Source organism: Nocardiopsis endophytica, from assembly GCF_027706725.1.
In the GTDB taxonomy this organism is placed as follows: Bacteria; Actinomycetota; Actinomycetes; order Streptosporangiales; family Streptosporangiaceae; genus Nocardiopsis_A; species Nocardiopsis_A endophytica.
Window position 1 is genome coordinate 1 of sequence record NZ_JAQFWQ010000051.1, and the last position, 46,880, is coordinate 46,880.

Annotated in this window: 34 protein-coding genes; 22 read left to right on the forward strand and 12 right to left on the reverse strand. The window is 74.7% G+C overall.

All coding sequences use genetic code 11. The features are described 5' to 3' along the window. Positions 1-1,158 precede the first annotated feature (1,158 nt). A complete protein-coding gene (locus O4J56_RS17605) occupies positions 1,159-1,704 on the reverse strand; it encodes an NUDIX domain-containing protein (protein ID WP_270687044.1) in 546 nt (181 codons plus the stop codon). Positions 1,705-1,811: 107 nt separating this feature from the next. Between O4J56_RS17605 and O4J56_RS17610 the strand changes: the two genes are divergently transcribed. The 6 genes from O4J56_RS17610 (at position 1,812) to tsaD (ending at position 8,368) form a co-directional block, all read left to right on the forward strand. Continuing rightward, on the forward strand, positions 1,812-3,977 hold the full coding sequence (locus O4J56_RS17610) for a PrsW family intramembrane metalloprotease (protein WP_270687045.1): 2,166 nt from the start codon (positions 1,812-1,814) through the stop codon (positions 3,975-3,977). A 532-nt stretch (positions 3,978-4,509) separates the two neighbouring features. Then, on the forward strand, positions 4,510-5,640 hold the full coding sequence (alr, locus tag O4J56_RS17615; protein WP_270687047.1) for an alanine racemase: 1,131 nt from the start codon (positions 4,510-4,512) through the stop codon (positions 5,638-5,640). Positions 5,641-5,686: 46 nt separating this feature from the next. Beyond that, positions 5,687-6,139 carry a tRNA (adenosine(37)-N6)-threonylcarbamoyltransferase complex ATPase subunit type 1 TsaE gene (gene tsaE, locus O4J56_RS17620; protein WP_270687048.1) on the forward strand — a complete coding sequence of 151 codons (453 nt, stop codon included), beginning with the start codon at positions 5,687-5,689 and terminating at the stop codon, positions 6,137-6,139. A gap of 11 nt (positions 6,140-6,150) precedes the next feature. Then, positions 6,151-6,858, forward strand: a complete 708-nt coding sequence (tsaB, locus tag O4J56_RS17625) for a tRNA (adenosine(37)-N6)-threonylcarbamoyltransferase complex dimerization subunit type 1 TsaB (protein WP_270687050.1) — start codon at positions 6,151-6,153, stop codon at positions 6,856-6,858. Between the two features lie 20 nt (positions 6,859-6,878). Further along, positions 6,879-7,331, forward strand: a complete 453-nt coding sequence (gene rimI, locus O4J56_RS17630) for a ribosomal protein S18-alanine N-acetyltransferase (protein ID WP_270687051.1) — start codon at positions 6,879-6,881, stop codon at positions 7,329-7,331. Beyond that, entirely contained in the window at positions 7,328-8,368 is a 1,041-nt protein-coding gene (tsaD, locus tag O4J56_RS17635) for a tRNA (adenosine(37)-N6)-threonylcarbamoyltransferase complex transferase subunit TsaD (protein ID WP_270687052.1), read from the forward strand. Before rimI ends, tsaD begins: the two co-directional genes overlap by 4 nt. Before the next feature lie 108 nt (positions 8,369-8,476). Here the strand turns inward: tsaD and O4J56_RS17640 are convergent, their stop codons facing one another. Both O4J56_RS17640 and O4J56_RS17645 read right to left on the reverse strand, forming a co-directional pair. Further along, positions 8,477-10,537 carry a coiled-coil domain-containing protein gene (locus O4J56_RS17640; protein WP_270687053.1) on the reverse strand — a complete coding sequence of 687 codons (2,061 nt, stop codon included), beginning with the start codon at positions 10,535-10,537 and terminating at the stop codon, positions 8,477-8,479. A 375-nt stretch (positions 10,538-10,912) separates the two neighbouring features. Beyond that, positions 10,913-12,196, reverse strand: a complete 1,284-nt coding sequence (locus O4J56_RS17645; protein ID WP_270687054.1) for a THUMP-like domain-containing protein — start codon at positions 12,194-12,196, stop codon at positions 10,913-10,915. 192 nt (positions 12,197-12,388) lie between these two features. Here O4J56_RS17645 and groES point away from each other — a divergent pair, with 192 nt between their 5' ends. The 8 genes from groES (at position 12,389) to O4J56_RS17685 (ending at position 22,673) form a co-directional block, all read left to right on the forward strand. Then, on the forward strand, positions 12,389-12,700 hold the full coding sequence (gene groES, locus O4J56_RS17650; protein ID WP_184392486.1) for a co-chaperone GroES: 312 nt from the start codon (positions 12,389-12,391) through the stop codon (positions 12,698-12,700). Positions 12,701-12,807: 107 nt separating this feature from the next. Continuing rightward, the gene (gene groL, locus O4J56_RS17655; RefSeq protein ID WP_270687056.1) at positions 12,808-14,424 is read left to right on the forward strand and encodes a chaperonin GroEL; all 1,617 of its coding nucleotides are present in this window, start codon (positions 12,808-12,810) and stop codon (positions 14,422-14,424) included. A gap of 140 nt (positions 14,425-14,564) precedes the next feature. Beyond that, positions 14,565-15,191 carry a sigma-70 family RNA polymerase sigma factor gene (locus O4J56_RS17660; protein WP_270687058.1) on the forward strand — a complete coding sequence of 209 codons (627 nt, stop codon included), beginning with the start codon at positions 14,565-14,567 and terminating at the stop codon, positions 15,189-15,191. A gap of 175 nt (positions 15,192-15,366) precedes the next feature. Beyond that, positions 15,367-16,860 carry an IMP dehydrogenase gene (guaB, locus tag O4J56_RS17665; protein WP_270687059.1) on the forward strand — a complete coding sequence of 498 codons (1,494 nt, stop codon included), beginning with the start codon at positions 15,367-15,369 and terminating at the stop codon, positions 16,858-16,860. Between the two features lie 38 nt (positions 16,861-16,898). Continuing rightward, entirely contained in the window at positions 16,899-18,005 is a 1,107-nt protein-coding gene (locus tag O4J56_RS17670) for a GuaB3 family IMP dehydrogenase-related protein (protein ID WP_270687083.1), read from the forward strand. Positions 18,006-18,139: 134 nt separating this feature from the next. Then, complete coding sequence (locus O4J56_RS17675) at positions 18,140-19,858, forward strand: glycerol-3-phosphate dehydrogenase/oxidase (RefSeq protein WP_270687061.1); 1,719 nt, start codon at positions 18,140-18,142, stop codon at positions 19,856-19,858. Between the two features lie 84 nt (positions 19,859-19,942). After that, a complete protein-coding gene (locus O4J56_RS17680; RefSeq protein WP_270687062.1) occupies positions 19,943-22,171 on the forward strand; it encodes a glycosyltransferase in 2,229 nt (742 codons plus the stop codon). 202 nt (positions 22,172-22,373) lie between these two features. Beyond that, complete coding sequence (locus O4J56_RS17685; RefSeq protein WP_270687063.1) at positions 22,374-22,673, forward strand: hypothetical protein; 300 nt, start codon at positions 22,374-22,376, stop codon at positions 22,671-22,673. A gap of 149 nt (positions 22,674-22,822) precedes the next feature. On the opposite strand, the gene O4J56_RS17690 is transcribed toward O4J56_RS17685, so the two are convergent. Continuing rightward, on the reverse strand, positions 22,823-23,773 hold the full coding sequence (locus O4J56_RS17690; protein ID WP_270687064.1) for an NADP-dependent oxidoreductase: 951 nt from the start codon (positions 23,771-23,773) through the stop codon (positions 22,823-22,825). A gap of 189 nt (positions 23,774-23,962) precedes the next feature. Between O4J56_RS17690 and O4J56_RS17695 the strand changes: the two genes are divergently transcribed. The 5 genes from O4J56_RS17695 (at position 23,963) to guaA (ending at position 32,390) form a co-directional block, all read left to right on the forward strand. Beyond that, positions 23,963-25,369: a 3' terminal RNA ribose 2'-O-methyltransferase Hen1 gene (locus O4J56_RS17695; protein ID WP_270687065.1), complete on the forward strand. Its 1,407-nt coding sequence runs from the start codon at positions 23,963-23,965 to the stop codon at positions 25,367-25,369. Beyond that, a complete protein-coding gene (locus O4J56_RS17700) occupies positions 25,366-27,984 on the forward strand; it encodes a polynucleotide kinase-phosphatase (protein WP_270687067.1) in 2,619 nt (872 codons plus the stop codon). The genes O4J56_RS17695 and O4J56_RS17700 overlap by 4 nt, the downstream gene beginning before the upstream one ends. A gap of 88 nt (positions 27,985-28,072) precedes the next feature. Next, positions 28,073-29,092, forward strand: a complete 1,020-nt coding sequence (gene galE / locus O4J56_RS17705; RefSeq protein ID WP_270687068.1) for a UDP-glucose 4-epimerase GalE — start codon at positions 28,073-28,075, stop codon at positions 29,090-29,092. Between the two features lie 88 nt (positions 29,093-29,180). After that, complete coding sequence (locus tag O4J56_RS17710) at positions 29,181-30,755, forward strand: succinic semialdehyde dehydrogenase (protein ID WP_270687069.1); 1,575 nt, start codon at positions 29,181-29,183, stop codon at positions 30,753-30,755. A 48-nt stretch (positions 30,756-30,803) separates the two neighbouring features. Further along, complete coding sequence (gene guaA, locus O4J56_RS17715) at positions 30,804-32,390, forward strand: glutamine-hydrolyzing GMP synthase (RefSeq protein WP_270687084.1); 1,587 nt, start codon at positions 30,804-30,806, stop codon at positions 32,388-32,390. 51 nt (positions 32,391-32,441) lie between these two features. On the opposite strand, the gene O4J56_RS17720 is transcribed toward guaA, so the two are convergent. The 7 genes from O4J56_RS17720 to O4J56_RS17750 all read right to left on the reverse strand — a co-directional run bounded on the left by O4J56_RS17720 (position 32,442) and on the right by O4J56_RS17750 (position 40,767). Continuing rightward, the gene (locus O4J56_RS17720; protein WP_270687070.1) at positions 32,442-34,322 is read right to left on the reverse strand and encodes a protein kinase family protein; all 1,881 of its coding nucleotides are present in this window, start codon (positions 34,320-34,322) and stop codon (positions 32,442-32,444) included. 200 nt (positions 34,323-34,522) lie between these two features. After that, positions 34,523-35,272 carry an SRPBCC family protein gene (locus O4J56_RS17725; protein ID WP_270687072.1) on the reverse strand — a complete coding sequence of 250 codons (750 nt, stop codon included), beginning with the start codon at positions 35,270-35,272 and terminating at the stop codon, positions 34,523-34,525. Beyond that, entirely contained in the window at positions 35,269-36,132 is an 864-nt protein-coding gene (locus O4J56_RS17730) for an FAD binding domain-containing protein (protein WP_270687073.1), read from the reverse strand. Before O4J56_RS17730 ends, O4J56_RS17725 begins: the two co-directional genes overlap by 4 nt. Next, on the reverse strand, positions 36,129-38,522 hold the full coding sequence (locus tag O4J56_RS17735) for a xanthine dehydrogenase family protein molybdopterin-binding subunit (RefSeq protein ID WP_270687074.1): 2,394 nt from the start codon (positions 38,520-38,522) through the stop codon (positions 36,129-36,131). Before O4J56_RS17735 ends, O4J56_RS17730 begins: the two co-directional genes overlap by 4 nt. Beyond that, a complete protein-coding gene (locus O4J56_RS17740; protein ID WP_270687075.1) occupies positions 38,519-39,073 on the reverse strand; it encodes a (2Fe-2S)-binding protein in 555 nt (184 codons plus the stop codon). Before O4J56_RS17740 ends, O4J56_RS17735 begins: the two co-directional genes overlap by 4 nt. A 115-nt stretch (positions 39,074-39,188) precedes the next feature. Next, positions 39,189-39,413 carry a hypothetical protein gene (locus O4J56_RS17745; protein ID WP_270687077.1) on the reverse strand — a complete coding sequence of 75 codons (225 nt, stop codon included), beginning with the start codon at positions 39,411-39,413 and terminating at the stop codon, positions 39,189-39,191. Beyond that, positions 39,400-40,767 carry a PspC domain-containing protein gene (locus tag O4J56_RS17750; protein ID WP_270687078.1) on the reverse strand — a complete coding sequence of 456 codons (1,368 nt, stop codon included), beginning with the start codon at positions 40,765-40,767 and terminating at the stop codon, positions 39,400-39,402. The genes O4J56_RS17745 and O4J56_RS17750 overlap by 14 nt, the downstream gene beginning before the upstream one ends. A gap of 171 nt (positions 40,768-40,938) precedes the next feature. On the opposite strand from O4J56_RS17750, the gene O4J56_RS17755 reads away from it, so the two are divergent. Both O4J56_RS17755 and O4J56_RS17760 read left to right on the forward strand, forming a co-directional pair. Beyond that, positions 40,939-42,147, forward strand: a complete 1,209-nt coding sequence (locus O4J56_RS17755; protein WP_270687079.1) for an ATP-binding protein — start codon at positions 40,939-40,941, stop codon at positions 42,145-42,147. A 121-nt stretch (positions 42,148-42,268) separates the two neighbouring features. Further along, positions 42,269-42,940 carry a response regulator gene (locus O4J56_RS17760; protein WP_270687080.1) on the forward strand — a complete coding sequence of 224 codons (672 nt, stop codon included), beginning with the start codon at positions 42,269-42,271 and terminating at the stop codon, positions 42,938-42,940. A gap of 105 nt (positions 42,941-43,045) precedes the next feature. On the opposite strand, the gene O4J56_RS17765 is transcribed toward O4J56_RS17760, so the two are convergent. After that, positions 43,046-43,981: a nucleoside hydrolase gene (locus O4J56_RS17765; RefSeq protein WP_270687081.1), complete on the reverse strand. Its 936-nt coding sequence runs from the start codon at positions 43,979-43,981 to the stop codon at positions 43,046-43,048. Between the two features lie 182 nt (positions 43,982-44,163). On the opposite strand from O4J56_RS17765, the gene O4J56_RS17770 reads away from it, so the two are divergent. Continuing rightward, positions 44,164-46,530 (forward strand): UvrD-helicase domain-containing protein, encoded by a 2,367-nt coding sequence (locus tag O4J56_RS17770; protein WP_270687082.1) that lies wholly within the window; start codon positions 44,164-44,166, stop codon positions 46,528-46,530. The last annotated feature ends 350 nt before the right edge of the window (positions 46,531-46,880 follow it).

The window sequence follows — 46,880 nt, forward strand, 5'->3', positions numbered from 1 at the left end:
CCGGTTTTAGCGTCGTTTCTCCCGAGATCATCGCGGGGGCAGCGGTGCGGGGCGCATTGGTGTTGATCTCGGGGAAGTCGGGGTTATCGTGTCCGTTTTAACCCCGGGTTCCCCGAGATCATCGCGGGGAGGGCCGCCTGGGCGGTGCATACCGGGCATATCGGGCGGCGGGAGAGGGGTCCGGGCATCCTGTGTCGTGGAATCGACGCTTTTTGACTGATCAGGCGTCGGTTTTACGACCCAGGATGGCCCCGGGGTGTCCGAGGCGCCCGTAAGGCGGGTTCCGGGCGAGCCCATACCGGCCCGGCGCCTGGTTTGTCCGGTTCCAAGGGTGCCGGACCCCCTCCCGCACCCTGTTCGACACTCGGACCGGCCTCGCGGGCGGCGCGGGTGCGCGGCCATCGCGGTACCAGAACGGGATTCGGTTCCAGAGGGCCCCTAAACGGCGCACCGGGGCCGTTTGCTGGGCCCGGTGTCACCGGGTGTAGCCGATATCGGCCCATCGTGGCCCGTGGGTGCGTGGCCGGAGCAGGTGGGCTGCCGTGCCGACGCCCCGGGCGGCGATCCGGGCCGCCCGAACAGGCACGAACCGGGCATCCTGTTCCCGAATCCCGTTCTGGTACCGCTGTGTTCGTCGCCGCGGGGTCCTGGCGGGTGTCGCGGAGGGCGTTTCCAGCCCCTCCGCGCCCTTAACGCGGAGTGTTCGTGCAGGTCATGGACTTGCCGGGGTTTGCCGGGCGGGACCGGCGGCCGCCACGGGCGACGGAGAGCGCGAACCCTGCCCGCCGCACCGCCTACCTCAACCGCGAGAGGCCTGCTGGACGGCAGGCGGGGCCGGGGAACCGCCGAGTTCTGGCCGTTGCCGCCCATCACGGTGACCGCGCACACGCCGGACGGCCGACAGTGCTGCTGGAAGGGGCGCCGGCCTCTCCTCGTTGCCGCCGACCGCCTCGCACCCCGGCGGGCCGCCGCTCGGGTGGGGTCCGTGAGTGGGGTACCAGCTCAGCCGCCCGGCCTCCCGGACCACCAGCGACCAGACGGACGGCAGGTGGGGCCGGGGAACCGCCCAGTTCTGGCCGTCGCCGCCCTTCACCTCACACCCCGCTGACCCGCCGCTCGGCTGGGGCCCGGAGCGGGGTACCTGCGGAGTCGGCCGTGTCAGGGCGAGCCATTCGCCCCGTTCGCTAGGCCCAGGGCGTGGGCGGCGGTGATGCCCTTGCGGACGATGTCCGCGATGAAGTAGTCGCCCGGGTCGCGGTCGTCGTGGAGGAGGTCCTCCCGCCCCTGCTCCACCCACATGAACTCGGTGTGCTTGCCCTCCTCCAGGCGGGGTGCGGACAGGTCGCCGTCGACGCGGACGAGGTAGTCGACCTCGTGCCGCTCCACGCCGTCGTCCGGGGTCCACACCAGGCGGTACAGCTCCGCCTCGACCGAGCGCAGGCGCCACCCCGTCTCCTCGGCGATCTCGCGGGCCAGCGCCCGCGGCGCCGTCTCGCCCGGCTCCACGTGCCCGCCCACCACGTCCCAGCAGTTCGGGAACGCCTTCCGGTCGGGGGAGCGGCGCTGGGCGAAGGCCCTCCCGCGCCCGTCCACCACCACGGCGCCGACCACCCACCGGCGGCCGTCCCCGGTGTCCGGGAAGACGATCCCCTCCCGCACCGCGACGCCGCCCGACCCTGTACCGTCCGTGTCCGTGCCGTCCATGGACGCGACCGTACCCGCCGCCCGAGCCTTCCGGCGGCGGAGGGGGCCGCGATAGCGTGGGCGCCCCTGACGCGTAGGCCACCCCCCGAGCCGGCACGAGGGAGACGATGGACGTCCAGCCCATGCTCACCCGCGACCTGGTCCTGCGCGTGTGCGCCAACTCCACCGAGTTCGACACCGCGTGGACCGACGACGAGCGCAAGGTCGTCGCCCCCTTCCTGGCGCCCCGCGACACCGCCCTCATCGACGCGGTCGTGCGCGGCGCGGCCGCCATGGGGGTGGAGCGGCTCCTGGTCTGCCGCACCCGCGCCGAGCACGCCTACGAGCCGGTCACCGACGCCCCCGCCACCACCGCCGGCATCGTGGAGGTCGTCCGCGGGTGGGGCGAGGAGCCCACCGACCTGCTCCTGGCCGTGGAGGACCTGTCGGCGGCCGTGCTGGTCACCGCCGACGAGCTGACCGTCGCGGCCGGGCCCGACGCCTTCGTCCGCGCGGTGGTGGGCACCGACGTCCCCGGGGTGCGCGCCGGGTTCGCCGAGGAGGCCCAGGACCGGCGCGACCCCGAGCTGATGCGGTCGGCCACGCGGTACGGGTGCCTGGAGCCCGGCGGCAGGCACGCCCGCACCTCCCGCGCCCCCGGCCCCGACCTCGCCGAGTCGCTGGCCGAGCGCGGGCGGTCGCTGCGCGAGAACGCCCCCGGCGCCGCCCGCGCGCTCCGCGCGGTGCGCGGCGCCCTGTGCTGGGCGCTGCTCATCGTGCTCGGGATCGCCGCCGCGTTCGCCCCCGGCGTGTCCGCCGCCGTCCCGGCCGCCTTCGGCATGCTGTGGCTGCTGGTGCAGCTCACGGTGCCCGCCCGGTCCCGCACGGTCGGCTTCGGCACCCTGGTGCGGATGGTGCCGCTGGGCGCGCTGATGCTGTGGCCGATCGCGTTCGTCCAGCAGACGATCGGCGGCGCACTCGGCCCGGAGGCGATGGACGCCGGGGCCGGCGTCTACGTGGCCGTCTACACCGAGGAGATCGGCAAGCTGGTGCCGCTGCTGGTGCTGTGGCCGGTCGCGCGCCGCCGACTCCGCCGCCTGGCCGCCGTCGACTACCTCCTGCTCGGCGCCGCCTCCGGCGCCGGGTTCCACCTGGCCGAGCAGGGCCTTGCGGCGCTGGCCAGCCGCGGCTCGGTCGTCGCGGGCGCCGAGCACGGGCTGTTCACGCTGCTGCCCGGGTGGACCCAGATCGTCCCGGACGGCCCCGTCTTCCCCGGGCACGCGGTGCTGACCGCGCTGATCGCCGGGGCGTTCGGGCTGGCCGCGGTCGGCCGCCACTACCACGGGGCGTGGATGTGGGCGCTGCCGGTGCTGGCGGCGGGTACCGCCGTCGTCGTCCACACCCGCTACAACGCCGCCGCGGAGGGGCTGGCCGTCGACCCCGTCGGGCTCTTCCTGGCCGCGCTGACCGGCGACGGCGCGCTCGTGAGGTGGATGCTCCTCGCGGTGCTGGCCGCCGCCGTCCTCCTCGACCACCGGCTGATGCGGCCCACCGCCGACACGACGCCCCCGCTTCCTGGCGACGAACCGCTCGCCGGGCTGACCCGTGCCGCCCGCGGGCGGCAGGTGCGGGCACGGGTCCGCGTTCCGGGCGACATCGCGCCGGTGTTCCGCCGGGCGGCGCTGGCCGCCATCCGCGTGCCGGTGACGCTGGCGACCGGTGTGGCGGCGATGGCCCACGAACTGGAGGTGCAGGGGCGTGCGGCCCGGATGGGCCCGTCCGCGCTCTTCGACTCCTGGCGCTTCCTGCGCCACCGCCGCGCCCACGCGATGGGCGCCGCCAGGGCGGCGGGGCGCCCGTGGCGCCGGTACCCCTCGCACGCCCGGCTGGACGCGGCCCGGCGCCGCCTGGAGACGGGCGCGCCTGCGGCCGGCGCCGCGGCGGTCGTCGGGGCCGCGGCCGCGGCGGCCGCCGCCGTGCCCGCGCCGTCCCCGCTCGCCGTGGAATCGCAGGGGGCGGCGTACGCGCTGCCGGTGCTCCAGGCGGCGCTCGACACCCTGGCCGACGGGCCGGGCGCGGAGACGGTCTGGGCCCTCATCGGGGCCGCGGCGATCCTGGCTCTTGCCGTGGGCGGGTGGTCGGTCCCGTGGTCGCCCCCCGCGGCGCGGACACTGCTGCGCAGCCCGGGCAGGGCGGCCATGGAGATCCTGGGCATGGCGGCGCCGGGGCAGCTTCCCTACGCGGCGGCCGGGCTGGCGTGCCTGCTGGTCGCGCGCCGTCCCGAGCGGCAGTGAGGAGCGGCACGAGCCGTCCGAACCGGTCGTGTCCTGCCGAGTGGTGTGACTGATTTCGAATCTGCATCGCCATGAGCACCAAACGGCTGGTCAGCACGTGCGCTCATGTCCGATCAGCATCAGAAGGCCACACCACTCCAGCGGACGTGACCTCCGCACCCGGCGGGGGCGGGCGGCCGGAGGCGCCGCCTCGACGACGGGTCGTGCCTGTGCCAGGGGCGTCACCGGTAGGCCGACCGGGAGGGATGCCACCATCCCGCGGACACTGTCGGCGAATCCGTGCGGGTGCGTGTTCCAGGTCGTGACCCGGACGGGCGACGGCGGGCCGCGCAAGGGGCCGATGCCGGGCGCACGGCCTGTCCGAGCGCGCCCGGTCAGACGAGAATCGCCAACAGTGTCCTCCGAGGGACACGACCCACCATCGCGGGGAGGACGGGCGAACCGTTCCGTGTCCCGCCGTGGGCACGGACTCCCGCCACCGTCCCCCGCCGATGTGACGCGGGCGGTTTCCCCAGCGTGCAAAACTGAATCCATGCCACCGAACTCCGCCGAAGCCCGCGTCGACCTGGGCGCCATCGCCGAGAACACCGCGCTGCTGGCCCGCCGGGCGGGCGGCGCCGAGGTGATGGGCGTCGTCAAGGCCGACGGGTACGGGCACGGCATGCTCCCCGCCGCCCGCGCCGTGCTCGCGGGCGGCGCCACCTGGCTGGGCACCGCGTTCGTCGAGGAGGCCCTGGAGCTGCGCGCCGCCGGGATCACCGCGCCCACCGTGGCCTGGATCCTCCCGCCCGGCGCCCCGCTCGGCGCGGCCGTCGCCGCCGGCATCGAGCTCGGCGTGTCCGCCGGGCACGTGCTCGACGACGTGGTCCGCGCCGCCCGCGCCGAGGGCCGCCCCGCGCGGGTGCACCTCAAGGCCGACACCGGGCTCAACCGGGGCGGCGTCACCGCCGACGACTGGCCCGCCCTCACCGCCGCGGCCGCCGCCGCCGAGGCCTCCGGCGAGATCGAGGTCACCGGTGTCTTCTCGCACTTCGCGTGCGCCGACGAGCCGGGCCACCCGTCCATCGCCGGGCAGATCTCCGCCTTCGCCCAGGCGCTGGAGATCGCCGAGAAGGCCGGGCTGCGCCCCCGCGTGCGCCACTTCGCGAACTCGGCCGCCACCCTCACCCTCCCCGAGACCCACTACGACCTGGTGCGCCCCGGCATCGCCTCCTACGGCCTGTGCCCGATCCCCGGCATGGACGTGCCCGGCCTGCGCCCGGCGATGACGATGCGCGCCCGCCTCGCCCTGGTCAAGCGGGTCCCCGCGGGCAGCGGGGTCTCCTACGGCCACCGCTACACCACCGCCGCCCCCGCCAACCTCGCGCTGGTGCCGGTCGGCTACGGCGACGGGGTGCCCCGGGCCGCCACCAACACCGCCGAGGTGCTGGTCGCCGGGCGCCGCCGCACCATCTCCGGGACGGTCTGCATGGACCAGTTCGTCGTGGACCTGGGCGACGACACCGCCGAGCCCGGCGAGTGGGCGGTGCTCTTCGGCGACCCCGCGCGGGGCGAGCCGAGCGCCCAGGACTGGGCGCGCCTCCTCGGCACCATCCCCTACGAGATCGTCACCCGGGTGGGGCCGCGGGTCGCCCGCGCCTACACCGGCCCCGGGGCGCCCTGAACCGTTCCGGTCCCAGAGCGCGTGCGGGCCGCCTACCCTGGTACCCGTGAAGCAGACCGACGTGATCCCGACCGACGCCGCCATGCGCGACCTGGGCGTGCGCCTGGCCGCCGTGCTCGCCGCGGGCGACCTGGTCATCATGTCCGGGCCGCTGGGGGCGGGCAAGACCACCCTCACCCAGGGCCTCGCCGAGGGCATGAAGGTCCGCGGCCCCATCACCTCGCCGACCTTCGTGATCTCGCGCATCCACCCCCCGCTCGCGGGCGGCCCGTCCCTGGTGCACGTGGACGCCTACCGCCTGTCCGGCGCCGACGAGCTCGACGACATCGACCTGGACATGACCCTGCCCGACGCGGTCACGGTCGTGGAGTGGGGCGAGGGCGTGGCCGAGGGCCTGAGCGACGAGCGCCTGGAGGTGGCCATCGACCGCCGCCCCGACGACACCCGCGAGGTGCGCCTGACCGGCATCGGCGCCCGCTGGGACGGCGTGCGGCTGTAGGCTGGTCGACCGTGCTGCTCCTGGCTTTCGACACCGCGACCCCGGCCGTCACGGCCGCGGTCTGCCATGCCCCCGGGGACGGGGGGCCGGACACCGTCCGCACCGTGGCCGCCTCCTCGTCGGTGGACGCACGCCGGCACGGCGAGCTGCTCGCCCCGGCGATCCGGGACGTCGTGGCCGAGGCCGGCGCCCGGCTGGGCGACATCGCCCGCATCGCCGTGGGCGTGGGCCCCGGCCCCTACACCGGGCTGCGGGTCGGCCTGGCCACCGCGCTCTCCCTGGCCGACGCCCTGGGGGTGCCCTGCCACGGGATACCCACCCTGGACGCGATCGCCTACGCCTCCGGGCGCACCGGGCCGTTCATCGCCGCCAGCGACGCCCGCCGCAAGGAGGTGTTCTGGGCCCGGTACGCCGACGCCTCCACCCGCACCGGGGAGATCGCCGTGGACCGCCCCGCCGAGGTGGACACCGGCGGCCTGCCGGTGATCGGCCACGGCGCGGCCATGTACCCCGACGCCCTGGGCGGCGGGGGCGCGGACGCCGCCGGCGACCCCTCGGCCTTCGAGCCGCTCCACCCCTCGGCCTCGGCCCTGGGCGAACTGGCCCTGCGCCGCCTGCTCGCCGGGGAGGAGCTCGATGCGCCCCGGCCGCTGTACCTGCGCCGCCCCGACGCCGTCGAGCCGTCCGGGCCGAAGAGGGTGGGCCAGTGGAAGGCGTGAGCGGCGTCCGCATCCGCCGCATGGCGAACGAGGACGTCGCCCCGGTCATGGTGCTGGAGCGGGCCCTGTTCCCCAAGGACGCCTGGACCGAGGACATGCTCCGGGGTGAGCTGGCCGAGCCCACCCGGCACTACTACGTCGCCGACCTCGGCGGCGAGCTGCTCGGCTACGCGGGCCTGCGCGCGGTGCCGCCCGAGGGCGACGTGCAGACCATCGCGGTGCGCGCCGACGCCCAGGGCCACGGCCTGGGGGCGCGCCTGCTGACGACCCTGCTCGCCGAGGCGCAGGAGCGGGGCGTCACCGAGATGTTCCTGGAAGTGCGCTCGGACAACCCGCGCGCGCGTGAGCTCTACCGCCGCTTCGGCTTCGGCGAGATCGGGGTGCGCCGCAAGTACTACCGGGACGCCGACGCGATCGTGATGCGCCGCTCGGCGACGCCGGCGGAGCGGTCGGGCGAGGAGAGGATCCGATGAGCCGAGACGACCTCCCCCTGGTGCTGGGCATCGAGACGTCGTGCGACGAGACCGGGGTGGGCCTGGTGCGCGGCTGCACGCTGCTGGGCGAGGACGTCGCCTCCAGCGTGGAGCAGCACGTCCGCTTCGGCGGCGTCGTGCCGGAGGTGGCCAGCCGCGCGCACCTGGAGGCGATGGTGCCCACGGTGCGCCGCGCCCTGGACAAGGCCGGGGCGGCGCCCTCCGACGTGGACGCGGTGGCGGTCACCGCGGGCCCGGGCCTGGCCGGGGCCCTGCTGGTGGGGGTGTCGGCGGCCAAGGCCTACGCGATGGCGCTGGACGTGCCGCTGTACGGGGTGAACCACCTGGTCGGCCACGTGGCGGTGGACCAGCTGGAGCACGGGCCGCTGCCCAAGCCCGCGGTGGCGCTGCTGGTGTCCGGCGGCCACACGTCGCTGCTGCTGGTGGAGGACCTGGCGACGCGGGTGCGGTCGCTGGGCGACACGGTGGACGACGCCGCCGGCGAGGCCTACGACAAGGTGGCCCGCCTGATCGGGCTGCCCTACCCGGGCGGCCCGCCGATCGACCGCGCCGCCCGCGAGGGCGACCCGGGCGCGATCCGCTTCCCGCGCGGCAAGTGGGGCGACGGCACCTACGACTTCTCCTTCTCGGGGCTGAAGACGGCGGTGGCCCGCTGGGTCGAGGACGCCGGGCGCACCGGGGAGGACCTTCCGGTGCCCGACATCGCCGCGGGCTTCCAGGAGTCGGTCGTGGACGTGCTGACCCGCAAGGCCGTCGACGCCTGCGTGGACAACGGCGTGGAGCACCTGGTGATCAGCGGCGGCGTGGCGGCGAACTCGCGGCTGCGCGCGCTGGCCGAGGAGCGCTGCGCCAAGGCCGGGGTGGAACTGCGCGTGCCGCGCCCGAAGCTGTGCACCGACAACGGCGCGATGATCGGGGCCCTGGGGGCCGAGGTGGTGGCCGCCGGGCTGCCCCCGTCCCGCCTGGACCTGGCCACCGACACCTCGCTTCCGGTGACCATGCCCCTGGCCCCCTGACCCGCGCGCCCCTCCGCGTCGCCGACCGCAACGACAAGGGGGCGGGCCGATGGCCCGCCCCCTTCGTGCATCCCGCGCGGTGCCGCCCGGCTGCCCGGTCACCCGGCGTTACTCGTCGTCGTCATCGTCCTCGTCGCGGCGGCGCCTCTTGCGGCCGTCCTTGCCGCCCGGGCGCAGCAGCGCCTCGGCCAGGGCCAGCATCGTCTCCTCCAGCGCCGCCAGCCGCTTGGTGACGTCGTCGTGCGAGGTCTCCACGGCCTCGCTGAGCGCCTCCTCGAACTCGTGGCGGTCCGGGCGGGCCTGGACGTCCTTGGCGATCGGGGCCAGCGCGCCGGTCAGCGCCTTCTCCAGCGCGTCCAGGCGGTCGCCGTGGTCGACCACCGGCCGCTCCACCAGCTCGGTCAGCCGCCGGTGCAGCTCGGAGACCTCCATCACCGACGGCAGCTGCGACAGCCGCTGGTTGAGCGCCTCCAGCCGGTCGTCCACCGCCTCCAGGCGCCCGTCCACACCGTCGATCTGCCCGTCGACGCCGTCCAGGTGGCCGTTGACCCCCTCGAACTTGCCCTCGACCCCGCCGAGGCGCCCCTCGATGCCCTCCAGGCGCCCGTTGACCCCGTCGAAGCTGCCCTCGAAGTGCCCCTCGAAGGTGTCGAACCGGTCGCTGAGCCGCCCGAGACCGGTGTCGAACCGGCCGCCGACCGCCTCCAGGTGCCCGTCGATGCGCTCGCCCACCGCCGCCCGGTGCTCCTCGGTCCGGGCGGTGAGCGTGCCGATGCCCTCCTCCAGCGCGGCCTTGAGGGACTCCAGCTCGGCCGCGGCGGCCGCCCGGTCCTCCTCGGCCTGCGAGCGCAGGGTGCGCGCGGTCTCCTCCAGCCGCTCGGCCAGGTGCTCGCGGTACTGGTCGTCGCGCTCGCGCAGCTCCGAGCGGTGCAGTTCGAGCTGCTCGTGCAGCTCGCCGAGGCGCTCGCGCACGTGGGTGCGCAGCTCGCCCAGCCGCTCCTCGGTGGAGGCGGCCAGCTTGCCCAGCGCGCCGGACACGTCGGCCACCGCCGCCGTCGCCTCGGCGTGGTTCTCCTCGTTCTGGGTGGTGAGCTTGGCCGCGGCCGTGGTGAGCTCAGTGGTGAGCGCCTCGCGCTGGTCGTTCAGCGCGGAGGTGAGGGCCTCGCGGTCCTCGGCGGCGCGGGCCTCGGAGGCCTCGCGCTGCTCGCGGAGCGCGGTGGTCAGCGCCTCGTGGTTCTCGGTGGCGCGCGTCTCCAGCGATTCCCGCTGCTCGCGGAGAGCCGTGGTCAGTGCCTCGTGGTTCTCCCCGACGCGCGTCTCCAGGGATTCGCGCTGCTCCTGGAGCGCGGTGGTGACGGCCTCGTGGTTCTCCGAGACCCGGGTCTGGAGCGCCTCGTGCTGCTCGCGGAGGGTGGAGGTGAGCGCCTCGTGGTTCTCGGTGGCGCGGGTCTCCAGGGATTCACGCTGTTCCTGGAGGGTCGAGGTGAGCGCCTCGTGGTTCTCGGCGGCGCGGGTCTCCAGGGATTCGCGCTGCTCCTGGAGTGCGGTGGTGACGGCCTCGTGGTTCTCCGAGACCCGGGACTCCAGCGCGTCGTGCCGCTCGGCCAGGGCCGTGGTCAGCTCCTCGGCGCGCGTCCGCTCGGCCTCCGCCAGCGACCCCAGCGCCGACTCCAGCGACGCGACCCGCTCGGCCAGCTCGGCGACGCGCTCGTCGACCCCGGCGCCGACCTCGTCCAGGCGGGTGCGGGTGCGGGCCTGGTCGTCGGAGAGCTCCTTGATCCGGTCCAGCGCGGTGGTGACGTGGTCGGCCACCCCGCGCACGTCGGCCCGCAGCGCCGGGATCTCGGCGAGCGGCTTGACCCGCTGGCCGACCATCTCGATGTGCTCGGCCAGGGTCTCGGCCCACTCCGGCGGGCGCGCGCCCAGCTCGTCGACCTTGCCCTGGACGGCGGCGACCGCCTCGGCCAGCGTGGTGAACTCGCGCTCACGGAACTCGCGCAGGAGCCATTCCATGCCCTCCAGGCGCTGGCGCATCTCCTCGGTGACGGCCCCCTGGGACTTCTGCTCGGAGACCTGCTCCTGGGCGGCCCGGGACAGCAGGTCCCGCATCCGGTCGGAGATGCCGGTCTGACCTCCCCCGTTGAGGAAGTTGTGGCTGCTCTGTTCCACCGAGGCGCTCCTTATGTGCTCTGAAGAGGGCCCCCGGCCCGGACGGAAGGGACGGGGGTGGGAGAAGTCGGGACGTCGGCGCGGGGGCGGCGGGGCGCATCACCCAGCGCCAGTGGTCGAACGCGTGCGGTGACCGTCGCGGGCGCGGCGGCCTGCCGGGGCGCACCGGGCCCGCGGGCCGCCGCCGGACGCATCCACCGAAAGGGAGACGCCGACCGCGCGGGCCAGTTTAACGACATGGGCCTCGCTCGCCGCGGTCGAGTACCGAAGATCGCTTCCCTCCTGGAAGATCCACACTGCAACGCTAGTACCGGAATCACCGGGAGTCATCGCCGTTCCACGGAATTCCCGGAAAGCGAATTTCGTCCCTTTTGTTCATGAGGCGGCGCTGACCTCGGAACACAGCAGGCAGAACGGCTTCTCGCCGATCCGGGTGAGCACGACCACCACGGATCCGGGCCCCGAGGGGCGGAGGTCGCGGCGGAGCCGCTCCACGTCCACGGCCGATCCGCGTTTCTTAATCGTTACGGTCCCCGCCCCCCGGGCGCGCACCGCGGCGCGCAGCCGCTTCAGCGAGAACGGCATCGCCTCGTGCACTTCATAGGCGCGGCAGAACGGCGTCTCCACGTGTTCATCGGAGGCGATGTAGGCGATCCTGGGGTCCAGCAGCGATCCGCCGACCCGTTCGGCCGCCTCGGCCACCAGGTGCGCCCGCACCACCGCCCCGTCCGGCTCGTACAGGTACCGGCCCACCCCGCCGACCGGGGCCTGGGCCTCCTCCGCCCCGCCGGCCAGGGTGTCGGCGCGGCCGCCGCGCAGCAGGGTCGCCCGCCGCGCCGCCCCGTCGGCCGCCCCGCCGAACCACAGGGCGGCCTCCTTCACGTCGCCGCCGACCGACACCCACTCGGCCGACACCCCCTCCGGGATCCGCTCATAGGGCAGCCCGGGCGCGGCCTTGACGCAGGCCGCCGGGGCCGCCGACGCGATCCTCTCCACCGTGTCCCACGCGGGGGAGTAGGCGTCGGGGTCGAACACCCGCCCCCGCCTGCCGCGCCGTGCGGGATCGCAGAAGACCGCGTCCGTCCCCGGGGCGGGCTCCCAGTCCGGGCCCACCGTGCCCACGCGGGCGCGCGCCCGGCCGTCCACGCCCAGCGCCGCGAAGTTGGCGGCGGCCACCGCGGCCGTCTCCGGGTCGGCGTCCACCGCGTCCACCCGCAGCCCGGCTTCGGCCAGCGCCGCCGCGTCCGCCCCGATGCCGCAGCACAGGTCGGCCACCTGCGCTCCGGGGCCGAGCACCGAGGCGAACCGGGCGGCCCGGTGCCGCGCCACCTCGGCCCGGGTGGCCTGCTCCAGGCCGTTGGGGGTGAAGAACATGCGGTCGGCGCGCGCGCCGAACTTCTCGCGCGCGCGTGCGCGGAGGCGCGCCTGGGTCAGCGCCGCGGCGGCGGCGTCGGCGGGGGAGTGCCCGGCCGGCCCGCCCGCGTGCTCTGCGGCGAGCTCCTCGGCGAACGCGCGCAGCCGGGTGGCGGCCCGCAGCGCGTCGGCGCCCGCCTCCTCCCGGGCGGCCCGCTCCAGCAGCCGCTCACCCACCGGTGTGAGCAGGGCGGCCAGCGCCCCCGGCGCCGCTCCGCCCTGCTCACCAGGCCCTGTCCCGGACAATGCTTTCCCCCTGTGACCAGTTGTTTGACGCGCCCGAGAGGCCGGGCTAATGTTCGGTACTGGCACTCTCGACGGTAGAGTGCTAACCGCGACGAGGCCGGTCTGGCACCCGCGACGGCAGGCCGCCGTGGTCGCCCCTTTTGACAAGAATGCCGTCCCGCATCATCGAACCTGAAGGGGGAGGTCACACCCGTGTCGACCGCCACCAAGACCGTCCTGAAGCCGCTTGAGGACCGCGTCGTCGTCAAGACCCTCGAGGCCGAGCAGACCACCGCCTCCGGCCTGGTCATCCCGGACACCGCCAAGGAGAAGCCCCAGGAGGGCGAGGTCCTGGCCGTGGGCCCGGGCCGCTGGGACGAGGACGGCGACAAGCGCATCCCGCTGGATGTCAAGGTCGGCGACGTCGTTCTGTACAGCAAGTACGGCGGCACCGAGGTCAAGTACGACAACGAGGAGTACCTCGTCCTCTCCGCCCGCGACCTGCTCGCGGTCGTCGAGAAGTAGGACCTCCTCGCCCGCGCCCCGTGCGCGGTGCACCAGCCCCGGCCGGCCCACGCGCCGGGCGGGGCTTTCGCGCATCACCGTACTTGCACGAAAGAGGCAGCAGCACCATGCCGAAGATCCTGGAATTCGAGGAGGAGGCCCGCCGCTCCCTGGAGCGCGGCGTGGACCGCCTCGCCGACGCCGTCAAGGTGACGCTCGGCCCCAAGGGCCGCAACGTCGTCATCGACAAGAAGTTCGGCGCCCCGACCATCACCAACGACGGCGTCACCGTGGCCCGCGAGGTCGAGCTGGAGGACCCCTACGAGGACCTGGGGGCCCAGCTCGTCAAGGAGGTCGCGACCAAGACCAACGACGCCGCCGGCGACGGGACCACCACCGCCACCGTGCTGGCCCAGGCCCTGGTCAAGGAGGGGCTGCGCAGCGTCGCCGCCGGCGCCTCCCCGGTCGCGCTGAAGAAGGGCATCTCCGCCGCCGCCGAGGCCGTCTCCGCGGCCCTGGTGGAGCGGGCCCGCGAGGTCGGCGAGCGCGCCGACATCGCCTACGTGGCCACCAACTCCGCCCAGGACGCCCAGATCGGCGACCTGATCGCCGAGGCGTTCGACAAGGTGGGCAAGGACGGGGTCATCACCGTCGAGGAGTCCCCGGCCATGGGGATGGACCTGCAGTTCACCGAGGGGCTGCAGTTCGACAAGGGCTACGTCTCGCCCTACTTCGTCACCGACGGGGACCGCCAGGAGGCGGTCCTGGAGAACGCCCTGATCCTGATCCACCAGGGCAAGATCTCCAACCTCAACGACCTGCTGCCGCTGCTGGAGAAGATCGTCCAGCAGAAGAAGCCGCTGCTGATCATCGCCGAGGACATCGAGGGCGACGCGCTGGGCGCGCTGGTCCTGAACAAGATCCGCGGCGCCCTCAACGTCGCCGCGGTCAAGGCGCCCGGCTTCGGCGAGCGCCGCAAGGCGATGCTGCAGGACATCGCGGTGCTCACCGGCGGCCAGGTCATCGCCGAGGAGGTCGGCCTGACCCTGGAGAACGCCGAGATCGACGTGCTGGGCACCGCCCGCCGCATCACCGTCACCAAGGACGACACCACCGTCGTCGACGGCGGCGGCGAGCAGTCCGAGGTCGACGACCGGGTCCGCCAGATCCGCAAGGAGATCGAGGCCAGCGACTCCGACTGGGACCGCGAGAAGCTCCAGGAGCGGCTGGCCAAGCTGGCCGGCGGCGTCTCGGTGCTGCGCGTGGGCGCGGCCACCGAGGTCGAGCTCAAGGAGAAGAAGCACCGCCTGGAGGACGCGATCTCGGCCACCCGCGCCGCGATCGAGGAGGGCATCGTCCCCGGCGGCGGCGCCTCCCTGGTGCACGCCGCCGCGGCCCTGGACGGCCTGGAGCTGTCCGGCGACGAGGCCACCGGCGCCGACATCGTGCGCCGCGCCCTGCCCGAGCCGGCCCGCTGGATCGCGGTCAACGCCGGGGCCGAGGGGTACGTGGTCACCTACAAGATCGCCGAGATGGAGCCGGGGCAGGGCTTCAACGCCGCCACCGGCACCTACGGCGAGCTGATGTCGCAGGGCATCATCGACCCGGTCAAGGTCACCCGCTCGGCGGTGGAGAACGCCGCCTCCATCGCCGGCATGCTGCTCACCACCGAGGCCCTGGTGGTGGACAAGCCGGAGGAGGACGAGGGCGAGGCCGCCGGACACGGCCACGGCCACGGGCACTAGAGCCCGCTCTGCACTACCATGCGTGCCCCGGGGCCCCACCCGGGGCACGCGTGTTTTACCCGGCATTTCCGCCAAATGTGATCATTCTGTATCCGTGGTTCGTGACGTTAAGGGGCCGTGCTCGGGGCATGATTCGGAGCGTGACGGATCAACGCGCCGCCGGGGCCACGCTGGCCAGGCGCTCGGCACCCCGGCGCCCAGCGACCGATGACGCGGAGCTGGGGCGGCTGACCTCGCTCGCGGTCCAGGGGGACCACGGCGCGGTCGACTCGCTCCTACGCGAGATCCGCCCCATGGTGGTCCGGTACTGCCGGGCCCGGCTGTCCCGGGTCTCCGGGTACGCCCACTACACCGACGACGTGGCCCAGGAGGTGTGCATCGCGCTGCTGTCGGCCCTGCCCCGCTACGAGGACATGGGCCGCCCCTTCGCCGCGTTCGTCTTCGGGATCGCCGCCCACAAGGTCGCCGACGCCCTGCGCACCTCCACCCGCGCCGACGTGCCCACCGACGCGGTCCCCGACCGGCCGGACGAGGGCCCATCGCCCGAGGAGGCGGCGGTCCGCAGCGTCGAGGCCGAGCGGGCCCGGGCCCTCCTGGAAGAACTCCCCGAGCAGCAGCGGCGGCTGCTCGTCATGCGCGTGATTGCGGGACTATCGGCAGATGAGACCGGACATGTACTCGGAATGTCGGCGGGCGCGGTACGGGTTGCCCAGCACCGAGCTCTTGCTCGGCTTCGGCATGTGGCCGTGGCGAACCGCCTCTTCTGAGCGCCCCGGCCACGCGCCCCGCACCCCCGGTCCGCGCGGCTGCCGCCGCCCCTCCCGCATCCGCACCGACCGCTGGTGCCGCGCCCGGTACCCCCTCCTGTGAGCCCGTTCACGGGGTGGGCCCGTGTCCAGGGGATCTAGGATGGACACCAACGCGCGAGTGGTTGGGATATCCATGACACAGCTTTACACGGGGGAGGGCGGCAAGGTCCTTCCGCCCGGACTCACCTACGACGACGTCCTGCTGGTGCCGGCGTACTCGGACCTGCAGCCCGGCGAGGCCGACACCTCCACGCGGCTGTCCCGCGGCATCGGGCTGCGCATCCCGCTGCTCTCCGCGGCCATGGACACCGTCACCGAGGCGCGCACCGCGGTGGCCATGGCCCGCCAGGGCGGCGCGGGGGTGCTGCACCGCAACCTGTCCGGCGAGGAGCAGGCCGCCCAGGTGGACCTGGTCAAGCGCTCCGAGGCCGGGATGGTGACCGACCCGGTCACTTGCTCGCCCGACGACACGCTCGCCGACGTGGAGCGCCTCAGCGCCCACTACCGGATCTCCGGCGCCCCGGTCACCGACGCCGACGGCCGCCTGGTCGGCATCGTCACCAACCGCGACATGCGCTTCGAGCTGGACCGCAGCCGCCGCGTCCGGGACGTGATGTCCCCCATGCCGCTGGTCACCGCGCCGGTGGGGGTCGGCCGCGAGGAGGCGCTGCGCCTGCTGCGCGAGAACAAGGTGGAGAAGCTCCCGCTGGTCGACGCCGAGGGCCGGCTGCGCGGGCTGATCACCGTCAAGGACTTCATCAAGAGCGAGCAGTTCCCCGACGCCACCAAGGACGCCGACGGGCGCCTGGTGGTCGGCGCGGCCGTGGGGGTGGGCGGCGACGCCGTCGAGCGCGCCAAGCTGCTCGTCGAGGCCGGGGTGGACTTCCTGGTCGTGGACACCGCGCACGGCCACTCGGCCGGGGTGCTGGAGACCGTCGCCACCCTCAAGGGCAACGCCGACGTGGACGTGGTGGCGGGCAACGTCGCCACCCGGGACGGCGCGCAGGCGCTCATCGACGCCGGCGCCGACGGCGTCAAGGTCGGGGTGGGCCCCGGCTCCATCTGCACCACCCGCGTCGTCGCCGGCGTGGGCGCCCCCCAGGTCACCGCCGTGATGGAGGCCGCCAAGGCGGCCGGGCCGGCCGGGGTGCCGGTCATCGCCGACGGCGGCCTGCAGTACTCGGGCGACATCGCCAAGGCGGTCGTCGCCGGGGCGAGCACCGTGATGCTGGGCAGCCTGCTGGCCGGGGTCGAGGAGAGCCCGGGCGAGCTGATCTTCATCAACGGCAAGCAGTACAAGACCTACCGCGGCATGGGGTCGCTGGGCGCCATGCGCGGCCGCTCCTTCTCCAAGGACCGCTACTCCCAGGCCGAGGTCACCACCGAGGAGAAGCTCATCCCCGAGGGCGTGGAGGGCCAGGTGCCCTACCGCGGGCCGCTGGAGGCCGTCGCCCACCAGCTCGTGGGCGGGCTGCGCCAGTCCATGTGGTACGCCGGGGCGCGCACCGTCGACGAGCTGCGGGAGCACGGGCGCCTCATGCAGATCACCGCGGCCGGGCTCAAGGAGAGCCACCCGCACGACATCCAGATGACCGTCGAGGCGCCGAACTACAGCGGCCGCAAGTAGCGGCACGGATCAGCGAGGAGAGCGAAGCGTTGGCTCAGGTGGAGATCGGGCTGGGCAAGAACGGGCGCCGGGCGTACGAGCTCGACGAGATCGGGATCGTCCCCGCCCGCCGCACCCGCGACCCCGAGGAGGTGTCGATCGCCTGGCAGATCGACGCCTACCGGTTCGAGATGCCGCTGGTCGCCAGCCCCATGGACAGCGTGTCCTCGCCGCGGACCGCGGTCGCCCTGGGGCGCCACGGCGGGCTGGGCGTGCTGGACCTGGAAGGGCTGTGGACCCGGTACGAGGACCCCGAGCCGCTGCTGGCCGAGATCAGCGAGCTGGGCGACGAGGCCGCCACCGAGCGCCTGCAGGCGATCTACGCCGCGCCGATCAAGGAGGAGCTGATCGGCCGCCGGATCGAGGAGATCCGCTCGGCCGGGGTGGTCGCCGCCGCCCGGCTCTCCCCGCAGCGCACCGCCCAATACCACAAGGCGGTGCTGGACGCCGGGGTCGACCTGTTCGTCATCCGCGGCACCACGGTCTCCGCCGAGCACGTCTCGGGCCGCGCCGAGCCGCTCAACCTCAAGCAGTTCATCTACGACCTGGACGTGCCGGTGGTGGTGGGCGGCTGCGCCACCTACACCGCGGCGCTGCACCTGATGCGCACCGGCGCCGCCGGGGTGCTGGTGGGCTTCGGCGGCGGCGCCGGGCACACCACCCGGTCGGTGCTGGGCGTGGCGGTGCCGATGGCCAGCGCCGTGGGCGACGTGGCCGCCGCCCGCCGCGACTACCTCGACGAGTCCGGCGGCCGGTACGTGCACGTCATCGCCGACGGCGGGATGACCGGCAGCGGCGACATCGCCAAGGCGCTGGCGTGCGGCGCCGACGCGGTCATGGTCGGCTCCCCGCTGGCCCGCGCCGCCGAGGCCCCCGGCGGCGGCTACCACTGGGGCAGCGAGGCGCACCACGGCGAGCTGCCGCGCGGCGAGCGCGTGCGCGTGGGCACCGTCGGCGACCTGGAGGCCATCCTCAACGGCCCCGCGCACGCGGGGGACGGGTCGATGAACCTGCTCGGCGCCCTGCGCCGGACCATGGCCACCGCGGGCTACTCCGACCTGAAGGAGTTCCAGCGGGTCGAGGTCGTCGTCAACCCGCACCGGTAGCGCCGCACCGTCGCACCGCCCGCGCGCCGCCGCCGCGCCGCCTCCCCGCCCCGACGTGTCACCCGGGCCCCGTGCGGGCACCGGGTTAGCCTGAGGGGCGGGGAGTAGCGGCAGGAACCGTTCGGGAGGCGGCAATGGCGGCGACCACACGCATGGGACCGGAGGAGCGGGCCGAGAGCCTGGCCCGCATGGCGACCGGGGAGCTGGACGTCCTCGTCGTCGGGGGCGGCATCGTCGGGGCGGGCACCGCCCTGGACGCGGTGGCGCGCGGGCTGAAGGTGGGCCTGATCGAGGCCCGCGACTTCGCCTCGGGCACCTCCAGCAGATCCAGCAAGCTCATCCACGGCGGGCTGCGCTACCTGGAGCAGCTCGACTTCGAGCTGGTCCGCGAGGCCCTGACCGAGCGCGGGCTGCTGCTCCAGCGCATCGCCCCGCACCTGGTCCGCCCGGTGCCGTTCGTCTTCCCCTTCACCCACCACTGGGAGCGGCCCTACATCGGGGCCGGCGTCGCCCTGTACGACACCCTGTCGATGACCATGGGGACCTCCCGCGGCCTGCCGCACCACCGCCACCTGACCCGCTCGGGGGCGCTGCGGGTGTTCCCCGCCCTGCGCCGCGACGCCCTGGTCGGGGCGGTGCAGTACTGGGACGCCCAGGTCGACGACGCCCGCTACGTGGTCACCGTGCTGCGCACCGCCGCCGGGCTCGGCGCCGGGATCGCCTCCCGGGTGCAGGCCACCTCCTTCCTGCGCGAGGGAGAGCACGTCACCGGCGCCCGCGCCACCGACCTGGAGACCGGCGAGGAGCTGGAGATCCGGGCCAAGCAGGTGGTCAACGCCGCCGGGGTGTGGACCGACGACATCCAGGAGATGGTCGGCGGGCGCGGGCAGATCCACGTGCGCGCCTCCAAGGGCATCCACCTGGTGGTGCCGCGCGACCGCATCCAGGCCTCCTCCGGGCTGATCCTGCGCACCGAGAAGAGCGTGCTGTTCGTCATCCCGTGGGGGCGGCACTGGGTCATCGGCACCACCGACACCTCCTGGGACCTGGACAAGGCGCACCCGGCCGCCAGCCGCCGGGACATCGACTACCTGCTCGACCACGTCAACCGGGTGCTGCGGGTGCCGCTGACCCGCGACGACGTGGAGGGGGTGTACGCGGGGCTGCGGCCGCTGCTGTCCGGGGAGTCCGACGAGACCTCCAAGCTGTCCCGCGAGCACACCGTGGCCCACCCCGTGCCCGGCCTGGTGCTCATCGCCGGGGGCAAGTACACGACCTACCGGGTGATGGCCAAGGACGCGGTGGACGCGGTCGCCCACGGGCTGGACGGGCGCATCCCCGACTCGGTGACCGACCGGCTGCCGCTCGCCGGCGCCGACGGGTACGCGGCGCTGTGGAACCAGCGCCGGGCGATCGCCCGCGACGCCGACCTGCACCCCTCGCGGGTGGCGCACCTGCTGCGCCGGTACGGCTCGATGGCGGCCGAGGTGCTGGAGCTGATGAAGGAGGACCCCGGGCTCAAGGAGCCGCTGACGGGGGCCGACGACTACCTGCGGGCGGAGGTGGTCTACGCCGCCCGCAGCGAGGGCGCCCGCCACCTCGACGACGTGCTGACCCGGCGCACCCGGGCGGCGATCGAGACGTGGGACCGCGGCATCGCGGCGGCCCCGGAGGCGGCGCGCCTGATGGCGGGCCCGCTGGGGTGGGACGACGCGCGGGTCGAGCGCGAGGTGGAGTACTACCGCAAGCGCATCGAGGCCGAACGCGCCGCCCAGGAGCAGGACACCGACCAGGAGGCGGACGCCGTGCAGCACGGCGCGCCGGAGGTCGTCCCCGAGGACCTGGTGACCTGACGGACGTTCGTCCTTTGTGGTCCTTTGTCGGACTTTTGCCCGCGGTCCGGGACGGCCTCCCGGACCGCGTCCTAACCTGCAGACGTGGCCGTACTCAGCGCAGTCGTGTGCGTCGCGGGCACCGGGGACGAGCGTGAGGACCCCCGGGAGTGCCTGCGCTCCATCGCCGGGCAGACCCTCGGCGACGTGGAGACGATCGTCGTCGAGGCCGGCGGGGAGGGGCCCGGGGCGGCGCGCAACGCCGGCGCCGCGCGCGCGTCCGGGGAGTTCCTCGCCTTCGTCGACGCCGCCGACCGCCTGCCGCCCTACGCCTTCGGCGCCATGGTCAACGGCCTGCGCGCCTCCGGATCCGACTTCGCCACCGCCGCGCAGTGCGCCGCCGCGCCCCGCGTGCCCGAGGCGCCCGTCCTGGGCACCCACATCAGCGAGCGGCCCGGACTGCTCGGCGACCACTCCGCGACGGGCAAGGTGTGGCGCCGCGCCTTCTGGGAGTCCGAGGGCCTGGCCTTCCCCGAGCACGCCGGGCGCACCGCCGAGATGCGCCTGGTGGTCCCCGCGCACTTCACCGCCGGGGCCGTCGACGTGCACACCGGCCGCTTCGCGCTGGGCCCCGACCCCGCCGCGGCGGCCGCCGACGCCCCGCCCGAGGAGCTGTTCGCCGTCGTGCGGGCCACGGCGGGGGCCGTCGCCGCCGCGGCGGGCGAGGCCGACCGGGGCGACTGGGACGCCCACGCGCTGACCGGGGTGCTCGCCCGGTCGCTGCGCCGGGCCGCCGCCGACGACGACGGCGCCGGGCTGGGCGCCTTCGCCGAGGTCGCCAACTCCTACCTGGACACCGTGGACCCGCGGGTGCTGCGGCGGCTCCCGGTGCTCGACCGCCTCGCCTGGTACCTGGTCCGGCGGCACATGCCCGACGAGCTGCAGCGCCTTCTCGCCTTCGCCCGCGAGGCCGGGCCCGAGGACCTGCGCGCGCACGCCTACGCGGTGCGCCACGGCACCCGCTGGTACGCCGACTACCCCTTCCACGACGACCCGCTGGCCGAGGTGCCCCAGGCCCTCTACCGCCTCGACGCCGAACTCGACATCGAGCAGCGCGCCGAGGAGGCGCGCTGGGACGGGCCGCGGCTGGCCGTGCGCGGGCGGCTGCGCCTGGGGTTCCTGCCGCCGGACGGGCGGTTCCGCCAGTACCTGCGGGCCCGCGCGGTCAACCGCGGCACCGGGGCCAAGGCGCGCGTGCGCGTGTGGATCCGCCCCGCCAACGCCTTCGACGAGCCGCGCGGGGCCGTCACCGCCCGCCGCGACTGGGGCGGGTACGAACTGCGGCTCGACGCGCGCGACCTGACGGCGAACGGGACCTGGCGCCCGGGGGAGTGGAACGTCGACCTGTGGGCGGTCAACCGGGGGGTCACCCGCCGCGCCCGGCTGTCCGCGCCCGAGCACGGCGCGGCGTGCCGCCCGCCCGCCGCGGAGGTCGAGCCGGGGGTGTGGGTGCGCCCCGAGTGGCGGCGCGACGGGCTGGTGCTGGTCGTCGACCCGCTGCGGGCGCGCATCGACGCCTGCGCCTTCGAGGACGGGCGGCTGGAGCTGTCCGGGCCCGTCGCCGCCGAGGTGCTGGACCGCACGCGGCTGCGCCTCACCCGGCGGCCCGGCGACGCCGTGCTGGACGTGCCGATGGAGCGCGACCGCGCCCAGGGGCGGTTCACCGCCCGGGTGCCGGTGGACGAGCTGACCGGGGGGTTCGCCGAGCGCAGCGCCGCACCGGGGGGACCGGAGTCGGCCGAGCTGTGGGACTGCGCCCTGGTGGTGGACGGCAGGGTGGAGGCCCGCGTCGCCCTGGAGGGGGACAAGGCCGAGGGCGCGGCGCAGGTGGGGCCGGACCGCGCGGTGGCGGTGGAGCACGATGGGCCCGGCTGGGCGGTGCTCCGCGTCGGCCTGACGGCGCCGGTGGTGGCCGGCGCCGAGTGGCGCGACGGCGAGCTGCGGCTGTCGGGGCCGTTCCCGGTCCGGGCGGCCGCCGCCGAGCTGGTGCTGACCGACGTGGACACGGGTGCCTCCACCCGGGCGCCCGCGAGCGTGGACGGCGAGCACTTCTCCGCCGTGGTCCCCGACGGCCTGCCGGACGGCAGGCACCGGGCCGTGCTGGACATCGCCCGCGACGACGGGTCCCGGGAGCGCCGTCCCCTGGTGGTGGAGGGGGCGCTGCTCGACGAGCTCCCCTTCGCCGGCTCGGCGGCGGGCGGCCGACCGTTATCCCTGGACGCGGACTCCCCGAGGGACCCCCTCCTGGCGGCCGGCCCCGACGCGATGCCGTAGCGGGACACGCGCACCCTCGTTGATCTCGGGAAAAGCGACGCTTCCGGCGCGGTTTTAGCGTCGTTTCTCCCGAGATCATCGCGGCTCTTGGTCGAGCCTTTACCCGCGGATGGCCGTGTCACGGTTCAGGCGGACGGGGCACGGGAGGAAGGTGGGACCCGTCCACCTGGGAGAACGACCGGAGAAGGCGAGGCGAGCGGACATGACCGCGCTCGACCACCGCGTACACGAGGGCCACGGCCACGCCCACGGCCCCGACTGCGGACACGTGGCGGTGCCGCACGGGGACCACACCGACTACGCGCACGACGGACACCTGCACCGCGAGCACGAGGGGCACTACTGCGAGTGCGAGCCGTCCGGGCACACCGCCCACGACGACCACCCGCACGCCCACGGCCCCGACTGCGGCCACGTCGCCGTGCCGCACGGGGACCACACCGACTACGTCCACGACGGCCACCGCCACGCCGCCCACGACGGCCACTGGGACGAGCACTAGGACCTGTCCGGAGTTCGGCGGCGCCCCGTCGAGTGCGCGCCCCCTCGTCGATGATCTCGACGAAAGTGCTGTCATTCCGGCGGATTTGGCAGCACTTTCGTCGAGATCATCGCCTGAGAGGCAGGGTGAAGGGGAACTCCGGACAGGACCTAGATCCGCAGCACCGTCTTGCCCCTCGCGCCTCCCGAGCGCAGCCGGGTCAGGGCCGAGGGGGCGTCCTCCAGGTCCGCCTCGTGGTCGATGTGCACCCGCAGCCGCCCCGCGTCGATCAGGTCGGCCAGGACCGCCAGCAGGCGCGCGCTGCCCCGGTTGCTGTAGTTGATCCCGGTGATGCCCCGCTCGGCCAGGGCGCCCGTGTCCAGCGCCCCCTGGGTGCTGGCCACCGTCCCGCCCGGGCGGTGCACCGCCGGGAGCAGCGCCGCCACGCCCTCGGCGTCCTGCACCAGGTCGATCACCGTGTGCACGCCGTCGGGGCACAGCTCCAGCAGGCGCTCGGTGATCGGCCCCCGGGTGTGGTCGAGCACCTCCGCGGCGCCCAGGTGGCGCATCCACGCCTCGGCCTCGGCGCCCGCGGCGGTGGCCGCCACCGTCGCCCCCCGGTCCCGGGCGAACTGCACCACCGACTGGCCCACCCCGCCGGTGGCCCCCACCACCAGCACCTTCTGCCCGGCGTCCACCCCGGCCGCCTCCACAAGCCCGTAGGCGGTCATGGTGGCCGTGGGCACCGCCGCCGCCTGGGTGAACAGCATCCCCTCGGGCATCCGCGCGACCGCGTCCTCCTCGGTGGCCAGCGTGTACTCCGAATAGCTGCCCAGCCCCTGCGGGATCCGCAGGAACTGGCCGTACACCCGCTCGCCCGGGCGGAAGGCGCTCACCCCCTCGCCGACGGCGTGCACCGTCCCCGCGCCGTCGCTGCCCAGGATCAGCGGGAAGGAGTGGTGCACCGCGCGGCGCAGCAGCCCCTCGGCGACCTTCCAGTCGAACGGGTTCACCCCGGCCGCGCGCAGGTGCACCAGGAACTCCCCGGGGCCCGGCACCGGTGCGGGCAGGTCCATCACTTCGGGTTCGGCGCCGAAATCGGCGACGGCGACGGCACGCATCGGATCCCCCCCCTGAATCGGCACGCGTTGAAAACGCGGCATGCGCCCCCTGACGTGGGAAAGCGTCCCCGCGCAGGGGAGCGGCCAACCCTTCTGGGCCCCGCGGGGACCTCTTCCGGCCAGGGAAAAGGCCCGCGGCGGGGGAAAATTCGGTCGAAACACCGACCGTCGTGGGCCACACTCGGACGCGTGCTTCTGACGATCACCGCCCGATTCCGGAACGCGACCGACCTGGGGTACCTGCTGCACAAGCACCCCGACCGGGTGCAGGAGTTCGCGCAGACCCACGGCACGGCCCACGTGTTCTACCCCGAGGCCGGGCCCGACTCCTGCACGGCCGCGCTGCTGCTCGAGGTCGACCCCGACCGGCTGCGGCGCGCCCGCACCCGCGCCTCCGCGGCGTCCTTCGCGCTGGCCTCCTACGTCAACGACCGCCCGTACGCGGCCTCGTCGCTGATGTCGGTCGCGATCGGCGACGTGTTCCGCACCGCCCTGCGGGGCCGCTGCGCCGCCCGCCCCGAGCTGGCCGCCACCGCCCTGCCGCTCACCCTGTCGCTGCCCGCCGTGCCCTGCCGCGGCGGCCCCGACGAGGCCCACGCGCTCTTCGAGCCGCTCGGATGGCAGGTCCGGGCCGACCCGGTCCCCCTCGACCCCGGCCTGCCCGACTGGGGCGACTCGCGCTACGTCTCCCTCACCCTCACCGGGGAGCGGCGCCTGTCCGACGCCCTGTCCCACCTGTACGTGCTGCTGCCGGTGATGGACGGCGCCAAGCACTACTGGGTGGCCGACGACGAGGTGGACAAGCTCGTCCGCAACGCCGGGGACTGGCTGGCCGGGCACCCGCTGCGCCCCCGCATCACCTCCCGCTACCTGGCGCGCCGCCGCCACCTCCACCGGCAGGCCGACGCCCGGATCGACGCCCTGGGCGCGCTGGAGGACCTGCCCGAGGAGCCGGTGGCCGAGCGGCCCCCGGAGGAGGAGGCGCGCGAGCGCGAACCCACCCTGGCCGAGCGCCGCGCCGGGGCGGTGCTCAGCGCCCTCAAGGCCGAGGGCGCCCGCACCGTCCTGGACCTGGGCTGCGGCGCCGGGCAGCTGGTGCGCCGCCTGCTCGCCGACGCCGATTTCACCCGCGTCACCGGGGCCGACCCGTCCGCGGACGCGATCACCGCCGCCCACCGCCGCCTGCGCACCGCGCGCATGTCCGAGCGGGAGAGCGCCCGGCTCGACCTGTTCTGCGCCTCCGGGGTCTACCGCGACCCGCGGTTCCGGGGCCACGACGCCGCCGTGCTGATGGAGGTCGTCGAGCACCTGGACCCGTGGCGGCTGCCCGCCCTGGAGCACGTGGTCTTCGGCGACGCCGCGCCCCGCACCGTCGTCGTCACCACGCCCAACGCCGAGTACAACGCCAACTACCCGGGACTGGGGGAGGGCCGGATGCGCCACCCCGACCACCGCTTCGAGTGGACCCGGGCCGAGTTCGCGGCCTGGACCGAGCGGGTCGCCGCCACCCACGGCTACCGGGTGCGGCTGCTGCCGGTCGGCCCCGAGGACGCCGCGACCGGATCACCGACCCAGATGGGGGTGTTCACCCGATGAGCGAGGAGCGCGAGAGCACCGCGGGCGAGGGCACCGCGGGCGAGGGCGCCGAGCGGGTGCTGCGCGTGCCCGACGCCGGGCTCGTGCTGCTGGTCGGGGTCTCCGGCTCCGGCAAGTCCACCGCGGCCGCCCGCTGGTTCCGCCCCACCCAGGTCGTCTCCTCCGACGCCTGCCGGGCGCTGGTCAGCGACGACGAGAACGACCTGGCCGCCACCGGGGACGCCTTCGAGCTGGTGCACACCATCGCCGCCAAGCGCCTCAAGCGGCGCCTGCTGACCGTGGTCGACGCCACCAACGTGCGCAAGGACGACCGGGCGCAGCTGGTGCGCATCGCCAAGGAGCACGACCTGCCCGCGGCGGCGGTCGTGCTGGACGTCACCGAGGGCACCGCCAACAAGCGCAACGCCGAGCGGACCGACCGGGACATCCCGCCCCGGGTGGTCTCCCGCCAGCGCCGCGACCTGCGGCGCGACCTCAAGCGCATGGACCGGGAGGGGTTCCGCCGCGTCCACGTGCTGCGCGGCGAGGAGGAGGCCGCCGCCGCGCGGGTCGTCCCCGAGCGCTCCTGGAACGACAAGCGCGACCTGGCCGGGCCCTTCGACATCATCGGCGACGTGCACGGCTGCCGCGCCGAGCTGGAGGAGCTGCTCGGCAAGCTCGGCTACGGCATCGAGCGCGACGGCGAGGGCCGCGCGGTCGGCGCCCGCCACCCCGAGGGGCGCACCGCCGTCTTCGTCGGCGACCTCGTCGACCGCGGCCCCGACTCCCCGGGGGTGCTCCGCCTGGCCATGGGCATGGTGGCGGCGGGCGACGCGCTGTGCGTGTCCGGCAACCACGAGGCCAAGCTGGTGCGCGCCCTCAAGGGGCGCAACGTCAAGCGCACCCACGGCCTGGCCGAGACCCTGGACCAGCTCGCCGCGGAGGGGGAGGAGTTCAGCGCCCGCGCGCTGGAGTTCTGCGACCGCCTCGTCTCCCACTACCTGCTGGACGGCGGGAAGCTCGTCGTGGCCCACGCCGGGCTCAAGGAGTCCTACCACGGCCGCTCCTCCGGGCGGGTGCGCTCCTTCGCCCTGTACGGCGACACCAGCGGCGAGACCGACGAGTACGGGCTGCCCGTCCGCCACGACTGGGCCGCCGAGTACCGGGGCCGCGCCGCCGTCGTCTACGGCCACGTGCCCACCCCCGAGGCCGAGTGGGTCAACAACACCCTGTGCCTGGACACCGGGTGCGTGTTCGGCGGGCGGCTGACCGCGCTGCGCTACCCCGAACGGGAGATCGCCGCCGTCGACGCGCACACCACCTGGTACGAGCCCACCCGGCCGCTGCGCCCCGAGGCCGCCCCCGCGGCGGCGGGGCCCGATGCGCCGGGCGTGGTGGACGCCGCCGTGCTCGGCGTGCTCGGCCGGGGCGGCGGCACCGCCGTGGAGACCGCCCACGGCAGGGTGCGCATACCCGAGGCCAATGCCTTGGCCGCGATGGAGGTGATGAGCCGGTTCGCCGCCGACCCGCGGTGGCTGCTCTACCTGCCGCCGACCATGGCGCCCGCGCCCACCTCGGCCGACCCGGCGCTGCTGGAGCGGCCGCAGGAGGCCTTCGAACGGTTCCGCGCCGACGGGATCGGCCGCGTCGTGTGCCAGGAGAAGCACATGGGCTCGCGCGCCGTGGCCGTGGTGTGCCGCGACGCCGAGGCGGCCGGGCGCCGCTTCGTGCCCGGCGCGCTCGGCGCCGTCTACACCCGCACCGGCCGCCCGTTCTTCACCGACCCCGCCGCCGAGCGGGAGGTGCTGGAGGAGCTGCGGGCCGGGCTGACCGCGTCCGGGGCCTGGGAGCGGCTCGGCACCGACTGGGTCGCCCTGGACGGGGAGATGCTGCCCTGGTCGGCCAAGGCGGAGGGGCTCATCCGGGAGCAGTACGCCTCGGTGGGCGCCGCCGCGCGCGCCGCACTGCCCGCCGCCGCCGAGGCTCTGGAGCGCGCCGCCGGGCGCGGCCTGGACCTGGGCGCCCTGCGCGGGCGGGTGGACGCCGCGCGTGAGGACACCGAGGCCTTCAGCGCGGTCTACCGCCGCTACACCTGGCCGACCGAGGGCGCGGCCGGGCTGCGGTACGCCCCGTTCGCCGTGCTGGCGGCCGAGGGCGCGTCGTTCACCGGCCGCGACCACCTGTGGCACATGCGCTTCACCGAGTCCCTGGCCGAGCACTGCCCGCTGGTGCGGACCACCCGCTACCTGGTGGTGGACGCCACCGACCCGGACGCCGTCGCCGAGGCCGCCCGCTGGTGGGAGGGGCTGACCGGGGCCGGGGGCGAGGGCATGGTGGTCAAGCCCTTCGACGGCGCGGAGGCCGCCGGGGCCAAGGGGCTCGCCCAGCCGGGGCTGAAGGTGCGCGGGCCGGAGTACCTGCGCATCATCTACGGCGCCGACTACCTGCGGCCCGAGCGGCTGGAGGGGCTGCGGGAGCGCACCCTGGGCCGCAAGGCCTCGCTCGCCCTGCGCGAGCACCGCCTCGGGCTGGAGTCCCTGGCCCGGCACGCCCGGGGCGAGCCGCTCGCCCGCGTGCACGAGCCGGTGTTCGGCGTGCTGGCCCTGGAGTCCGAGCCGGTCGACCCGCGGCTGTAGGCGCGGGGGTGCGCCCGTGCGCGCCGGTGCCCGGTGACGGGCACCGGCGCGCATATGCTGGGGCGCGAACCGACGAGGGGAGCGGCACGTGAAGGTCCTGCTGACCGGGGGAGCGGGCTACATCGGCACCCACACCGCGGTCGAACTGGCCGCGGCCGGGCACGACCCGGTGGTCTTCGACGCGCTCTACAACAGCCGCCCCGAGGCGGTGCGCAGGGTGGAGCGGATCACCGGCCGCACCGTCCCCTTCGTCGAGGGCGACTGCGCCGACCGCGCCGCCGTCGAGCGGGCCTTCGCCGAGCACCGCCCCGACGCGGTGATCCACTGCGCCGGCCTCAAGGCCGTCGGGGAGTCCACCGAGCGGCCGCTGGCCTACTACCGCAACAACCTCGACGGCGTGCTCGCCCTGTGCGAGGTGATGGCCGAACACGGCGTGTTCCGCCTGGTGTTCAGCTCCTCGGCCACCGTCTACGGCGACCCGGCCACCGTCCCCATCACCGAGGACATGCCGCTGTCGGCGACCAACCCCTACGGCGCCACCAAGCTGTTCGCCGAGCGCATCCTCGCCGACGCGGCCGCCGCCGACCCGCGCTGGCACGCGGTGTCGCTGCGCTACTTCAACCCGATCGGCGCCCACCCCAGCGGCCTCATCGGGGAGGACCCGCGCGGCGTGCCCGCCAACCTCTTCCCCTACATGTCCCAGGCGGCCACCGGCCGCCGGGAGGCGCTGCGGGTCTTCGGCGACGACTACCCCACCCCCGACGGCACCGGGGTGCGCGACTACCTGCACGTGGTCGACCTGGCCCGGGGGCACGTGGCCGCGCTGGAGCACCTGGACGACGCCCCCGGCCACCGCGTGTACAACCTGGGCACCGGCCAGGGGACCTCGGTGCTGGAGGCGGTGCGCGCCTTCGAGGAGGCCACCGGCGCGGCTGTCCCGCGCGAGGTGGTCGGCCGCCGCCCGGGCGACATCGCCGTCTGCTACGCCGACCCGTCGGCGGCCCTGCGCGACCTGGGGTGGAAGACCGAGCTGTCGATGGCCGAGGCGTGCGCCGACGCCTGGCGCTGGCAGACGCGGAACCCGGACGGCTACGCGGCCGCGGAGTAGCGGGGAGGGGCCGGTCGGCGCCCCGACCTCGGGGAAGCGTGGTTACCGAACGGTAGTCAGGGGACGCCCGCCGAACTATGCTCCCCGCATGGGTACCGACACGCGAACCACCGCAGAGCCCCCCGTCCTGGACCCCGCGCTGGTCGACCGCCTCACCGGACGCGTGCAGAGCACCACCGGCCACACGGCGGCCACCCACGCCCCCTTCACCGGCAAGCCCCTGGCCGAGCTGCCGGTCTCCTCCGCCGCGGACGTCGCCCGCGCCTTCGAGCGCGCCCGCGCCGCCCAGCGCGCGTGGGCCGAGCTCACCCCCGCCGAGCGCGCCGCCCCCGTGCTGCGCTTCCACGACCTGGTGCTCGACCGCCAGCGGGAGATCCTCGACATCATCCAGCTGGAGACCGGCAAGGCCCGGCGCCACGCCTTCGAGGAGGTCTACGACGCCGCCGCCGGCCCACTGCACTACGCCCGCAGCGCCCCCCGCCTGCTCGGCCGCCGCCGCGTCCCCGGCGCCATGCCCGTCGCCACCCGCGCCTACGTGCACCACCAGGCCAAGGGCGCCGTCTCGGTCATCACCCCCTGGAACTACCCGCTGTCGCTGCCGGTCAGCGACGCCGTCCCCGCCCTGCTCGCCGGCAACGCCGTCGTCGCCAAGCCCGACACCCAGACCGCCCTCACCGCGCTGTGGGCCATCGACCTGCTCGTCGAGGCCGGGCTCCCCGAGGACCTGTGGATCCCCGTCATCGGCGAGCCCGCCGAGATCGGCGACCCGCTCATCGACCACGCCGACTACGTCGCCTTCACCGGCTCCAGCGCCGCCGGGGCCTCCATCGCCCAGCGCGCCGCCGCCCGCCTCATCGGCTGCTCGGCCGAGCTCGGCGGCAAGAACCCGATGATCGTGTGCGAGGACGCCGACGTCGAGTGGACCGTCGAGGGCGCGCTGCGCTCCTGCTTCAGCAACGCCGGGCAGCTGTGCATCTCCACCGAGCGGATGTACGTGCACGACGCCGTCTACGACGCCTTCGTGCCGCGCCTGGCCGAGGCCGTGCGGAACATGGAGCTGTCGACCGCCTTCGACTTCTCCGCCGACATGGGCTCGCTCACCTACCGGCGCCAGTACGACCGGGTCGTCCAGCACGTCGAGGACGCCCGCGCCAAGGGCGCCGAGATCCTCGCCGGCGGCCGCCCCCGCCCCGACCTGGGGCCGCTGTTCTACGAGCCCACCCTGATGACCGGGGTCGAGCCCGCCATGGAGGCCTGCGGCGGGGAGACCTTCGGCCCCGTCGTCTCCATCTACCGCTACCGCGACGACAACGAGGCCGTGGACCTGGCCAACGACACCGACTACGGCCTCAACGCCAGCGTGTGGACCCGCGACACCGCGCGCGGGCGCCGCCTGGCCGAGCGCATCCGCTCGGGCACGGTCAACATCAACGAGGGCTTCGCCGCCGCCTGGGCCAGCTACGGCGGCCCCATGGGCGGCATGAAGCGCTCCGGCCTGGGCCGCCGCCACGGCGCCGAGGGGCTGCTGCGCTTCACCGAGCCGCAGACCATCGCCAGCCAGCACTACATCGGCTTCGGCGGCCCGCCCGGGATGGACTACGACAAGGTGGCCGCGCTCATGACGGCCGGCGCCCGGATGATGAAGCGGTTCCGGCTCCGATGAGGCCCTAAACTGGTGTCGATCCACATCTACCTGCGGGAAGGCCGATACGTGTCCCTTGCCGGTGCTGGCGACAGCACGTTCGACACCGTTCTCGTCGTCGACTTCGGCGCGCAGTACGCGCAGTTGATCGCGCGGCGGGTGCGCGAATGCCACGTCTACAGCGAGATCGTCCCCTCGACGATGCCCGTCGAGGAGATGCTCGCCAAGGAGCCCAAGGCGATCATCCTGTCCGGCGGCCCCTCGTCGGTGTACGCCGACGGCGCGCCGCAGGCCCCCGAGGGCCTGTTCTCCACCGGGGTGCCCACCTTCGGCATCTGCTACGGCTTCCAGGCCATGGTGCAGGCGCTGGGCGGCACCGTCGCCCGGACCGGGCTCAGCGAGTTCGGCCGCACCCGCGCCGAGCTGGCCACCGACTCCGTGCTGTTCACCGGGGCGCCCGCCGAGCAGTCGGTGTGGATGTCGCACGGCGACTCGGTCACCGAGGCGCCGGAGGGCTTCCGGACCACCGGCACCACCGCCGGGGCGCCCGTCGCCGCGATCGAGGACGCCGGGCGCGGCCTGTTCGGCGTGCAGTTCCACCCCGAGGTGATGCACACCGAGCACGGCCAGGAGGTGCTGCGCCGGTTCCTGTACGAGGGCGCCGGGTGCCGCCCCACCTGGACCATGGTGAACATCGTCGATGAGCAGGTGGAGCGGATCCGCGCCGAGGTCGGCTCCAAGCGGGTCATCTGCGCGCTCAGCGGCGGCGTGGACTCGGCGGTCGCCGGTGCGCTCGTCCAGCGGGCCGTCGGCGACCAGCTGACCTGCGTCTTCGTGGACCACGGGCTGCTGCGCAAGGGCGAGGCCGAGCAGGTGGAGAAGGACTACGTCGCCGCCACCGGGGCGCGCCTGGTGGTGGTCGACGCCCAGGACCGGTTCCTGGACGCGCTGGCCGGGGTGAGCGACCCCGAGGACAAGCGCAAGATCATCGGCCGGGAGTTCATCCGCGTCTTCGAGCAGGCCGCCCGCGAGGTGGTCGCCGAGGCCGGGGCCGGCGGCGAGGAGGTCGAGTTCCTCGTCCAGGGCACCCTGTACCCGGACGTGGTCGAGTCCGGCGGCGGCACCGGCACCGCCAACATCAAGTCCCACCACAACGTCGGCGGGCTCCCCGACGACCTGGCGTTCACCCTGGTCGAGCCGCTCCGCGAGCTGTTCAAGGACGAGGTGCGCCGGGTCGGCGAGGAGCTGGGCCTGCCCCCGGAGATGGTGTGGCGCCAGCCCTTCCCCGGACCGGGGCTGGGCATCCGCATCGTGGGCGAGGTCACCCGCGACCGCCTGGAGGTGCTGCGCGAGGCCGACGCGATCGCCCGCGAGGAGCTCACCCGCGCCGGGCTGGACCGCGACATCTGGCAGTGCCCCGTGGTGCTGCTGGCCGGGGTCCGGTCGGTGGGCGTCCAGGGCGACGGGCGCACCTACGGCCACCCCGTGGTGCTGCGCCCCGTCAGCAGCGAGGACGCGATGACCGCGGACTGGTCGCGGCTGCCCTACGAGGTGCTGGCGACCATCTCCAACCGGATCACCAACGAGGTGCGCGAGATCAACCGGGTGGTGCTGGACGTGACCAGCAAGCCCCCGGGCACCATCGAGTGGGAGTGACGGAGACGGCGAGGGTGTGGGCCCCGGCGGCGCGGTCGCCGGGGCCCACGCTCAGTCCAGCCGGATGAAGTCGGCGCGCTGCGCCAGGTCGGGGTAGTCGAGCCCGCAGTAGCCCACGTCCTCGCTGTCGCGGCGGATGTCCACGCTCGCCGTCGGCGCCAGGCCGCAGTACCAGCCGTCGACGTCCTCGACGACGTACCCGGTGCCGGCCTTCTGGTCGTCGGGCATGCCCAGGTAGGTCTCGGTGGCCGCGCGGGCCGACGCGCAGGACACCTCCTCCGAGGTGCCGACGAGCATCGCCTCGTCCACCCGGGGGACGCCGTCCACCGTCCCGCACAGCCAGGTGTCCAGGTCGCCGTCGAACCCGGAGTACTCCAGGGTGAAGGTCGGTGCCTCCGGGTCCGCCCCGTACTCCAGGCGCAGCGGGCGGCCGTCCTGCGCGACCCACAGGGAGAAGCCGTTCTCGGCCTCCCCCTCCGGGGCCGCCGTGGTGAAGGTGCCGGTGAACCGCGTGGCCTCGGCGCCGTCCACCTGCTCGTCGGTGCGCTCCTGCACCTCCATGCTCTCGGCGAGCTCGGTGAATGGTGCGGCGGCCGCGTCGCGGTCCAGCCGCTCCGCCCACGGCGATCCCTCGACCTGCGCCTGGATGTAGTGGTCGGTCAGGCCCTGGTTCAACGCGGGGTCCGAGTAGACGCTGCGCTGCTTCCCGGCGCCCGAATCGGGCAGCCACAGCGTCTGGGTGCCCGGCTCCCCTTCGGCGATCAGCAGGAACACGTCCGGGTCGGCGCGGAAGACGAGCTCGGAGCGGCGCGGCTCGGGGCCGCCCTCGTCGACCTCCTCCTCCACCCGGTAGGAGTCGGTCTCCTCGAAGAGCGTGACGATGCCGTCCACGACCTCCTCGGCGCTCCCCAGCTCAGGGGAAGGGCTGGGCGAGGGGGACGGCGGCGGCGCGGGCGCGTCCCCGGCGACCGTGCGGGCCGTGTACAGGCCGCCCACCCCGATGCCGGTGGTGCCCAGGACCGCCACCGCGATGACCGCCGCGAGCTTCCCGGCGGAGATGCTCCCCATGGCCGCGGGGGCCTCAGCGGCGGAGGCGGACGGCGGCGCGGCCGCGTCCCAGTCCCCGTCCGGCCACCCGGCCGCGGTGCGGGCGACGTCCGCCCACAGCGACGAGAGCAGGCCGCGCAGCGTGTCCGCCAGGTCCTCGGTCGGCACCGAGCGGATGTCCTGGTCGATCGCGAAGTCGACCAGGCCCCGGTAGATCGACTCGGCCTCCGGGCGCGCCAGGGGGCGCGCGTCCATGGCCGCGCTCAGCATCGGCCGCAGCGAGGCGGGGACGCCCTCCAGGTCGGGGGCGCCGTCCGGCCCGTACGGGGAGCGGCCGGTCCCGGCCGCGGCGACCAGGGCGCCCCACGCCGCCACGTCGGCGGCGCTGTCGGCGCCCGGGCGCGGTGCACCGGTCCCCGCCGGGCGCGGCCCGGTGGCGGTGAGCACGACCCGGCCGGGGCGCAGGTCGCCGTGGACCGCGCCGACGGCGTGCATCCGGGCCACCGCCTCGGCGGTCCCCGCGGCGAACGCGAGCAGCGCGTCCGGGCCGAGTGGGCCGTGCGCGCGCAGATAGGACTCCAGGTCCGGTCCGGGGGAGTGGGCGGTGGCGATCCAGGGCGGGTCGGCCGCCGGGTCGGCGGAGACGACCTCGGGAGCGCATACACCGCCCGCCCCCTGCAGGGCCGCGGCGCGGCGGGCGAACACCTCGCGCACGCCGGGGTCGGAGGCGAAGGCGGGGGCGAGGACCTCCACGGCGACGCGGCGCCCGGAGGCGTCGTGGGCCCCGTACACGGTTCCCCAGCCGCCCTGCCCCAGTCGGCCGGCCAGGCGGTAGGGGCCGATGCGCGCGGGGTCGCCCGGCGCCGGCGGTCCGAGTCCGGCCATGAGCGTCTTCCTTACTAATGCGGGGAGCCCGCACGAGCATGGAGGAAGGGGGGAGGGCTCGCACGGGGGGTGTCAGGCACGTGTGCGAGCCGATCCTACGCCGAACCGGAGAATCGTAAGGGGGGATGCCGGTGAGTTGGGCCCCGTCCGGGCCGGGTGGGCCCCGGACCCTCGGGGGCCGCACCCGGACCCACCCGGGCTCACCCCTGTCTTCTCCTCCTGCTCCTCCTGCCCCGGCGCCTGAGCCAGCGGACGCCCAGGAACAGCACCAGGACCCCCGCGGCCAGCGGGACCAGGCGCTTGAGCACGGGCGCTCCGGCCGCCCGCAGCACGTCCAGGGCCTCCTCCTCGGCCTCCGCCGCGCTGCCGGCGGCCCGGTGCACGGCGTGGACCGCGTGCACCGCGCTCGCGGCCTCGTGGGCCGGGGCCCTGCCGTCGGCCCCGGACGCGGCGGGCTCGGGGGCGGCGGGCCGGTCCTCCGGCTCCGGGGCGGCCTCCCCGGAGGCCAGCTCCTCCGCCAAGGACTCGGCGAACCTGTTCACCAGGCGGCCGCTCACGTCCGCCATCACGCCGCGCCCGAACTGGGCCACCCGGCCCGTCACCTTCAGGTCCGCCACGACCTCCACCCGCGTCGCCCCGGCGCCGTCGTCGGCCAGCGTCGCCACCACGGACGCCGACGCCGTGCCGCTGCCCCGGGCCTCCTTGCCCGAGGCCTCGATGCGCACCCTCCGCGCGTCGGCGTCCTTCTCGGTGAAACGGGCCTGCCCGCGGTAGGTCACCGTGATCGGCCCGACCTTCACCCTCACCTTCCCGGTGACCGTGTCGCCGTCGACCGACTCCAGGGTCGCCCCCGGCACGCACGGCGCCACCCGCTCCGGGTCCAGCAGCACCTCCCACGCGCGCCCCACCGGGACCGGGACCCCGAACCCGTGCTCCAGTCGCATGCTCACGCTGGTCCCCCCTCCGATCCCGCCGCATGTGCCAGCGCCCGCCCGGCCAGCACCCCGGCCAGGTGCCGCCGGTAGTCGGCGCCGCCGTTCAGGTCGCTCGGCGGCGACCCCGCCCCCGCGGCCTGGGCCCCGGCGGCGCGCAGGTCCTCCGCCCCGGCGGCACCGGCGCAGGCCCGCTCGGCCTCCCCGGCCCGCACCGGCACCGGCGCCATGTTGGCCAGCCCGACCCGCGCCTCGGCCACGGCCCCGTTCTCCCGCCGCACCGCCGCGGCCACCCCGACCACCGCCCACGCCTGGGCGGTGCGGGTGAACTTCTCGTAGTGGAACCCCCAGCCGGTGAGCTTGGGCACCCGCACCGCCGCCAGCACCTCGCCCGGCTCCAGGGCGGTGGTCAGGTAGTCGGCGAAGAACTCCGGCGCCGGGACGGTGCGGGCGCCGCCCGGCCCCTCCACCTCCATCTCGGCGCCCAGCGCCAGCACGGCGGCGGGCAGGTCGGCGGCCGGGTCGGCGTGCGCCAGCGACCCGCCGAGCGTGCCGCGGTGGCGCACCGCCGGGTCGGCCACGGTCCGCGCCGCCATCGCCAGCAGCGCGCAGTGCTCGGCCACCAGCGGGTCGCGGACCAGCTCGTGGTGGGTGGTCAGGGCGCCGATCCGCAGCGCGCCGCCGTCGTCGGCCACCCCGCGCAGCCCGTCCACCCCGGACAGGTCCACCACGGTGGTGGGCGCGGCCAGCCGGAACCGCAGCAGCGGCACCAGGCTCTGCCCGCCCGCCAGCGCCTTGGCGTCCTCGTCGGCGGCCAGCGCCGCGACCGCCGCGCCCAGCGAGTCCGGGCGCAGGTACTCGAACGGGGCCGGGATCATCGGCCCTCACCTCCGTTCCGGGCCTGTCGGGCCTCCTGGAGCGCCCGCCACACCCGCTCGGGCGTGCAGGGCATGGGCACGTCGCGCACCCCGAAGGGGCGCAAGGCGTCCACCACCGCGCCGACCACCGCCGGGGTCGAGGCGATGGTGCCCGCCTCGCCCACCCCCTTGGAGCCCAGCGGGTTGGTGGTGGACGGGGTCACCGTCCGGTCGGTGGTGAAGCCGGGCAGGTCGGCCGCGGACGGCAGCAGGTAGTCCGCCATGGTCGCGGTCACCAGCGTGCCGTCGGCGTCGTGCACCGCCTCCTCGTACAGCGCCTGGCCGATGCCCTGGGCGAGCCCGCCGTGCACCTGGCCCTCCACGATCAGCGGGTTGATCACGGTGCCCACGTCGTCCACGGCCGTGTAGCCGCGGATGCGCACCGCCCCCGTCTCGGTGTCCACCTCCACCGCGCACAGGTGCGTGCCGTGCGGGTAGGAGAAGTCGGACGGGTCGTAGGCGGCGTCGGAGTCCAGGGACGGCTCGGCCCCCTCCGGCAGGTCGTGGGCGGCGAACACCGCCAGCGCCACCTCCTGGATGGTGGCCGCCGGCCGCTCGGTGCCGCGCACCCGGAAGCGCCCGCCCTCGAACTCCAGGTCGTCCTCGGAGGCCTCCAGCATGTGCGCCGCCATCACCCGGGCCTTGCCCACCACCCGCTCGCAGGCGTGCACCAGCGCCGACCCGCCCACCACCAGCGAGCGCGAGCCGTAGGTGTCCAGCCCGCGCGGGGAGACCCGGGTGTCGCCGTGCAGCACCCGCACGTCCTCCACCGGGACGCCCAGACGGTCGGCGGCGATCTGCGACCAGGCGGTCTCGTGCCCCTGCCCGTGCGCCGAGGAGCCCGTCACCACCTCCACCTTGCCGCTGGGCAGCATCCGCACCGACGCGTGCTCCCACCCGCCGGCGCCGTAGTTCAGCTCGCCCAGCATGCGCGAGGGCGCGATCCCGCACATCTCCGTGTACGTCGACACCCCGATGCCGAGCTGCACCGTGTCGCCGTCCTTGCGCCGCCGCTCCTGCTCGGCCCGCAGCTCGCGGTAGCCGAACAGGTCCAGCGCCCGGTCGGTGGCCGCCTCGTAGTCCCCGGTGTCGTAGGTGAGCCCGGCGACCGTGGTGTAGGGGAACTCCCCGCTGCCGATCCAGTTGCGGCGCCGCAGCTCCACCGGGTCCATGCCCAGCTCCTCGGCGAGCTCGCCCATGATCCGCTCGATGGCGTAGGTGGCCTCAGGCCGCCCCGCGCCCCGGTAGGCGTCGGTGGGCATCGTGGTGGTGAACACCCCGGTGCAGGTGAAGGAGTAGGCGTCCATCTTGTAGATGCCCGGGTACATGAACGCGCCCAGCAGCGGGACCCCGGGGGTGACCAGCATCAGGTAGGCGCCCATGTCGGCGAGCAGGTCCACCTTCAGCCCGCGCAGCCGCCCGTCGGCGTCGGCGGCCACGGACACGTCCTGGATCTGCGCCCGGCCGTGGTGGGTGGTCTGGAACCCCTCCGACCGGGACTCGGTCCACTTCACCGGGCGGCCCAGCCGCCGCGCGAGCAGGAGCAGCAGCACCTCCTCCGCGGTCACCTGCAGCTTCGAGCCGAAGCCGCCGCCCACGTCGGGGGCGACCACCCGGATGTCGTGCTCGGGGATCCCCGTGACGGTGGCCAGCATCAGCCGCAGCACGTGCGGGATCTGGGTGGCCGACCACATCGTGTACCCGCCCTCCTCGGGCTGGCACACCACCGAGCGCGGCTCCATGGCCGCGGGGATGAGGCGCTGCTGCCGGTAGCGCCGGGTCACGACGACGTCCGCCCCGGCGAAGGCCGCGTCCACGTCCCCGTTGGAGAACGGCCACACATAGGCCCGGTTGGTCCCGGCGTCGGCATGCACCGCGTCGGCGCCGTCGGCCAGGGCCTCCTCCAGGTCGAGCACCGCGGGCAGCGGCTCGTAGTCGACGTCGATCTCCTCCAGGGCGTCGGCGGCGCTCTCCGGGTCGCGGGCGACGACGCATGCCACCGCCTCCCCGGCGTAGCGCACCTCGTCCACGGCCATCGGCGGGTGGGCCGGGGTGACCATGTCCTCGGTCACCGGCCAGGCGCAGGGCAGCGACCCCTGCTCGTCGGCGACGTCGGCGCCGGTGAACACGGCCGCGACGCCGGGCATCTCCCGCGCGCGCGAGGCGTCCACGTTCCCGATCCGCGCGTGCGCCATGGGGCTGCGCAGGAACGCCACGTGCAGGGTGCCGGGGGGTTCGATGTTGTCGGTCCAGCGGGTGCGGCCGGTGAGCAGCCGGGCGTCCTCCTTGCGCGGCAGCGGGCGGCCGGTCTGCGGGGAGGTGTCGGGGGTGCTCTCGGGGGCGGCGGTCATGCGGCTCCACCTCCCACCGGGGTGCGCTCGGTCGGGGCCTCGGCCGCGGCCAGGTCCTCCGCGTGCATCCCGGCCGTACGCATCTCGGCCGCGCGCATCTCGGCCGCGGCGTCGAGGACGGCCGCGACGATGTTCGCGTAGCCCGTGCACCGGCACAGGTTCCCCTCCAGGCCCTCGCGGACCTCCTCCTCGGTCGGGTCGGGGTTGTCCTGCAGGAGGTCGGAGGCGGCCATGAGCATGCCGGGGGTGCAGTAGCCGCACTGGAGCGCGTGGCGGCGGTGGAACGCGGTCTGGAGGGGGTGCCAGGCACCGTCGGAGGCCATGCCCTCGACGGTGTCGATCCGGCTGCCGTCGGCCTGCACGGCCAGGACGGTGCAGCTCTTCACGGACGCGCCGTCCATCAGGACGGTGCAGGCGCCGCAGTTGCTCGTGTCGCACCCCACGGGGGTGCCGACCTTCCCGAGGCGGCGGAGGTGGTGGACGAGGAGTCGGCGGGCTTCGACCTGGTCGTCGTAGCGCACGCCGTCGACGGTGACGCGGATGTCGGGCATGGGGGCGCGGCCTCCCGTTCCGGATCGGCGGTCGCGCCCCAACCTAAATCAAAGTGATATGGATCACTAGAGGTTGCAAAGGGTTGGGTCCCCGTGGGATCGGGGCGGCGCCCCGCTATCCGCGGTCGGCGGAGTCGGCGGAGTCGGCGGAGCCGCGGTCACGCGCGCGCACCATCGCCCGGGCGATCCCCGCCAGCCCCAGGCCGACCGCCAGCGCGGGCAGCACCCACACCAGGTCGAACCCCCACTCGCCGGTCCCGCGCATCAGGAAGGCCGCACCGAGGACGACGAAGCACAGGCCCGCGATGAGCGAGCCCCAGTCGGTCCTATGCCTTCTCACGCCGCACCTCCAGGTCCCCCACGTACGAGGACAGCGTCACGTCCAGCACCGGGGCGTCCCCGGCCGCGGCGGGCTCCATCGTCTCCCGCACGTCCAGCCGCGGCCCCGACCGCATCGACTCGTCCACCCGGATCTCCCCGAACGCGGACGTGCCGTGCACCCGCACCCGCGCCTCCGGCGGCACGACGACCTCCATCCCGCCGAAGCCGACCTTCGCGCGCACCGCCACCTCGTCGCCCGGCCCCAGCTCCATCCGGGTCAGGTCGATCTCGGCGGTGCCCCCGGTCAGCTCGAACGGGCGCTGCGCCTCGGCGACCGTCCGCGGCCGCCACTGGGCCTCGCCGAAGCGCATCCCCGTCAGATCGGTGGCCGAGGCCGCCACCAGCAGAACCGCCACCAGCACCCCCACGACCGCGAGGCCGCGCGGGTCGCCGACCCACGCCCCCGCGACCAGCGCCAGCCCGATGATCACCGCGACGCTCCCCAGGTAGAGCGGCCCCGACTGGGGCCCGACCAGGGCCGCGAGCGAGAACTCGCCCGTGGCGAGCATGAACCCGCCGGCGGCGGCGACCGCCGCCCAGAAGGCGAACGCCAGCAGCCGCGTCCCCCGTGCGCGCCTGCGGCGCGGACGGTGCTTCTCCGACGCCTCCGGGGCCTCCGGTGACAGGGCCTCCGGAGATGGGCCCTCCGGCGGCTCCGGGGCCCCCGGTGCCTCCGGTTCCTCCGGTTCCTCCGGTGGCTCCGAGGACTCCGAAGGCCGCTGGGCCGCCGCACCGCCCGGTACCCCGCCGCCCAGCACCGCCAGGTCGATCGGCCCCGCCGGGGCCTGCGCCCACGGCTGCGCCGGGTTGTAGTACGCCGGGCCCGGCTCCGGCTCGGGCGCCGGGGGCGGCGGCGCATGCCGCCGCAGCAGCGACGGCAGCTCCCGGAACTCCCTCTGCAGCACCACGCCCCGCCCGTGCGCCGTCAGCAGTCCCAGCACCAGCGGCGCCGCCAGCACCAGCGTCCCCCAGGCCACCCCGCCCACCAGGCTCAGCGCCGTGGCCACCGCCAGCGCCGCCGCCAGCAGCGTCGGCACCGTCCGCGCCGGGATCTGCCGGTTGAGCAGCTGCTCGGCCATCGCCGGTCCGCCCCGGGCGTCCCGCATCGCCAGCCAGGCGCCCACGTACAGCAGCACCCCCACCAGCCCGGCCAGCCCGGTCAGGCAGAACGCCACCCGCCACAGCACCGGGTCCGTCCCGGTGTAGCGGCCCAGCCCCGCGCACACCCCGGTGAGCACGCCCGCGTCGGGGCGGCGGCGCAGCCCCTCGTCCGCGGTCGCCTCCCCCGCGGTCGTGTCCCCGGCGTTGTCCATGCTCCCCATCGTCGCCCCCCGAAGGCCCCGTGCCCATCGGGGACCACCCTGACCCCTCCCTGAGGCGCCCCCTCCCCACCCCGGCCGCACCTTCCGGGCGCGCCCCTGATGCCCCGCCGCCCGCCCCGGGGGCATGCTGGAGTCCCGCGGAGGAAAAGGGGAGCACAGGCGATGTCGGACACGGCGGCGGCCGAGGAGGCGCCGCGCATGCAGCGCGCCCGGGACGGGCGGCTGGTCGCGGGCGTCGGCGCGGGAATGGCCCGCCACCTGGGAATATCGACCACGGTGGTGCGCCTGGCCCTGCTCGCCCTCGGCTTCGCCGGTATCGGCATCGCCGTCTACTTCGCCCTGGTGTTCTTCGTCCCCGCCGAGGCCGCCGCGGACCCCCGGGAGCGCGCCGAGTCCGCCCGCCGCCAGGGCCGCGACCTGGCCCAGCTGCTCGCCTACCTCGCCGTCGCCGGGGTCGTCGGCATGCTCTTCCTGGTCTTCGGCGGGCTGTTCGACCCCCTGCTGTGGCTCATCGTCTTCGGCGCCATCGGCGGCGCCATCCTCTGGCAGCAGGCCAACCCCGCCCAGCGCGACGAGTGGGTGTCGGCCACCTCGCTGCGCTCCCGCACCGGCGTCCTGCGCGCCGGGGCCGGGATCCTCCTCATCGTCATCGGGGTCTTCGGCTTCCTCGCCTTCCAGCAGCAGCTCCACGAGGCCCGCGCCGGGCTCACCTTCGCCGTCGCCACCCTCGCCGGGATCAGCCTCGTGGCCGCACCCTGGATCGTCGGGCTCGTCCGCGAGCGCGACAGGGAGCGGCGCGAGCGCATCCGCAACCAGGAGCGCGCCGAACTCGCCGCGCACATCCACGACTCGGTGCTGCACACCCTCACCCTGATCCAGCGCCGCGCCGAGGACCCCCGCGAGGTGCAGCGACTGGCCCGCGTGCAGGAGCGCGCGCTGCGCGGCTGGCTGTACCAGCGCCCCGCTGACGCGGAGACCACCGTCAAGGCCGCCCTGGAGCGCGTCGCCGCAGAGGTGGAGGAGGTGCACGGCGTGCCCATCGACGTGGTGTGCGTGGGCGACGGGGACATGGACGACGCGATCCACGCCGAACTGCGCGCCGCCCGTGAGGCCATGGTCAACGCCTCCAAGTACGCGGGCCCGGAGACCGTCTCCGTCTACGGGGAGGTGGAGCCCGAGCAGGTCCTGGTGTTCGTGCGCGACCGCGGCCCCGGGTTCGACCTGGACGCGGTGCCTCAGGACCGTATGGGGGTGCGCGGGTCCATCGTCGGGCGCATGGAGCGCCACGGGGGCAGCGCCCGCATCCGCACCTCCCCGGGGGAGGGCACCGAAGTGCAGCTCACGATGCCGCGCATCAAGGGCGCCGAGTAGGCGCCAGGGGGCGCCGAGCGAGCGCCGGGGGAGCGCGGGAGCGGTCGCCGCACCCGCGCGCGCATGGCCGGGGTCGGGCAGCACCACCGAATCGGAGGCCCGGGTGGGTACAGTCGCCTATGTGGGAGACGACAATGAGACCTTTGCCGGAGGCGCGGCGGTACCCCGCGTCGTGATCGTCGACGACCACCGGCTGTTCCGCAGCGGGGTTCGCGGCGAACTGGGCGACGCCGTCGAGGTCGTCGGGGAGGCCGGGGACGTCGACTCCGCCGTCCGCGTCATCGCCGAGCACGGTCCCGACCTGGTGCTGCTCGACGTGCACCTGCCCGGCGGCGGAGGGGTGGAGGTGCTGCGCCGCGTCCTGGCCCGCCAGCCCGAGGTGCGGTTCCTGGCGCTGTCGGTCTCCGACGCCGCCGAGGACGTCATCGGCGTGGTGCGCGGCGGCGCCCGCGGCTACGTCACCAAGACCATCTCCGGCCGCGAGCTGGCCGACGCCATCGTGCGGGTGGCCGACGGCGACGCCGTGTTCTCCCCGCGGCTGGCCGGGTTCGTGCTGGACGCCTTCGCCGCCACCGACGCCCCGCCCATGGACCCCGAGCTGGACCGGCTGACCCAGCGCGAGCGCGAGGTGCTGCGGCTCATCGCCCGCGGCTACGCCTACAAGGAGGTCGCCAAGGAGCTGTTCATCTCGGTGAAGACCGTGGAGACCCACGTGTCGTCCGTGCTGCGCAAGCTCCAGCTCTCCAACCGCCACGAGCTCAGCCGCTGGGCCACCGCCCGCAAGCTGGTCTGACCGGCCTCCCGTTGATCTCGGGAAAGTCGGGCTCATGACGGCCCTCTTAAGGCCGACTTCCCCGAGATCAACGCGGGAGGGGCCCACACGGGCCCCTCCTGTGCTCTACCGCAGGGCGTCGGTCATCCGCTCCAGGAAGGTCGCGGCGTCGGCGTCCTGCACGAGGGTCACGCGCGGGCGGTCCTCGTCGTCGGGGCGCGAGAACGGGCGCAGGTCGGCGATGGTCAGCCCGCGGGTGTACTCGCCCTTCAGCTCCACCCGGATCGGGCGCTCCACCGACCGGGTCACCAGCCCGGGGTCGAGCAGGATGCCCGCCGCCAGCGGGTCGTGCATGGCGCTCTGCCGCACCCCGAAGACACTGCTGTACCAGCCGAAGTAGAAGTCCAGGAAGTCGGCGGTGCGCTGCGCGCGCTCGCCCGCGACCTCGCGGAGCGCGTCGAGCCAGGCCCCCGGCATGACCGCCTTCATCGTCACGTCCAGCGCCACCAGCGTCAGGTCGAACCCGGCCGCGAACACCCGCTCGGCGGCCTCCGGGTCGTTGGAGGTGTTGGCCTCCGCCCACGGGGTGACGTTGCCCGGCTCCTGGACGGCGCCGCCCATCACCACGACGCGGCGCAGCAGCTTGGGCAGCTCCGGCTCCAGCCCCAGGGCCAGTCCGATGTTGGTCAGCGGCCCCACCGCCAGCAGGTCGATCTCGCCCGGGTTCGCGCGGGCCAGCCGCACCAGCAGCTCGGCCGCCGACTCCTCCACCGGGGAGCCCTTGGGCGCGGGCAGGATGACGTCGCCCAGCCCGTTGGCGCCGTGCACCGACTCGGCCAGCGACGGCTCCTGCACCAGGGGGCGTCCTGCGCCGCGGGCCACCGGCACCTCGGGGCGTCCGTAGAGCTCCAGCAGCCGAAGTGCGTTGTCGGTGGTGGTCTCGACGGCGTTGTTGCCGAAGACGGTGCCGACGCCGACGAGTTCCACCTCCGGCTGCGCGGTCAGGTACGCGAGCGCGAGCGCGTCGTCGATACCCGGGTCGCAGTCGATGAAGACCCGCACGGGAATCCCCCCATTTCGCATGATCATCGTTGGTTCCGGTCCAGAATAGGGCTGCTCAGGGGGTGTCCCGCCGAGGCGCGCACCCCGAGGGCGGCCGCGTCGGCGGCCGCGTCGCCGGGACGGCCGCGGTCGGGAGGCGCGGGGAGGAGGAAGCAGGGGGCGAGTCCTCATAGGCTTGGTGGGTGTCCTCCTCTGAGCTACTCGAAGGTCTGAACGCGCCGCAGCGGGAAGCCGTCACGCACTCCGGATCGCCGCTGCTCATCGTCGCGGGCGCCGGATCGGGCAAGACCCGCGTCCTCACCCACCGCATCGCCCACCTGCTCTCCGAGCGCGGTGTGCGGCCGGGCGAGGTCCTCGCGATCACCTTCACCAACAAGGCCGCCGCCGAGATGAAGGAGCGCATCGAGGGCCTGCTCGGCTCCCGCGTCGCCCGCACCATGTGGGTGATGACCTTCCACTCCGCCTGCGTGCGCATCCTGCGCCGCGAGGCCGCGCGGCTGGGCTACCCGAGCAGCTTCACCATCTACGACTCGGCGGACTCCAAGCGCCTGATGCAGCTCGTCTGCAAGGAGCTGGACCTGGACCCCAAGCGGTTCCCGCCCAAGTCGTTCTCCGCCCAGGTGTCCAACCTGAAGAACGAGCTCGTCGACTACGACACCTTCGCCGAGCAGGCGCAGAGCGAGCAGGAGAAGAAGCTCGCCGAGGCCTACGCCCTGTACCAGCGGCGGCTGCACGAGGCCGGGGCGATGGACTTCGACGACCTGATCATGGTCACGGTCAACCTGCTGCAGATGTTCCCCGACGTCGCCGAGCACTACCGCAGGCGGTTCCGGCACGTCCTGGTCGACGAGTACCAGGACACCAACCACGCCCAGTACGCGCTCATCCGCGAACTCGTCGGGGAGGACGGGCAGGAGGGCGGGGCGCCGGCCGCGGTGCCGCCGCCGGAGCTGTGCGTGGTCGGCGACGCCGACCAGTCGATCTACGCCTTCCGCGGCGCGACCATCCGCAACATCCTGGAGTTCGAGCGGGACTACCCGTCGGCGCGGACCATCCTGCTGGAGCAGAACTACCGGTCGACGCAGAACATCCTGAACGCGGCCAACGCGCTGATCGAGCGGAACGACGGCCGTCCGGAGAAGAACCTCTGGTCCGAGCAGGGCGTCGGCCCGACCATCACGGGTTACGTGGCCGACAACGAGCACGACGAGGCGGCGTTCGTCGTCGGGGAGATCGACCGCCTCACCGACGAGGGGAAGGCGACCCCGTCCGAGGTCGCGGTCTTCTACCGGACCAACGCGCAGTCGCGCGTCTTCGAGGACGTGTTCATCCGGACCGGGCTGCCGTACAAGATCGTCGGCGGGGTGCGCTTCTACGAGCGCAAGGAGATCCGGGACATCCTGGCCTACCTGCGGGTGCTGGCCAACCCCGAGGACACCGTGAGCCTGCGGCGCATCCTGAACGTCCCCAAGCGCGGCATCGGCGACCGCGCGGAGGAGGCGGTGGAGCTGTTCGCCGCGCGGGAGCGCACGTCGTTCGCGCAGGCGCTGCGCCGGGCCGACGAGGCCCCCGGGCTGGCGACGCGGTCCCTCAAGGCGATCAAGGAGTTCAACGCGCTCCTGGAGGACCTGGAGGAGTACGCGCGGGACGCGTCCCCGTCCGAGATCGTCGAGGCGGTGCTGCAGCGGACCGGGTATCTGTCGGAGCTGACCGAGTCGAAGGACATCCAGGACGAGAGCCGGGTGGAGAACCTGGAGGAGTTCGTCGACGTCGCGCGCGAGTTCGAGAACACCTTCTCCGGGCCGCTGTACCCGGAGGACACCGAGCCTGAAGGCGCCGGGGGCGAAGGAGCCGGGCCCGAGGGCGCCGAGGACGCCGGGGGGGCCGGGGGGTCCGCCGACGGGGAGGGGCCCGGGGAACCGGGCGACGCCGGGGACGTCCCGGAACCGACGCTCGTGGACTTCCTGGAGCAGATCTCCCTGGTGGCCGATACCGACCAGATCCCGGACACCGAGGACGGCGGCGGGGTGGTCACCCTGATGACGCTGCACTCCGCCAAGGGGCTCGAATTCCCGGTGGTGTTCCTGACGGGCATGGAGGACGGGGTGTTCCCGCACATGCGCACGCTGGGGGACAAGAACGAGCTGGAGGAGGAGCGGCGGCTCGCGTACGTGGGAATCACGCGCGCGCAGGAGCGGCTGTACGTCAGCCGGGCCGCCGTGCGGAGCGCCTGGGGGTCGCCGTCGTACAACCCGCCGTCGCGGTTCCTCGACGAGGTCCCCAAGGAGCTGCTGGACTGGCGGCGGTCGGAGTCGTCGTTCTCCAGCCTGGGGTCCCCGAGGCCGCGCAGGGAACCGTCGGCGCGCAAGCCGTCGAAGGACGTCCCCACGCTGAGCCCGGGGGACAAGGTCACGCACGACAAGTTCGGCATGGGCACCGTGATGCTGGTCGACGGCGCCGGCGACCGGACGAAGGCGCGCATCGACTTCGGGGCGGACATCGGGGAGAAGGACTTCGTCGTCAAGTTCGCGCCCATCGAGAAGATCTGAGCGTACGAAGCACCCTCGGAAGCCTGTAATCTAGAGACATCGGCACGGACGACGCGGTGCGAACCGCGACCGGGCCGGACCCACACTCCAGCGGATGGCACGAGCACTCGTGCGGCCGGGGTAGGGTGGGAACCACTCCGGAACGACCACAGGTCATTGACAGGTGGAAGATCCTGAGTAAGATAGAAGGGTTGGCCTTCGATCGGACCTTCTGGTAAGGTTCTGAACGAGGGCGACGCCCTGAAAAAGCGGAAAGCCGCCTCTAGCGGAAAAGCGATACGGTTCGAAGAAGCCGGGGCTTGTACGGGATGAGCGGTTGTTTCTTGAGAACTCAACAGCGCGTGTTTGTT

Coding starts and splice junctions, on each gene's coding strand:
- O4J56_RS17605 (WP_270687044.1), bottom strand. CDS start 1,704: ATGGACGGCACGGACACGGACGGTACAGGGTCGGGCGGCGTCGCGGTG.
- O4J56_RS17610 (WP_270687045.1), top strand. CDS start 1,812: ATGGACGTCCAGCCCATGCTCACCCGCGACCTGGTCCTGCGCGTGTGC.
- alr (WP_270687047.1), top strand. CDS start 4,510: ATGCCACCGAACTCCGCCGAAGCCCGCGTCGACCTGGGCGCCATCGCC.
- rimI (WP_270687051.1), top strand. CDS start 6,879: ATGGCGAACGAGGACGTCGCCCCGGTCATGGTGCTGGAGCGGGCCCTG.
- tsaD (WP_270687052.1), top strand. CDS start 7,328: ATGAGCCGAGACGACCTCCCCCTGGTGCTGGGCATCGAGACGTCGTGC.
- groL (WP_270687056.1), top strand. CDS start 12,808: ATGCCGAAGATCCTGGAATTCGAGGAGGAGGCCCGCCGCTCCCTGGAG.
- guaB (WP_270687059.1), top strand. CDS start 15,367: ATGACACAGCTTTACACGGGGGAGGGCGGCAAGGTCCTTCCGCCCGGA.
- O4J56_RS17675 (WP_270687061.1), top strand. CDS start 18,140: ATGGCGGCGACCACACGCATGGGACCGGAGGAGCGGGCCGAGAGCCTG.
- O4J56_RS17685 (WP_270687063.1), top strand. CDS start 22,374: ATGACCGCGCTCGACCACCGCGTACACGAGGGCCACGGCCACGCCCAC.
- O4J56_RS17690 (WP_270687064.1), bottom strand. CDS start 23,773: ATGCGTGCCGTCGCCGTCGCCGATTTCGGCGCCGAACCCGAAGTGATG.
- O4J56_RS17700 (WP_270687067.1), top strand. CDS start 25,366: ATGAGCGAGGAGCGCGAGAGCACCGCGGGCGAGGGCACCGCGGGCGAG.
- O4J56_RS17710 (WP_270687069.1), top strand. CDS start 29,181: ATGGGTACCGACACGCGAACCACCGCAGAGCCCCCCGTCCTGGACCCC.
- O4J56_RS17720 (WP_270687070.1), bottom strand. CDS start 34,322: ATGGCCGGACTCGGACCGCCGGCGCCGGGCGACCCCGCGCGCATCGGC.
- O4J56_RS17730 (WP_270687073.1), bottom strand. CDS start 36,132: ATGATCCCGGCCCCGTTCGAGTACCTGCGCCCGGACTCGCTGGGCGCG.
- O4J56_RS17735 (WP_270687074.1), bottom strand. CDS start 38,522: ATGACCGCCGCCCCCGAGAGCACCCCCGACACCTCCCCGCAGACCGGC.
- O4J56_RS17740 (WP_270687075.1), bottom strand. CDS start 39,073: ATGCCCGACATCCGCGTCACCGTCGACGGCGTGCGCTACGACGACCAG.
- O4J56_RS17750 (WP_270687078.1), bottom strand. CDS start 40,767: ATGGACAACGCCGGGGACACGACCGCGGGGGAGGCGACCGCGGACGAG.
- O4J56_RS17755 (WP_270687079.1), top strand. CDS start 40,939: ATGTCGGACACGGCGGCGGCCGAGGAGGCGCCGCGCATGCAGCGCGCC.